At 69.4% G+C, this 53,324-nt stretch carries 59 protein-coding genes (2 of these 59 running past the window's edge); 28 read left to right on the top strand and 31 right to left on the bottom strand.

Going from position 1 to position 53,324, the window contains the following annotated elements; all coding sequences use genetic code 11:
* Both ACO057_RS16730 and ACO057_RS16725 read right to left on the bottom strand, forming a co-directional pair.
* Positions 1-1,358 carry the 5' portion of an ATP-binding protein gene (locus ACO057_RS16730; RefSeq protein WP_421993741.1) on the bottom strand. Its footprint begins 1 nt before the window's first position, so the window shows 1,358 of its 1,359 coding nt (coding positions 1-1,358); the start codon lies at positions 1,356-1,358; only part of the stop codon is in view: it crosses the left edge, with 2 bases visible at positions 1-2.
* Positions 1,359-1,479: 121 nt separating this feature from the next.
* On the bottom strand, positions 1,480-2,616 hold the full coding sequence (locus tag ACO057_RS16725) for a penicillin-binding protein activator (protein ID WP_421993740.1): 1,137 nt from the start codon (positions 2,614-2,616) through the stop codon (positions 1,480-1,482).
* Here ACO057_RS16725 and rsmI point away from each other — a divergent pair.
* A complete protein-coding gene (gene rsmI / locus ACO057_RS16720; protein WP_421993739.1) occupies positions 2,598-3,506 on the top strand; it encodes a 16S rRNA (cytidine(1402)-2'-O)-methyltransferase in 909 nt (302 codons plus the stop codon). The two genes, ACO057_RS16725 and rsmI, sit on opposite strands and share 19 nt — an antisense overlap.
* 65 nt (positions 3,507-3,571) lie before the next feature.
* On the opposite strand, the gene ACO057_RS16715 is transcribed toward rsmI, so the two are convergent.
* Positions 3,572-4,273, bottom strand: a complete 702-nt coding sequence (locus tag ACO057_RS16715; protein WP_421993738.1) for a methyltransferase domain-containing protein — start codon at positions 4,271-4,273, stop codon at positions 3,572-3,574.
* Between the two features lie 43 nt (positions 4,274-4,316).
* Between ACO057_RS16715 and gloB the strand changes: the two genes are divergently transcribed.
* Genes gloB through ACO057_RS16690 form a run of 5 tightly spaced genes read left to right on the top strand, consistent with a single transcriptional unit; the run spans position 4,317 to position 6,916 of the window.
* Positions 4,317-5,045, top strand: coding sequence for a hydroxyacylglutathione hydrolase (gene gloB / locus ACO057_RS16710; protein WP_421993737.1), 729 nt, complete (start codon positions 4,317-4,319; stop codon positions 5,043-5,045).
* A 26-nt stretch (positions 5,046-5,071) separates the two neighbouring features.
* Entirely contained in the window at positions 5,072-5,662 is a 591-nt protein-coding gene (locus ACO057_RS16705) for a glutathione S-transferase N-terminal domain-containing protein (protein ID WP_421993736.1), read from the top strand.
* Positions 5,659-6,096 carry a cupin domain-containing protein gene (locus ACO057_RS16700; protein WP_421993735.1) on the top strand — a complete coding sequence of 146 codons (438 nt, stop codon included), beginning with the start codon at positions 5,659-5,661 and terminating at the stop codon, positions 6,094-6,096. The genes ACO057_RS16705 and ACO057_RS16700 overlap by 4 nt, the downstream gene beginning before the upstream one ends.
* Entirely contained in the window at positions 6,093-6,701 is a 609-nt protein-coding gene (locus tag ACO057_RS16695; RefSeq protein ID WP_421993734.1) for an SAM-dependent methyltransferase, read from the top strand. Before ACO057_RS16700 ends, ACO057_RS16695 begins: the two co-directional genes overlap by 4 nt.
* A 35-nt stretch (positions 6,702-6,736) precedes the next feature.
* Complete coding sequence (locus tag ACO057_RS16690) at positions 6,737-6,916, top strand: hypothetical protein (protein ID WP_421993733.1); 180 nt, start codon at positions 6,737-6,739, stop codon at positions 6,914-6,916.
* Between the two features lie 100 nt (positions 6,917-7,016).
* Here the strand turns inward: ACO057_RS16690 and ACO057_RS16685 are convergent, their stop codons facing one another.
* Together ACO057_RS16685 and ACO057_RS16680 are read right to left on the bottom strand one after the other, a co-directional pair.
* Entirely contained in the window at positions 7,017-8,174 is a 1,158-nt protein-coding gene (locus ACO057_RS16685; RefSeq protein WP_421993732.1) for a glycosyltransferase, read from the bottom strand.
* Positions 8,175-8,556: 382 nt separating this feature from the next.
* Positions 8,557-9,192 (bottom strand): sigma-70 family RNA polymerase sigma factor, encoded by a 636-nt coding sequence (locus tag ACO057_RS16680; RefSeq protein WP_421993731.1) that lies wholly within the window; start codon positions 9,190-9,192, stop codon positions 8,557-8,559.
* Between the two features lie 502 nt (positions 9,193-9,694).
* Here ACO057_RS16680 and ACO057_RS16675 point away from each other — a divergent pair.
* From ACO057_RS16675 to ACO057_RS16655, 5 genes are all read left to right on the top strand, one after another.
* Complete coding sequence (locus tag ACO057_RS16675) at positions 9,695-10,408, top strand: response regulator (RefSeq protein WP_421993730.1); 714 nt, start codon at positions 9,695-9,697, stop codon at positions 10,406-10,408.
* 83 nt (positions 10,409-10,491) lie between these two features.
* The gene (locus tag ACO057_RS16670; protein ID WP_421993729.1) at positions 10,492-10,689 is read left to right on the top strand and encodes a CsbD family protein; all 198 of its coding nucleotides are present in this window, start codon (positions 10,492-10,494) and stop codon (positions 10,687-10,689) included.
* 93 nt (positions 10,690-10,782) lie between these two features.
* Positions 10,783-10,947, top strand: a complete 165-nt coding sequence (locus tag ACO057_RS16665) for a DUF1328 domain-containing protein (RefSeq protein WP_421993728.1) — start codon at positions 10,783-10,785, stop codon at positions 10,945-10,947.
* Between the two features lies 1 nt (position 10,948).
* The gene (locus tag ACO057_RS16660) at positions 10,949-11,599 is read left to right on the top strand and encodes a hypothetical protein (RefSeq protein ID WP_421993727.1); all 651 of its coding nucleotides are present in this window, start codon (positions 10,949-10,951) and stop codon (positions 11,597-11,599) included.
* Positions 11,596-13,464, top strand: a complete 1,869-nt coding sequence (locus tag ACO057_RS16655) for an ABC transporter ATP-binding protein/permease (protein ID WP_421993726.1) — start codon at positions 11,596-11,598, stop codon at positions 13,462-13,464. The genes ACO057_RS16660 and ACO057_RS16655 overlap by 4 nt, the downstream gene beginning before the upstream one ends.
* A 61-nt stretch (positions 13,465-13,525) precedes the next feature.
* On the opposite strand, the gene ACO057_RS16650 is transcribed toward ACO057_RS16655, so the two are convergent.
* The 6 genes from ACO057_RS16650 to ACO057_RS16625 form a co-directional block, all read right to left on the bottom strand.
* A complete protein-coding gene (locus tag ACO057_RS16650; RefSeq protein ID WP_421993725.1) occupies positions 13,526-14,284 on the bottom strand; it encodes a metallophosphoesterase family protein in 759 nt (252 codons plus the stop codon).
* Complete coding sequence (locus ACO057_RS16645; protein WP_421993724.1) at positions 14,284-15,135, bottom strand: diacylglycerol/lipid kinase family protein; 852 nt, start codon at positions 15,133-15,135, stop codon at positions 14,284-14,286. Before ACO057_RS16645 ends, ACO057_RS16650 begins: the two co-directional genes overlap by 1 nt.
* Before the next feature lie 95 nt (positions 15,136-15,230).
* Entirely contained in the window at positions 15,231-15,557 is a 327-nt protein-coding gene (locus ACO057_RS16640) for a hypothetical protein (protein WP_421993723.1), read from the bottom strand.
* A 275-nt stretch (positions 15,558-15,832) separates the two neighbouring features.
* Positions 15,833-16,747 (bottom strand): YihY/virulence factor BrkB family protein, encoded by a 915-nt coding sequence (locus tag ACO057_RS16635; protein WP_421993722.1) that lies wholly within the window; start codon positions 16,745-16,747, stop codon positions 15,833-15,835.
* 45 nt (positions 16,748-16,792) lie between these two features.
* The gene (locus tag ACO057_RS16630) at positions 16,793-17,206 is read right to left on the bottom strand and encodes a hypothetical protein (protein ID WP_421993721.1); all 414 of its coding nucleotides are present in this window, start codon (positions 17,204-17,206) and stop codon (positions 16,793-16,795) included.
* Positions 17,206-17,484, bottom strand: a complete 279-nt coding sequence (locus ACO057_RS16625; protein ID WP_421993720.1) for a hypothetical protein — start codon at positions 17,482-17,484, stop codon at positions 17,206-17,208. The genes ACO057_RS16630 and ACO057_RS16625 overlap by 1 nt, the downstream gene beginning before the upstream one ends.
* 239 nt (positions 17,485-17,723) lie before the next feature.
* Here ACO057_RS16625 and ACO057_RS16620 point away from each other — a divergent pair, with 239 nt between their 5' ends.
* Positions 17,724-19,382, top strand: coding sequence for an AI-2E family transporter (locus tag ACO057_RS16620; protein WP_421993719.1), 1,659 nt, complete (start codon positions 17,724-17,726; stop codon positions 19,380-19,382).
* A gap of 22 nt (positions 19,383-19,404) precedes the next feature.
* On the opposite strand, the gene ACO057_RS16615 is transcribed toward ACO057_RS16620, so the two are convergent.
* Entirely contained in the window at positions 19,405-22,212 is a 2,808-nt protein-coding gene (locus ACO057_RS16615) for a PAS domain-containing protein (RefSeq protein WP_421993718.1), read from the bottom strand.
* A gap of 570 nt (positions 22,213-22,782) precedes the next feature.
* On the opposite strand from ACO057_RS16615, the gene ACO057_RS16610 reads away from it, so the two are divergent.
* The 4 genes from ACO057_RS16610 (at position 22,783) to mdoH (ending at position 27,666) form a co-directional block, all read left to right on the top strand.
* Positions 22,783-23,790, top strand: a complete 1,008-nt coding sequence (locus tag ACO057_RS16610) for a sensor histidine kinase (protein WP_421993717.1) — start codon at positions 22,783-22,785, stop codon at positions 23,788-23,790.
* Between the two features lie 29 nt (positions 23,791-23,819).
* Positions 23,820-23,987, top strand: a complete 168-nt coding sequence (locus ACO057_RS16605) for a hypothetical protein (RefSeq protein WP_421993716.1) — start codon at positions 23,820-23,822, stop codon at positions 23,985-23,987.
* Positions 23,988-24,253: 266 nt separating this feature from the next.
* The gene (locus tag ACO057_RS16600) at positions 24,254-25,777 is read left to right on the top strand and encodes a glucan biosynthesis protein (RefSeq protein WP_421993715.1); all 1,524 of its coding nucleotides are present in this window, start codon (positions 24,254-24,256) and stop codon (positions 25,775-25,777) included.
* Entirely contained in the window at positions 25,765-27,666 is a 1,902-nt protein-coding gene (gene mdoH, locus ACO057_RS16595) for a glucans biosynthesis glucosyltransferase MdoH (RefSeq protein WP_421993714.1), read from the top strand. The genes ACO057_RS16600 and mdoH overlap by 13 nt, the downstream gene beginning before the upstream one ends.
* Before the next feature lie 6 nt (positions 27,667-27,672).
* Here mdoH and ACO057_RS16590 read toward each other — a convergent pair whose 3' ends face one another.
* The 7 genes from ACO057_RS16590 to ACO057_RS16560 all read right to left on the bottom strand — a co-directional run bounded on the left by ACO057_RS16590 (position 27,673) and on the right by ACO057_RS16560 (position 33,289).
* The gene (locus ACO057_RS16590) at positions 27,673-28,101 is read right to left on the bottom strand and encodes a MarR family winged helix-turn-helix transcriptional regulator (protein ID WP_421993713.1); all 429 of its coding nucleotides are present in this window, start codon (positions 28,099-28,101) and stop codon (positions 27,673-27,675) included.
* A 76-nt stretch (positions 28,102-28,177) separates the two neighbouring features.
* Positions 28,178-29,533, bottom strand: a complete 1,356-nt coding sequence (locus tag ACO057_RS16585) for an LLM class flavin-dependent oxidoreductase (protein WP_421993712.1) — start codon at positions 29,531-29,533, stop codon at positions 28,178-28,180.
* A gap of 26 nt (positions 29,534-29,559) precedes the next feature.
* Positions 29,560-29,952, bottom strand: a complete 393-nt coding sequence (locus ACO057_RS16580; RefSeq protein ID WP_421993711.1) for an MAPEG family protein — start codon at positions 29,950-29,952, stop codon at positions 29,560-29,562.
* Positions 29,949-30,929 (bottom strand): endolytic transglycosylase MltG, encoded by a 981-nt coding sequence (gene mltG, locus ACO057_RS16575; RefSeq protein WP_421993710.1) that lies wholly within the window; start codon positions 30,927-30,929, stop codon positions 29,949-29,951. The genes ACO057_RS16580 and mltG overlap by 4 nt, the downstream gene beginning before the upstream one ends.
* Before the next feature lie 75 nt (positions 30,930-31,004).
* Positions 31,005-32,285 carry a beta-ketoacyl-ACP synthase II gene (fabF, locus tag ACO057_RS16570; protein ID WP_421993709.1) on the bottom strand — a complete coding sequence of 427 codons (1,281 nt, stop codon included), beginning with the start codon at positions 32,283-32,285 and terminating at the stop codon, positions 31,005-31,007.
* Positions 32,286-32,312: 27 nt separating this feature from the next.
* Entirely contained in the window at positions 32,313-32,555 is a 243-nt protein-coding gene (locus ACO057_RS16565) for an acyl carrier protein (RefSeq protein ID WP_421993708.1), read from the bottom strand.
* Between the two features lie 221 nt (positions 32,556-32,776).
* Positions 32,777-33,289 carry a zinc-ribbon domain-containing protein gene (locus ACO057_RS16560; RefSeq protein ID WP_421993707.1) on the bottom strand — a complete coding sequence of 171 codons (513 nt, stop codon included), beginning with the start codon at positions 33,287-33,289 and terminating at the stop codon, positions 32,777-32,779.
* Between the two features lie 83 nt (positions 33,290-33,372).
* Between ACO057_RS16560 and ACO057_RS16555 the strand changes: the two genes are divergently transcribed.
* From ACO057_RS16555 to ACO057_RS16540, 4 genes are read left to right on the top strand one after another with little or no spacing between them, the layout of a single operon-like run.
* Entirely contained in the window at positions 33,373-34,038 is a 666-nt protein-coding gene (locus tag ACO057_RS16555) for a cell division ATP-binding protein FtsE (protein WP_421993706.1), read from the top strand.
* Complete coding sequence (locus ACO057_RS16550; protein ID WP_421993705.1) at positions 34,031-34,891, top strand: cell division protein FtsX; 861 nt, start codon at positions 34,031-34,033, stop codon at positions 34,889-34,891. The genes ACO057_RS16555 and ACO057_RS16550 overlap by 8 nt, the downstream gene beginning before the upstream one ends.
* Before the next feature lie 43 nt (positions 34,892-34,934).
* Positions 34,935-35,561 (top strand): tRNA (adenosine(37)-N6)-threonylcarbamoyltransferase complex dimerization subunit type 1 TsaB, encoded by a 627-nt coding sequence (gene tsaB, locus ACO057_RS16545; RefSeq protein WP_421993704.1) that lies wholly within the window; start codon positions 34,935-34,937, stop codon positions 35,559-35,561.
* A complete protein-coding gene (locus ACO057_RS16540) occupies positions 35,558-35,992 on the top strand; it encodes a GNAT family N-acetyltransferase (RefSeq protein WP_421993703.1) in 435 nt (144 codons plus the stop codon). The genes tsaB and ACO057_RS16540 overlap by 4 nt, the downstream gene beginning before the upstream one ends.
* Before the next feature lie 37 nt (positions 35,993-36,029).
* Here the strand turns inward: ACO057_RS16540 and ACO057_RS16535 are convergent, their stop codons facing one another.
* A complete protein-coding gene (locus tag ACO057_RS16535) occupies positions 36,030-36,248 on the bottom strand; it encodes a sulfurtransferase TusA family protein (RefSeq protein WP_421993789.1) in 219 nt (72 codons plus the stop codon).
* Between the two features lie 138 nt (positions 36,249-36,386).
* On the opposite strand from ACO057_RS16535, the gene ACO057_RS16530 reads away from it, so the two are divergent.
* The 3 genes from ACO057_RS16530 (at position 36,387) to ACO057_RS16520 (ending at position 38,143) form a co-directional block, all read left to right on the top strand.
* Positions 36,387-36,818: a MucR family transcriptional regulator gene (locus ACO057_RS16530; protein WP_421993702.1), complete on the top strand. Its 432-nt coding sequence runs from the start codon at positions 36,387-36,389 to the stop codon at positions 36,816-36,818.
* 78 nt (positions 36,819-36,896) lie between these two features.
* The gene (locus ACO057_RS16525; protein WP_421993788.1) at positions 36,897-37,328 is read left to right on the top strand and encodes a Fur family transcriptional regulator; all 432 of its coding nucleotides are present in this window, start codon (positions 36,897-36,899) and stop codon (positions 37,326-37,328) included.
* On the top strand, positions 37,325-38,143 hold the full coding sequence (locus ACO057_RS16520; RefSeq protein ID WP_421993701.1) for a GNAT family N-acetyltransferase: 819 nt from the start codon (positions 37,325-37,327) through the stop codon (positions 38,141-38,143). The genes ACO057_RS16525 and ACO057_RS16520 overlap by 4 nt, the downstream gene beginning before the upstream one ends.
* A gap of 26 nt (positions 38,144-38,169) precedes the next feature.
* Here the strand turns inward: ACO057_RS16520 and ACO057_RS16515 are convergent, their stop codons facing one another.
* The 6 genes from ACO057_RS16515 to ACO057_RS16490 form a co-directional block, all read right to left on the bottom strand.
* On the bottom strand, positions 38,170-38,886 hold the full coding sequence (locus ACO057_RS16515) for a lysophospholipid acyltransferase family protein (RefSeq protein ID WP_421993700.1): 717 nt from the start codon (positions 38,884-38,886) through the stop codon (positions 38,170-38,172).
* Positions 38,886-40,724, bottom strand: coding sequence for a potassium transporter Kup (locus tag ACO057_RS16510; RefSeq protein WP_421993699.1), 1,839 nt, complete (start codon positions 40,722-40,724; stop codon positions 38,886-38,888). Before ACO057_RS16510 ends, ACO057_RS16515 begins: the two co-directional genes overlap by 1 nt.
* 138 nt (positions 40,725-40,862) lie before the next feature.
* The gene (locus tag ACO057_RS16505; RefSeq protein WP_421993698.1) at positions 40,863-41,642 is read right to left on the bottom strand and encodes an amino acid ABC transporter ATP-binding protein; all 780 of its coding nucleotides are present in this window, start codon (positions 41,640-41,642) and stop codon (positions 40,863-40,865) included.
* Positions 41,643-41,687: 45 nt separating this feature from the next.
* Positions 41,688-42,833, bottom strand: a complete 1,146-nt coding sequence (locus tag ACO057_RS16500; RefSeq protein WP_421993697.1) for an amino acid ABC transporter permease — start codon at positions 42,831-42,833, stop codon at positions 41,688-41,690.
* A 5-nt stretch (positions 42,834-42,838) separates the two neighbouring features.
* Positions 42,839-44,041, bottom strand: coding sequence for an amino acid ABC transporter permease (locus ACO057_RS16495; RefSeq protein WP_421993696.1), 1,203 nt, complete (start codon positions 44,039-44,041; stop codon positions 42,839-42,841).
* A 115-nt stretch (positions 44,042-44,156) separates the two neighbouring features.
* On the bottom strand, positions 44,157-45,281 hold the full coding sequence (locus tag ACO057_RS16490) for an amino acid ABC transporter substrate-binding protein (protein ID WP_421993695.1): 1,125 nt from the start codon (positions 45,279-45,281) through the stop codon (positions 44,157-44,159).
* Between the two features lie 126 nt (positions 45,282-45,407).
* Between ACO057_RS16490 and ACO057_RS16485 the strand changes: the two genes are divergently transcribed.
* The gene (locus ACO057_RS16485) at positions 45,408-46,319 is read left to right on the top strand and encodes an ornithine cyclodeaminase family protein (protein ID WP_421993694.1); all 912 of its coding nucleotides are present in this window, start codon (positions 45,408-45,410) and stop codon (positions 46,317-46,319) included.
* Here ACO057_RS16485 and ACO057_RS16480 read toward each other — a convergent pair.
* From ACO057_RS16480 to ACO057_RS16470, 3 genes are all read right to left on the bottom strand, one after another.
* Positions 46,310-46,774 carry a hypothetical protein gene (locus ACO057_RS16480; protein ID WP_421993693.1) on the bottom strand — a complete coding sequence of 155 codons (465 nt, stop codon included), beginning with the start codon at positions 46,772-46,774 and terminating at the stop codon, positions 46,310-46,312. The genes ACO057_RS16485 and ACO057_RS16480 overlap by 10 nt on opposite strands.
* Before the next feature lie 5 nt (positions 46,775-46,779).
* Entirely contained in the window at positions 46,780-48,273 is a 1,494-nt protein-coding gene (locus tag ACO057_RS16475) for a helicase HerA domain-containing protein (RefSeq protein ID WP_421993692.1), read from the bottom strand.
* Positions 48,274-48,741: 468 nt separating this feature from the next.
* Positions 48,742-49,596: an amidohydrolase family protein gene (locus ACO057_RS16470; protein ID WP_421993691.1), complete on the bottom strand. Its 855-nt coding sequence runs from the start codon at positions 49,594-49,596 to the stop codon at positions 48,742-48,744.
* A gap of 95 nt (positions 49,597-49,691) precedes the next feature.
* Between ACO057_RS16470 and ACO057_RS16465 the strand changes: the two genes are divergently transcribed.
* From ACO057_RS16465 to ACO057_RS16450, 4 genes are read left to right on the top strand one after another with little or no spacing between them, the layout of a single operon-like run.
* Positions 49,692-50,636, top strand: a complete 945-nt coding sequence (locus ACO057_RS16465; RefSeq protein ID WP_421993690.1) for a Bug family tripartite tricarboxylate transporter substrate binding protein — start codon at positions 49,692-49,694, stop codon at positions 50,634-50,636.
* 44 nt (positions 50,637-50,680) lie between these two features.
* On the top strand, positions 50,681-51,298 hold the full coding sequence (locus tag ACO057_RS16460) for a CDP-alcohol phosphatidyltransferase family protein (protein WP_421993689.1): 618 nt from the start codon (positions 50,681-50,683) through the stop codon (positions 51,296-51,298).
* Positions 51,295-51,900, top strand: coding sequence for a lysophospholipid acyltransferase family protein (locus ACO057_RS16455; RefSeq protein ID WP_421993688.1), 606 nt, complete (start codon positions 51,295-51,297; stop codon positions 51,898-51,900). The genes ACO057_RS16460 and ACO057_RS16455 overlap by 4 nt, the downstream gene beginning before the upstream one ends.
* Entirely contained in the window at positions 51,897-52,826 is a 930-nt protein-coding gene (locus tag ACO057_RS16450) for a phosphatidate cytidylyltransferase (protein ID WP_421993687.1), read from the top strand. Before ACO057_RS16455 ends, ACO057_RS16450 begins: the two co-directional genes overlap by 4 nt.
* Here ACO057_RS16450 and ACO057_RS16445 read toward each other — a convergent pair.
* Both ACO057_RS16445 and ACO057_RS16440 read right to left on the bottom strand, forming a co-directional pair.
* Positions 52,808-53,230 (bottom strand): DUF1810 domain-containing protein, encoded by a 423-nt coding sequence (locus ACO057_RS16445; protein WP_421993686.1) that lies wholly within the window; start codon positions 53,228-53,230, stop codon positions 52,808-52,810. The two genes, ACO057_RS16450 and ACO057_RS16445, sit on opposite strands and share 19 nt — an antisense overlap.
* On the bottom strand, positions 53,227-53,324 hold the 3' end of the coding sequence (locus tag ACO057_RS16440) for a dienelactone hydrolase family protein (RefSeq protein WP_421993685.1). The gene runs 643 nt beyond the window's last position; the window shows 98 of its 741 coding nt (coding positions 644-741); the start codon falls outside the window, past its right edge — the gene reads right to left on this strand; it ends in the stop codon at positions 53,227-53,229. The genes ACO057_RS16445 and ACO057_RS16440 overlap by 4 nt, the downstream gene beginning before the upstream one ends.

Genomic DNA, 53,324 nt, shown 5'->3' with positions numbered 1-53,324 from the left:
TACCCGCCCGGCACCCAGACCTTGAAGGCCGAGCCCAGCCCGATCTCGCTCTCGATCGTGAGCTGCCCGCGGTGCCGCGCCAGGATGTGCTTCACGATCGCGAGGCCGAGGCCCGTATTGCCCACGCCCCGGCCGCGCCCCTTGTCGACGCGGTAGAAGCGTTCCGTCAGCCGGGGCAGGTGCTCCTTGCCGATGCCCGGCCCGTCGTCGCGCACGGTGAAGGTCACGCCCTCGCGTGGGCCGAGGCGGGCGGGCGCCGCTTCCAGCCGGACCTCCCCTGTCGCGTGGCGCAGCGCATTGTCGAGCAGGTTGCGCGCGACCTGGGCGAGCTGGTCGCCATCGGCCGGGCCGGCCAGCAGCGGCCCTTCCGGCAGCGCGAGGACGAGCCGCACGCCCTTGGCCGCGAAAAGCGGTTCCATCGCCGCTGCCTCGCTCTTCAGCAGCACGATCAGCTCGGCCTTGCCCTCCGGGGCCTGATGCTCGCTGATCTCGACGCGCGAGAGGCCGAGCAGGTCGTCGATCAGCCGGCGCATGCGCTCGGACTGCTCGGCCATGATGCCGAGAAAGCGCTCCTGCGCGACCGTGTCGTCCTTCGCCGGGCCGCGCAGCGTCTCGATGAAGCCGATGATGCTGGCCAGCGGCGTGCGCAGCTCGTGGCTGGCATTGGCCACGAAATCCACGCGCATCCGCTCCACGGCGCGCGCCGACGTGCGGTCGGTCAGGACGATGAGCAGCTTGCCGCCGTCGGCCAGCGGCGGATCCAGCGCCAGCACCTGGGCCGAGAGCTCGCGCGTCAGGCTGCCGGGCAGGGCGAGCTCGGTCGATTGCGGGGCGCTGTCGGCCAGCGCGCGGTCGAGGGCCGTGGCCATCAGCGGGTGCCGCAGCAGGGCCCCGATATCGCCGCGCGCGGATTCGTCGCGCTGCAGGCCGAAGACGCGGCGGGCGGCCGCATTGGCGCGCAGCAGGCCGCGATCGGCGCCGAGGATGAGCAGGGGGTCCGGCAGGGCCTCGACGATCGCCTCGTCGGAGGCGCGCAGGCGGCTCACCAGGGCGGCGCGGGCCTCGAGCGAGCGGGCCAGCCGGACCAGCCCCTCGTCGATCCGGCCGATGGCGGGCAGGCGCGTCGGGGGCAGGGGCGCGCTGAAGGGACCCTCCTCGTCGGCGGCGCGACGCAGCACGGCCGCGAGGCGCGACAGGGCGGCGAGCCAGAGCCTGGCGAGACCAAGGGCGGAAGCGAGGCAGAGCGCGATGGCCAGGGCGGCCGTGCCGGCGCGAAGCTCGCCGAGCGCCGCCAAGGTGAGGAGCGTGAGGGTCGGTGCGCCGCCGATGAGCAGCGTCGTGGCGAAAAGGCCGCCCATTATGGTCGCATCCTCGGTTTGCGGGACCGCCGGAGGGGGCGGTCCACCTTGATAGAGGCCGCGGGCGCTGGGTTCACGCGTCAGAATGAAGACAATTGCGAGGGGACGACGCCCCCTCGCTTCAGCTGCCCGCCGCGCCCGGCACCGGCGCCGGCTGCACCAGCTGCGCCTCGCTGCCCGACCGCACCGCGAAGATCGCGAGGCCACGGGCCAGCACCCCTCCTTCCAGCAACCGCACCGGCCCGTCCGCGCCCTGGAAGGCCTCGCCGATCGGCGGGCCGCCATCGCGCGCCGTCCGGGCGGCGAGGGCGAGCGCGTCATAGGCCACGCCCGCGAGGCGCGAGGCCCGGTCGCCGAAGGCCGCGCTGTACTGCGCGTCGAAGCGGCCGCGCGCATCGGGATCGGGCGCGGGGAACCAGGCGTTCACCAGCGCCGCCTCGTTGCCGAGGCTCGGATCGCCCGCCCAGAGGCTCGTGCCGAGGATACGCGGCAGCCCGCCGGGGAAAGCCGCGACGAGAGCCGCGCCGGCCGCCCGCGCGGCGGCCGCGCCATTGCCGATCAGCACTGCATCGGGCTGCCCGGCCGCGATCTGATGGGCCGCGGCGCTCAGGTCGCCCCGCCCGGCCGTGAGCACCACCGTGGGCGGTGGCGCGCCGAGCTGCTGCAGGGTCGTGCGCAGCGCGGCGGCCAGGCGCTGGCCGAAGGCGTCATCCGTCGCCATCAGGGCGAATCGGCGCGCGCCCGCCTCGGAGGCCGCGGAGACGATCCGGCGGACCTGCTGTCCCGGCGTCATGCCCAGGACCCAGACCCGCTGGCCGGCCTGGGCCTCGTCCGAGGTGAAGGCGAAGACGGGGGCCTGGGTGCCGCGCGCGACGTTCACCACGGCGGCGGTCTCGCCCAAAGTGAGAGGGCCGGCCAGGGCCAGGGCCCCGTCGCCGAGCGCGCCGCGGGCGGCCTCAGCCGCGCCGGAGGCCGTGCCCCGCGTGTCGCGCGGCAGCATCTCGATCCGGCGGTCGCCCTGGTCGAAGAGCGCGAGCTGCGCGGCGTTCAGCATGGCCTGGCCAAGCGGCGCATTGCCGCCGGTCAGGGGCAGCAGCAGGCCCACGCGCAGACGCGGGGCTTCGGCGCCCGGCGCGGCGTTCCAGGGCGCGACGCCACCGGGAGACCGGACCGCGATGCCCGGGGCTTGCGGGGCGCAGCCGATCAGCAGAAGGAGAAAGGACGCGAGGGCGACCCCAGATGGAACAAGACGACGCATACCTACCCCCTTCGACACCGGATCATCCGACACCGGGTCAGACAACGGCGGGACTGACTCTTGTTGCCACGCCGATCGGCAATCTGGGCGACCTGTCTCCCCGGGCAGCCTCCGCTTTGGCCGAAGCCCGGGCGGTGCTGTGCGAGGACACCAGAGTAACGTCCAGACTGCTCGCGCGGCATAGCATTTCCGCGACGATGATCGCTTTGCACGACCATAACGAGGAAAGCGAGGCCCCCCGCCTGGTTTCCCGCATGCTGGCCGGCGAGCGTTTCGCCCTGGTGAGCGATGCCGGCACGCCCCTGGTCTCCGACCCGGGCTACCGGCTGGTGCGCGCGGCCATCGCGGCGGGGGTGACGGTGACCTCCGTTCCCGGGCCGAGCGCGGTGATCATGGCGCTGACCTTGTCCGGCCTGCCGCCGCATCCCTTCCTGTTCCATGGCTTCCTGCCGCCCAAGGCCGTCGCCCGCGCCGCCGAGATCGCCCGGCTCCGGGGCATGGAAGCCGCCGGCCTCTCCGCCGCCCTGGTCTTCTACGAAGCGCCGCACCGGACCGGCGAGGCGCTGGCCGCCCTGGCCGAAGGGCTCAGCGCCGATCGGCCCGCCTGCGTCGCCCGCGAACTGACCAAGCGCTTCGAGGAGGTCCGCCGGGGCAGCCTGGGCGAGCTCGCCGCCCATTACACGGCCCATGAGGTCCGGGGCGAGGTCGTGCTCTGCGTCGGCCCCGCACCGCCCCCGGCCGTCCCCAGTGCCGAGACGCTCGACGAGGCGCTCAAGGCCGCCATGGCGACGCTTTCCGTGCGGGACGCGGCGGCGACCGTCGCCGAGGCGACCGGCCTGCCCCGCAAGCGCGTCTATGCCCGCGCCTTGGAGCTCGCAGCCGGCCGCTGAGCATGATCGCCGCAGGTGGAATCACCGGAGGTCTGAATCATGAGGCCCTTGCGAACGGAAAAACCCTAGACGTTCCGCGCGTAGTTGGAGGGCAGCGGCGCCACCACCCGGCGGCGCAGGGATTGGCCGGCGCCCGGGATCGCCGCGAGCTGGTCCTTGCCGGCCTCGATCAGCATCACTCCGGCGAGCCGGCGGACCAGCCGTCGCCCCGTGCGATCCCAGATGCCCGCCCCGCCCAGCAGCATCCGCCAGGGGAAGGGCGGCACGAAGAGCGCCGCCTCGCGCCGCGTCACGCGGAAAAGGCGCTGCTCCAGCAGCCGCGTGACCTGGCCCCGCGAATAGGGGCGGCCCTGGCCGAAGGGCGTGTGGTCGAAATGCGCCCATCCGCCGAGACGATTGGGCACCACCACCAGCAGCTGCCCATCGTCGCGCAGAACGCGCCAGCATTCGCGCAGCAGGCCGGAGGCGGCCTCGCTGGTCTCCAGCCCGTGGACCAGCAGGATCCGGTCCAGGCTGGTGTCGGGCAAGGGAAGGCGGGCGTCCTCGGCCCAGGCGGCGCCCGGCGCGGGACCGTGCGGCGTCAGTAGAATGCGCCGTCCGTGGCCGCTCCACAGGCCCATATAGGGCGCGGCCCAGCCCAGGCCGAGCACGTCCCGCCGCCCGCCATCCGGCCAGAGATAGGCGATGCGCGCGCCGATCATCCGCTCCGCCACCCGGCCGAGTGGGGTGGAGTAGAATTCCGCCAGGGCGTGGACCTCTGCGTTCATGCGCGGGATATAGGGGAGGACATCGTCCCCAGGGAGGCCCGCCATGACCTTGACCGTGAAGCCCATCGCCATTCTCGACGACAACTACGCCTGGTTCCTGCGGGATGAGGCCACCGGCGTCACGGCCGTCATGGACGCGGCGGTGGTCGGACCCATCGAGGATTTCGTGAAGGCCGAGGGCGGGCGGCTGGATTGGCTGCTCATCACCCACCATCACGGCGACCACATCGCCGGCATCGCGGAGCTCGCGGCCCGGACCGGCGCCAAGGTGGCCGGCAACGCCCAGGACGCGGCACGCCTGCCCAAGCTGGATGTGGCGGTGAAGCCGGGCGACGTCTTCGCGCTGGGCGCGTCCGAGGCGCAGATCATCGACACGCCGGGCCACACCCACGGCCATATCTCCTGGTACTTCCCCTCGGGCGAGACGCTGCTCTGCGCGGACACGCTCTTCGCCGCGGGCTGCGGGCGGCTGCTGGAGGGCACGCCGGCGGAGATGTTCGCCTCGCTGCAAAAGCTCGCGGCGCTGCCGGAGGCGACGAAGGTCTGCTGCGGGCATGAATACACCCTCTCCAACATCCGCTACGCGCTGAGCGTGGAGCCCGACAACGCCGCGCTCCAGGCCTTTGCCGAACGGGCGAAGGCGCTGCGGGCGGAAGGCAAGCCGACCGTGCCGACGACCATCGGGCTCGAACAGGCCATCAATCCCTTCCTTCACGCGCGGGACGTGAAGCACTTCGCGGAACTTCGTCTCGGTAAGGACAATTTCCGCTAAGACGTCCGGCCAAGGGAGAAACAACCGTGAAGCTCCATTACGCCGCCACCAGCCCCTTCGTGCGCAAGGTCTCCGCCGTGGCCATGCACCACGGCATCGCGCTTGAGCGGGTGGACACCAACCCGCATGACAGCCCGCCGCACCTGCTCGTCGACAACCCGCTCTCCAAGGTCCCGACGCTGGTGCTCGACAACGGCATGGTGCTGCCCGACAGCCCGTTGATCTGCGAGTATCTCGACAGCATCGGGACGGGGGAGAAGCTCCTCCCCGCCGCCGGCCCGTCGCGCTGGGAGGCGCTGCGCCTCGCCGCCATGGCCGACGGCATCATGACGGCCGCGGTGCTGCGCCGTGGCCTCTCGCTCCAACCTACAGAGGCGGCCCGCACCGCCCTGATGGACCGCCAGAAGGCCGCCGTGTTCCGCACGCTCGACCAGCTGGAGCAGGAGCCCCTGCCCGCCACCCTGAGCCTCGGCGTCGTCGGACTCGTCTGCGCCCTGGGCTATCTGGACTTCCGCTTCAGCGCGGAGGACTGGCGCGCGAGGCATCCCGGCCTCGCCGCCTTCTTCGCCGCGCAATCCGAGAACCCGATCTTCGCCCGGACGGTACCCCAGGCTTGAACCTGCGCGACCCCCATCTGGATCCCCGCGCCGTCATCGCCGCTCTCGGGCTGCAGCCCCATCCCGAAGGCGGCCATTACCGCGAGATCTGGCGCGACGCGCCGGAGGGTCGCCGCGGCGCCGGAACCGCCATCTATTACCTGTTGGCCCCGGGCGAGCGCAGCCATTGGCACCGCGTCGACGCCGCCGAGGCCTGGCACTGGTATGCGGGCGGCCCGCTGGCGTTGCGGCTTTCGGCGGAAGGCACAGCCGTGGAGGAGCACCGCCTCGGCCCCAACCTCGCCGCAGGCGAGCAGCCCTTCCGGCTGGTGCCCCAGGGCTGGTGGCAGGCCGCGGCCCCGGCGATCGGCTGGGTCCTCTGCGGCTGCATGGTCTCGCCGGCCTTCGATTTCGCGGGCTTCGAGATGGCCCCGCCGGGCTGGGAGCCTGCATGAGCACCTCGCTCGCCTGGGACGAACGCTATTCCGGCGGCGGCTTCCAGTTCGGCGAAGCGCCCAACGGCTATCTGCTCGCGCAGTCCCATCGCCTGCGCCCCGGCATGGCCGCGCTGGCCGTGGGCGATGGCGAGGGGCGCAACGGCGTCTGGCTCGCCCGCCAGGGCCTTCAGGTCACTTCGCTCGACTGGTCCGGCGTCGGAATGGCCAAGGCGCGGGAGATGGCCGCCGCACGGGGCGCCGCGCTGGAGACCGTCGTCGCCGATGCCGCGCAATGGGACTGGCCGGCGGCGCGCTTCGACCTGATCGCCTGGATCTATCTGCATCTGCCGCCCGCCGACCGCGCGCTCGCCGCTGCCGGTTGCCGCAGGGCGCTGAAGCCTGGGGGCCTGCTCGTCCTGGAAGGCTTCAGCCCCGCCCAGCAGGGACGCCGCAGCGGCGGGCCGAAGCTGCCGGAACTCCTGTGGGACCGCGCGATCGTGGAACGCGACTTCGCCGGGCTGGAGGTACTGGAGCTGACCGAGGGCGCCGTCCGCCTCGATGAGGGGCCGCGCCACCAGGGCCTGGCCGAGGTGGTCCGCTGCGTGCTGCGACAACCGCGATAGCGGCAACCGCGAAGCCGTCCGGCCGTTTTTCCGGAATGGAAAAAACACCCAAGACCCCCGTCGATTCCGGCAAGGAGGCCAAGGGCCGGCCCGATAACGGGCGGGACCGCACCGAGGCCGAGCTGGAAAAGGGCATGCCGGCAGACCAGAAGCGCGGCCCCCAGGACAAGAGCGACACCCGCCCCGTCCCCGACAAATCGCCGCACGACCGTTAGAGCATCACCCGATCAGGCGGAATCGTCGGGTCGGGTAAAGATGCTCGGAAAAACAAAGAGCTAGAGACTTCGAAGTGAGCCCTTGCGAACGAAGAAGGCTCTAGGCGGACAATTTCCTGCCCCCCAAGGGAAGCGGGTTCGCGCCCAGCCCGAAATAGCTCGCTGGCGCTTGCGAGAGCTCAGCGGCGCTGAGCAGCGCCGCCATGTCCCGCTGGACCGCGTCGCAGGACAGCGTGGCCAGCAGGTCGTCCACGGCCACGAAATCGGAGACATCGGCGCGGCGCATCGCCTCTTCGGCGGCGTGCAGGAAGGCTTCCGCCGAGGTTGCGACCGCAACGGCCTCCAAGGCGGTGACAGACCGCGCGGCACCTTTGAGCGGTGTCGTGACGACGCGGCGGCCGGCGGCCAGATAGCGCGGCGCTTCGGCGGGGTCGGACACGGCATCGGGCGCCATCGGCATGATCGCCACATCCCAATGGGACAGATAGGCGGGGAGCTCGGCCTCGCTGCGGTCGCCCAGCCAATGGATGTTGCGCGCCCGCGGCAGGTCGCGCGCCGTCTCGATCGCGCCGATGAGGGCGAACTGCCAATGCGGGCGCTGCGCGGCCAGGCGGGCCAAGAGATCCAGGTCCAGCCGGTCATCCACGGCGCCATAACGGCCGAGCAGCGGGCGACGAAGGCCGATCTGGTCGTCCGGCTCGGCGATCAGGCCCCGCGCCGTGGCGAAGTGCTCGACATCGATGCAGACGGGGAAGCAATGGATATGGGGATGGGCCGCACGGAGAGCGTCATGAAGCTCCGACGAAGCGGTGAAGACGAGATCGGCCGCCTCGATGAGATGCCGCTCGAATGGGAGACCGAGGGCAGAAGGCGTCTCGGTGCAGTCGTAGACCGTGGCGAGCCAGGACACGTGCCGCGAGTAGGGCACGGCTTCAGGAGTGGCATACCAGCCAATGGCAGCGCCCGATCGGGCCAGCAACAGGTCGAGCGCCGCCCGCCGGTTGTCCGTTCCGTTGGCCGGGAGCATCGGCGTCACGACCTGGACGCCGGTGGCGGAACAGGGGCTGACGCGAAGGCGTTCGCCCGCCGAGACTTCAGGTTCTTCCAGGAAGAACACCTGGCGCTGACGCGCGAACCTCGCAAGCAGCGGCCGAAGGCGGTGCGCCTCGGGCCAGCGGAGGGACGAAAAGCAGATGATGGCGGAATTCGAGGGCCCGCAGACGGAGGCGATGGGGCAATTGATTCCGTCCATGGCCATGGTCTCGCATCCTGATCACGCCGATCGGCAGAAACACGCCGACGGTCGTTCAGGGATAAATCGCGGAAATGGGTCTAAAGTTTGCGAGCATCCCGGATAAATTCATCGGGGCTCGAATTCCGGAATGATCATTCCTTGGAATGAAACATCTCGGATTACTTTTTATCTTGGCTCTTCAGCCTGTCACGCTCAATCAACTCCAGCAAAGCCGAGGGAATGGGCTCGCTGGCGATGTCATCGAACATGGTGTGAAGTCCGCGCTCGAGCCACATCTCAAACGCAACATCGGACGCGGCCTTTCGGCCCCGCCCGGCGCTACCGGGTGGGTGCGATGACACACCCCCCTTAGGCGGACTCTCGGAACTGTCGGACACAAACGCTCCTAAGAAAGACGGAGACCGTCCTCCGGCAGACTGCTCGAACCAATCCGGCTGGCCCGCGGTGACGATTTACGCGCCGCGCGCTTTGCCGTCGATGCCGCAGCCTCCATCACTTCATCCTCGCCCAGCATCCACAGCTTGAGCTGCTTGCGGGCGCGGAAGACGCGGCATTTGAGGGTGCCGACCGCGACGCCGAGCTGCGCGGAAGCCTCTTCGTAGGAGAGCCCCTGCACGGAAATCATCATCAACACGAGGCGCTGGTCATTGGGGAGCCGGGCAAGATTGGCGCGCAACTCCTTGAAAGCGATACTCTCTTCCTGGCCGCCACTGCGGCCCATCAGCGAGGACGGGGCGTCATCGATATCAACCGTCTCGCGCCGGCGACGGAAGTTGGAGAAGAAGCGGTTGCGCATAATGCGCGTCATCCAGGCGCGGAAATTCGTGCCCGGCTCGAAGGAATGCTGCGCGGCGAGCGCATTCGTGACCGCCGACTGGACAAGATCCTCGGCATCCGCCCGGTGGCGCGTGAGCGCCAGCGCCTGCTGGCGGAGGGATGGCAGGGTGGTCAGAAGCAGGTCGTGGAAGGAAGGCGTGGGCGCAACGGAGGTATCGTCCTGTCCGGCGATAGTCGGGCGCATCGTTTTCTCCTCGAGACTTCTCATAACCCTCCAACGCCCCGGGCCCGAAAGGGTTGCATGCCGAATGTCGGAATCTTCGAGAAATTCCTCCGGCGAGGAGAAATTCCCGCAACCGCTGTCAAAACAAGGCGTTGTCATGCCAATGATCCCGCAGGGCCGAAGGCCAAAGATGCTGTGGAATGCGAATTCGCGCCGCCGTGAGGCCGGGCGCTGGATCCGCGCGCGCGCCACAGGCCGAGCGCCCTTGCGGGCGCATCTCTTCTGGATTCTTCGCGGAGGCGGCGTCTTGCGCCCATGGCGGTCGGGAGCTCCATATGCCTCTCAGGGCAGTGTCGGCGATCCTAGCCCCTGGCCGACGCGGCGCGCAACGACCGTGATGCCGCCTCGGATAGCGCCCTCGTGACTTTGGCCATCGCCCATACTCCGGACACCATCGGCCCTCCATTACCCTTCCCACTGGCCCTCCGGCCTTGATAAACTCGTCGTCCAGGAGCCCTTCCCCATGATATCCGCCGCCGAGCTGATCGCCGTCCTGCCCTATGCCCGGCGCTATGCCCGCGCCCTCACCGGCAGCCAGGCGGAGGGTGACGCCCTGGTGGCCCGCGCCATCCCCGACCTGTCGGAAGCGCTGCCCCCCAAGCTCGCCCTCTATGCCCGCATCACGCAGCTGACCGAGAACCTGGAAGCTTCGGGCCGTGGCCGCCCGCTCGGCCGGCACCTGCTGCTGCTGACCTCGCTGGAGGAAATCTCCATGGCGGATGCGGCCCTGATCACCGGCCTGGACGAGACCGAGGCCGCCGACCGCGCGGCCGAGGCCCGGGCTTTCGTGAAGGCCGCCTCGGCCACCGACGTCCTGATCATCGAGGACGAGCCGGTCATCGCCATGGACCTTCGCATGCTCGTCCAGGGCTGCGGCCATCGGGTCGTCGGCATCGCCGCCACGGAGATCGAGGCCGTCCGGCTCGCCAGCGAGAAGGGCGCGGGGCTGATCCTGGCCGACATCAATCTCGGGCGCGGCGGCAACGGCATTCAGGCGGTGCGCCGCATTCTCCAGACGCTCGACATCCCGGTGATCTTCGTCACCGCCTATCCCGAGCAGCTGCTGACGGCCGAGGGAATCGAACCCGCCTTCGTCATGCGCAAGCCCTTCGACCCGGTGACGCTCGCCATCTTCACCTACCAGGCGATCACCGCCGGCCGCGTGCCGCTTCACTGATCGGTTTGCACTGCAACCGCCCGGCCTCATGACGCGTTGATCCGCCGGACCGCGCCATGCGCGGACTTGCAGGAGAAGCGCCAGTGAACTGGGACACGATCAAGGGCAACTGGAAGCAGATGACCGGCTCCGTAAAGGAGCAGTGGGGCAAGCTGACGGACGATGACCTGACCGTCATCGAGGGCCGCCGCGAGCAGCTCGTCGGCCAGATCCAGGAACGTTACGGCATCGCGAAGGACGAGGCCGAGGCGCAGGTGAAGGCCTGGGAGAACCGCCCCTAGGACGACAGGTCGCGACGGCCCTTTACGCCGACGGTCCGGGCGGGCCGGCGGCGTTCGTCTCTCGCACCTGTTCCGATGTCGAAAGGAAGTGCCATGTTGATCTGGACGCTCCTCTTCCTCGTGATCGCCCTGGTCGCCGGCCTCTTCGGATTCGGGGGCATTGCCTCCAGCGCTTCTGGCATCGCGCGGGTGTTGTTCTTCGTCTTCCTCGTGCTCTTCGCCGTCTCGCTCCTGACCGGCCAGGGATTCACCCTCTGAGATGACCCGACGAAACCTCCTGCTGGCCGGTCCGGCGCTGGCCTTGGCCTCCCTCCTCCGCCTCCCGGCAGCCGCCGCGCGCGATCCGCGCGGGCTGTGGTTCGATCCCATGCAGCTGCCCTCCTATTCCGGCCGGCTGGACCGCTGGATCTCCACCCCCGCCGGTGAGGTCGATCGCGGCCTGTTCCGCGAGGGCACGCAATTCGTCTTCCCGCCCACCGAGGCGGACGCGCTGATGGCCGCCTTCACGCGCGGCAGCTCCATCGCCGTCTGGGGCATCCGCGCGCGCAGCGCGCCGGTCGTCACCATGCTCGCCTGGGGCAGGAGCGATTCCGATACCGCCAGCTTCGTCGAGCGCCCCGCCTGGTTCACGGATGCGCGGCCCGGCTCCCAGCGCCTGACGCTTTCCGGCCGCATCCAGGCGCCGCTGCTCACGCCCCAGGGCGAAAGCATGGGCGTGATCCTGGCCGAAGGCGGCTCGATCCGGCTGACGGTCGCGCAACACAAGGCCCTCGGCGGCCTGCTCGCCGTAGGCGAGAGCGTCGTCGCCGAGGGCCTGGGCACGCGGCGCGGCGAACTCGCTGCCATCGACGCCCAGCGCCTGGGCAAGGACCAAACCTCCCTGGAAGGGCTTGTCGAGCCACCCACATGAGCAAAAAGCCGGATGACGACGCCCGCCTCCTCCACGAACAGCAGGCGGAACACTCCATTCGTGCCTTTGGGCAGCTGACGCGCGTCTGGCTGCGCGCGCCCGATCGCGGCAAGGCGCGCTGGCTGCTCTTCGCCCTGCTGGCCCTGACCGTCGCGCAGGTGCTCATCCAGATCCGGCTCAACCTGTGGAACCGCGATTTCTTCAACGCCCTGGAGAGTCGCGACGGCGGGGCCTTCCGGACGCAGATTCTCGTCTTCATCGGCTATGCCGCGCTCTCGATGGGCGTGGCCGTCTACCAGCTCTACGTGAAGCAGCTGACCCAGCTGCGCTGGCGCGAATGGCTCACCCGCCACCTCACCGACGCCTGGCTGCGCGACGGGCGGCACTATCAGCTGGAGATGGCCGGCAGCACGGACAATCCCGATCAGCGCATCTCCGAGGACGTGCGCATCTCCACCGACCTCGCGCTCGATTTCGGCGTGGGCATCCTCAATTCGATCATGATGCTGACCGCCTTCATCGGCATCCTCTGGACCGTCTCGGGCCCGCTGCACATGGCGCTGGCCGGGCAGGAGTTCGAGATCCCCGGCTACATGGTCTGGGCCGCGCTGCTCTATGCGCTGCTCGGCACCTTCCTCACCTGGTTCGTCGGCCGACCCATGGTTCGGCTGAACGTGGAGCGCACGACGGCCGAGGCGGATTTCCGCTTCGGCCTGAACCGCGCCCGCGAGAGCGGCGAGGGCATCGCGCTGATCCGGGGCGAGCAGGACGAGCGCCGGGGCCTCAACATGCTCTTCGACGAGGTGAAGTCCAGCTGGCGCGGGCTGATGCGCAGCCAACGCAACCTCATGTGGCTCACCAGCGCCTATGGCACGCTGGCGATGATCTTCCCCACCATCGTCGCCTCGCCCGCCTATTTCGCCGGCGCCATCACGCTCGGCGGGCTCATGCAGATCGGCGCGGCCTTCGGCCAGGTGCAGGGCGCGCTCAACTGGTTCGTGGACAATTTCGGCCTCATCGCCCAGTGGCGCAGCGCCGTCCAGCGCGTCATCACCTTCCGCGACGTGATCGAGGAACTGGACACGCTCATCGAGGATCCGAGCCAGCCCACGATCGAGGTGCATGAGACGCAGGAGGAGAAGCTCGTCCTCCACAACCTGGAGGTTGCCTTCTCCAACGGCACCACGGTGATCGCCGATGCCTCGGCCGAGATCCAGGCCGGCGAGCGCGTGCTCATCAAGGGCCAGTCGGGTACCGGCAAGTCGACGCTGTTCCGCGCCATCGGCGGGCTCTGGCCCTGGGGCGCGGGCGAGATCCGCACGCCGCCGCGTGCGAGCATGATGTTCATGCCCCAGCGGCCCTATCTGCCGCTCGGCACGCTGCGCACGGCCATCGCCTATCCCGCCGGGCCCGACGCCTTCGACGCGGCGGAGGTCGCCGAGGCGCTGAAGAAGGTCGGTCTCGAAAAGCTGGCGGAGCAGCTCGAGAAGGAGGATCGCTGGGACCGCGTGCTGAGCCTGGGCGAACAGCAGCGCCTGGCCTTCGCGCGGCTGCTTCTGCAGAAACCGCGCTGGATCTTCATGGACGAGGCGACGGCCGCGCTCGACGAGGAAAACCAGGACCGGATGATGGAGCTCGTCCTGGAGGAATTGCCGGAAGCGGGGCTGATCTCGATCGGGCACCGGCCCGGCCTGGCGGCCTTCCACACGCGCACCCTGGACCTGCTGCGGGCCGAGGGCGGCGCGAGGCTGTCGCGGCCCGACCGGCGCTCGACGAAGCGGGAATGGCCCCGGGCGATGGCGCGGGCGGCGAAGGAGGCGCGGGCGGAACGGCGCGCGCAGAGGCGGGCACAGCTGGTGGGTTAGAGCAGATGCCGATCAGGCTGCCTTGCCTGATCGGACAGAGCTCCGGCGCGGACACCTTCGCTCAACCCAGCTCGCGCCCTCGCCAGCCATCCGCCAGCATCTCCCGCGTTTCCACGCGCACCTCTCCGTCACGGATGGAAACGAGGTTCCATCCGTTCGGCGCGCCCGACCCGCGCGGCGAAAAGGCGCTCGGCGCAATGACCTGCAGCGCCCCGCCCGGACCGAGCCGCATCATCTCCGCCTGATGCAGATGGCCGCAGAGCAGAGCCTTCACGCCCTGGGCGCGAAGCAGCTCGATGGTCGCCCCCGCCTCGCGCGGCGCGTGGCGGGCGATGGCCCACGGACCGTGACGCAACGGATGGTGGCACACCACCACGACGTCGAGCCCCGCTGCCGCCTCCAGCTGCGCCGCGAGCCGCGCGCGCCGCTCCAGCGTGATGCCGCCGGCGGACCAGTCGAGATGCCATTGCGCGCGGCTCACCGTGTCGAGCCCGATCAACCGCGCTCCATCGAGGGTCAGCTCTTCCATCGCGTCCTCGGGGCGCGCGCGCTGCCAGCGCCGCTTGGGATGCATGAAGCGCCCGACCAGATTGCCCCGCGGGATGTCGTGGTTGCCGGGCATCACCAGCAGCGGCGCGCCCAGCATCTCCAGGAAGGCGAAGGCGCGCGCGAATTCGTCGCGGGTGGCCCGGCGCGTGAGGTCGCCGCTGACGGCCACCGCGTCGGGCGCCGCCATGATGACATCCGCCGCCAGGCTTTCCACCAGCTCCTGCGGTGCCTCGCCGAAATGCAGATCCGAGAGATGGGCGATGCGCGGCATCAGCCGGCCTCTTGCGGGGCCAGGACGCGCAGCGCCCCGCGATGCAGGCGGAAGCGGATCGGCGAGGAACAGATGCGCGTCTCGCCGTCCAGGCTGAGGCGCAGCCAGGGTGCGATGCCATGCACGGCGAGATGCTCGCCTTCGCGCGCGGCGATGTCGGGATCCTCCGCCAGTCGGCCGCGGAACCAGCGCCATGCCTGGCGCAGTCGCGCGCGAGGGCCGTGCGGACGGGCCAGTGCCAGGGCCAGACCCGCCTTGCTGCTGGGCGCTGGCGTGGTGATCACGGCGGCATGCCCGCGCGCGCGCCGGCCGGGACCGAGGCGGACCGCGAGGCCGCGCGCCGTCGGGCGGAAGAGCGCGCGCAGCACGGCGCGGACCAGCGGCAGCCAGCCGCGCCGGCCGCCGCCGCGCTGTCTCTCGCGGAAGCGCATGAGCCGCGTCGGCGCGCCGACGACGCTCTGATAGAGGAAGACCTGGCCATTGGCCGTCGCGACGTCGAGCGCGACCGTGGGGCCGGGGCGATAGCCGCGCGCCGCCAGGACCGGATCGCCGGCAAGCCCGAGGCGGGCGCAGACGCGGTTCATGGTCCCGCCGGGCAGCGGCGCCAAGATCCGGTCGGTGCCGAGCAGCCGTTCGGCGCCGTCGCGCAGAGTGCCATCGCCGCCGGCGACGAAGACCACCTCGGCCTCGGAGGCGTCGACCACGGCCCATTGCTCATCCAGCGTGGCGCCGGCGGGGATGGCGACGATCGGGAAGCCCGCCTCATGCAGAGCCTGCTCCAGCATGGCGCGCGGCGCCCCCAGTTCCGACAGGGCACGGGCCCGGTCGTTGATGACGAGAGCTGCCTTCATGGTCCGGATGCCTGATCCCCCAAACGCAGGAAGGGCGCGACCGCCGAAGCGGTCGCGCCCAAACCAACCGGGCGCGCTGTTCGCGCGCCCGTCGCTCATCGCGTCGTGGTGCCGAGCGCGCGGCCCACGGCCGTCCCGCTGGGATTGGCGGCGGTGCCGTCCGACTGCGCCGGGTAGGCGCCCGAGGTGTTGGTGCCCGCCGCGCGATCCAGCGCCCGCTCGGTGGCCGTGCCGGGCGGATTGCCGGGCCTGCCGTCCGACTGGCGCGGATAGGCGCCCGAAGTGTTGGTGCCGGCCGCGCGGTCGACCGCCCGCTCGGCACCGGTGCCGGGCGGATTGCCGCGGCGGCCATCATTGGGATCGGTGCAGGCGGCAACGCCGAGGAGCATCACGCCGATGGGCAGGAGACGAGCAACGTGCATGAAATTTCCTTCCTAAGGATCAGGGTCTGCGCCGTTTCTCCGGCGACAAACCTTCCAACGCCCGATCATTCACAGGGTTGCAGTTCCGCAACCGATTCAGAAATTTGACGTTGTGACGGGGCTGCTAATCACTGAAGAATGGGATCGACCATGCGTTTGCATCGGCTTTTACTTATAGGATTTTCACTATTGTTGATCGCCGCACTGTATATGTTCAACGCGATCTGACTGGGCGGTTTATGATTTGATTTCAAGCCTGGGTCAGGCGTCGCTTTTCAGACAACCGCCGCCTTTTCTCTACCCCCGCGGATGCGCGCCACGGCCGCGTCCAGCTCCGCCCCCAGCAGGATCAGATAAACGCTCACATAGAGCCAGGTGAGCAGCGCGATGGCCGCGCCGAGGGGGCCATAGGTCGCGTCATAGGTCGCGAAATGGCTGACGTAGAGCGAGAAGGCCGCCGAGGCGACCAGCCAGAGCCCCGTCGCCGTCACCGCGCCCACGGAGAAGACCCGATAGTGGGTGGGCCGCCGCGCCGGGCCAAAGCGATAGAGCGTCGCGATCGCCAGGAACACCGCGCAGACCAGCGCGCCCATCGAGGCCCCGCGCAGCAACAGCGCATCGAGAAACGGAAAGTTCAGCAGCCCCAGGATCGTCGGCAGCGCGACCAGAAAGCCCAACCCGACCGCCACCGCGAGGATGGCGCAGATCGTGATGACGAAGGCGGTCGCGTAGAAGGCGAGCCAGTGCCGCTGCTCACGCTGGCCATGGGCAAGGTTGAGAGCCCCAAGCAGCGAGCGGATCCCCGCCGAGGAGGACCACAGCGCGATCGCGCTGCTTACGATCACGCCCCAGCTCAGCCCCGTGCGTGGCGCCGCGACCAGCTGATGCACGCGCTGGGCGATGAGCTCGTAGCTGTCCGGCGGCAAAACCTGATTCAGAATGGCAAGCTGCGCCTCCACCGAGTTCAGGTCGAACCACACGCCGTAGAAGGCGATGCAGAGCGAGATCGAGGGAAAAAGCGCCAGCATGGCGTAGAAGGCGCAGCCCGCCGCCACCAGCGAGATCTGATCGGACGTCGCGACAGACCAGGCCTGCATCCAATAGCCCTGCTGCGGCGCGGCCGCCGCCGCCCTCTCCGCGGCACGGCGAGCGGCAGGCGATTCCTGGTTCAGGGCGTCAGGCTTCAGCAACTTCACCTTCATGCATGGCGCGGCAGCATCGGTTTTCTGTCGGCCTCAACGGCGCTTCTTCATGAAATCCAGAACCATCCCGCCCACCTCGACCGCCGAGCGCCATTTCACGAGGCTCAGCGCCTCGTTCATCGGCGAGACGGCGCGCAGTTGCGCCATGGTCTGCCGCCGCAGCATCAGCGCCTCCTGCGCCACGGGATCGTGGCGCTTGCGCGACAGCAGCAGCAGCACGCCCATCACGACGAGGTCGGCAAGGGCGAGCCAGAGCGTGGCCCAGATGGCCCCCTGGCTCTCGCGCAGCCACATCCAGGCCGCGCCGTGCAGCAGCCCCAGCGCCACGAGGCCGAAAAGGGCCGCCGCAACCTGCAGCAGCGTGGTGCGCGCGAAGGCGCCGGCCTCGCGCTTCAGGCGCAGGGTCTCGGCCTCGGCGGCCAGCCCGAGCAGGCGAAGGCTTCGCATCAGCGGCGGCACAGGACGGCGAAGACGAAGCCCGTCAGCGCCGCGATTCCCACCGCGGTGAGCGGCTTCTCGCGAATGGCGTCGACGAGCCGGTCGGTCTGCTCGCGGATGGTGTCGGTGGCCTGATGGGCGGCGGCCTCCGCCTTGTCGGCCACGCGGGCGACCGCGGGCGACACGCGGTCGTTCATCAGCGCCTCCACCTTCGCGCGAAGGGCGGCGATCTCGGCATGGGTCTCGTCCATGGAGGACGGAATCTCGGTGGGGCGGTCATAGGCCATGGTCGTGTCCTTTCGGGCCGGCGCGCGCCGGCCAATGGGGTCAGAATAAGGAGTTTCGGCAACCAGGTCCCGCACGGTTCGGGGCCCGACCGGCCGGACGGCGAAAAATGGGCATGCCTCGATTCCTGAATCCCGGTAGATGCCGCAACGCGGCCGCTCAGCCCGCGTTGCATGCGGGCAACAGGAACCTTCCCATGGCCCCTTTCCGACCGCCACCAGCGATTTCCAGCGACTGGTCCATGCGCTGGCTTGTCTTCGCGCTGGTCATCGCCGCCCTGTATCTGGGCCGGGAGGTCTTCGCGCCACTGGCGCTGGCGCTGCTCTTCACCATCGCCGCCATGCCGGCGGTGGCCTGGCTGGAGAGGCGGCGCGTCCCGCGCATCGCCGCCGTGCTGCTGGTGATGGTGCTGTTCCTCTCCATCATCGGTGGGCTGGTCTATGTCGTCCTGACCCAGGCCCTGGCCCTGGCCGGCGAGTTGCCGAATTACGAGACCGTCCTGCGCGGCAAGCTGCAGGCCTTGAGCCAGGAGGGCTCCGGCCCGATCGAGCGCGTGGTCGGGCTGGTGAAGCGGCTTGGCGAGGTGATGTCGCCGGCCGAGGCGACACCGGTCCAGACCGTCACCGTCGCCAGCGCCGACCAGGGGCCTCTGGCCACGCTGCTCAGCCTCGCCGTGGTGATCATCGCCCCCGTCGCGACCTTCGCCATCACCTTTCTTCTGATGGCCTTCATCCTGGTGCAGCGCGAGGACATGCGCGACCGCGTGCTGCGCCTCGCCGGCCTGCATGAGATGCACCGCACCACCGGCGCCATGAACGAAGCCACCACCCGCGTCGGCCGCTTCCTGCTGATGCAGGCGCTGATGAACGGCATCTTCGGGCTGGCCATGGGCCTGGGCCTGTGGTCCCTCGGCGTGCCCAACGCGCCGCTCTGGGGCGCGCTTGGCTTCGCGCTGCGCTTCGTGCCCTTCCTCGGCGCGCCGCTGTCGATGCTCTTCCCGCTGATCGTCGCCTTCGCCACCACCGAGGGCTGGCACACCGTGCTGATGGTGATCGTGCTCTTCGCCGTGGTGGACGTGGTGGTGACCTATATCCTGGAGCCCTGGCTCTACGGCAGCAGCATGGGCATCACGCCGCTGGCGCTGCTGCTGGCTTCGGCCTTCTGGGCGGTGATGTGGGGGCCGCTCGGGCTGATCCTGGCACCGGCCATCACGGCCTGCCTCGTCATCCTCGGCCGGCACGTCCGATCCCTCGCCTTCCTCGACGTCCTGCTGGGAGATACGCCGCCCCTCTCCGCGCCGGCGCGCTTCTACCAGCGCCTGCTGGCCGACGACTCGCTGGGGGCCACCGCCCTCTTGAGCGAGGAAGTCGGGCGGAAGGGCCTCGAACCCGCGCTCGACCAGATGGTCATGCCGGCCATCGCGCAGATCTCCTCCGATCGACCGAACGAGGCCTTCGGCCCGGCGCTGGCCATCCGCACCTCGCGCACGCTCACGCGGGTGATGGAGGCGGTGTCGCAGGATGGCGAGGGGCCCGCCGACATCCTGGTCCTGCCGGTGGCCGGCGCGCTGGATCATGCCTCGGCCGCCGCCGCCGTGGTGGCGCTTCAGGAATCGGGGCAGCTTGCGACACTCGTGCCCACCGAGGCGCCCCGTCCCGGACTCGTCGTATTGGTGGCGGCGACGGATGCGCCGCCGCGGCGGCTGGACCGCGCGCTGGCCACGGCCATGCAGCTGTCCGATCGCGTGCTGATCTTCGCGCCGACGGACGAGGCGGCCCAGGCGCTCTACCGCCGCCCGCAGACCACGCCGCTCGTCACGCTGGAAGCCCTGATCACGGAAGTGGAGGCGGCGATCGGTCCCGGCGCGGCGTTGGCGGAGGGGCAGCCCGAGGCGGCTTAGGCGCCTTCGCCCCGCCGAGGGATCAGCCGACGGCGCGGGCGAGGGCCGCCGCCAGGGCCGCCCGCAGGGCATGGGCGGTGAAGGGGCGCGGCAATATGTCGGCCTCGGCCGCGCCGTCCACCGGAATGCCCAGCGGCGAGAGATGGAGCACCGCCACCGCGCGCCGCCGCAGCAGTTGCGCGACCGGCTGCACGGAGCGGCCCGCCAGCGTGCCGGCCAGGATCGCGGCGTCGAGCTTGCCGGCCTTCTCCACCAGGCGCAGCGCCTCCTCCACCGTGGCCGCCGGCCCCTCCACCTCGCAGCCGCCCTCGCGCAGCGCGGCCGCGAGGGTGATGGCGGAGACCGCGTCGTCCTCCACGACCAGCACGCGCCGCCCGGTGAGCGGACCCGCGCCCGGCAGCGTACCCGGCATGGCCCCGCCGGCGAGCGCCTCGGCGCCAAGGGTGATCCGGCAGCGCAGCCCCTCCGGCTCCCAATGCCGCTCGATGCGCCCATCGAGCTGGCCGCGGATATTGGCGTCGATGAGCATGGAGCCGAAGCCCAGCCGCCCGGGCGGCGCTTCCAGGCGCGGGCCGTCCTGCTCGGTCCAGGTGAGCAGGACATCGCTGCCCGCGCGCTCCCAGCTCAGCGTCACGCGGCCCTGCGGCAGGGACAGCGCGCCGTATTTGGCGGCGTTGGTGATGAGCTCGTGCAGCACCAGCGTGAGCGGCTGGGCGGATTCGGGCGTGAGGCGCAGCGGCGGCCCCTCGGCCACCGCCCGGTCGGCATGCGCGGCGAGCTCCTGGCGGACGATCTCGCGCAGATCGGCCCCCACCCATTTCTCCCGCGAGAGCACGTTGTGCGCGCGGCTCATCGCGCCGATCCGGCCCTCCAGCACCTCGACCAGCGCCGGCACGTCGTCCGGCGCATCGGCGGCGGAGAGGCGGATCAGGCCGCGCACCACGCTGAGCGCGTTCTGCGCACGGTGGTCCACCTCGCGCGACAGCATCCGCTCGGAGACCTCGACGCGCTTGCGGGCGGTGATGTCGATCATGGCGGCGCTCACGCCCGTCACCTCGCCCCGCGCGCCGCGCACGGGATAGGAGCTGCAAAGCCAGAAGCGCTCCCCCCCGCCGACGATCACGCGCATTTCGAATTCCTCGACCGGATTTCCCGTCTCCAGCACGCGCCGCAAGGCGGGTTCCAGCTCCGGCGCGACATGCGGCGCCAGGTCGACGAAACGGCGGCCGAGATGCGCCGCCACCGGCAGCCCATTGGTCTGCGCCAGCTTCTCGTTCAGCGCGACGTAGCGCAGCTCGCGATCCATGAGGCAGAGGCCGGCCGGCGCGGTCTCATAGGTGGCCTGGAGCTGTGCGGCGGTGGCGGCGATGGCCGCCTGCGCCTCGCGATGCTCGTGGAAATCGACGCCCACGACGGCCCAGGCGGCGACGCCGCCTTGCCCATCGTCGATCGGCCCGCTGCGCAGCAGGAACCAGCGCCACGCGCCATCCAGCGCCCGGCGCAGCCGCACCTCGCGCGTGAAGCGTGCCTCCCCGCCCGGCGCGTCCTGCGCCATGGCGAGGCGCCAGGCGGTCCAGGCGCCCGTGCGGTCGTCCGGATGGAGCCCGGCGAGCCAGCCGTCCTGCAGGCTTTCCTGCTCGGTCAGGCCAGTCGTGCGGCACCAGAACTCATTGGCCCAGTCCACCCGACCCTCGCGATCGGCGGTGAGCACCACCTGCGGCGCCACGCTCAGCACGGCCCGCATGCGGGCCACGGCATTCTGGCGTTCGGCGATGCGGGTCTCGACCGTGGCGGCCATGCCGTCGAAGGCCCCGGCGAGCCGCTCGAACTCGCGCCCTCCCCCGACGGAGCCGACGCGCACCGCCCATTCCTGCTCGGCCCAATGCCGCGAGGCCGCGAGAAGGCGCTGCACGGGCCGCGCGATGGTCGCGTGAAAGCCCAGGATCGCCAGCAGGAAGGTCAGCAGCAGCGAGCCGACGATCATCAGCCAGGCACGCCGGTCTGCCGCGGCGGCGGCGGCCACGGCGGCGCGCGTCTCCAGCCCGACGGCGATGAAGAGCGCGCCTTCCGGCCCCTCGGCCAGCGGCAGATAGGCCAGCATGCGCTCCACGCCGTCGCGGCTCTTCACCTCCGCGACGCCGGCGCGCGGCGCGGGGGGCATAGACAGCGCGAAATCGGCCAGCGGCGTGCCGACATAGCGCTCCGGCTCGATCGAGCGCGCGAGCACGATGCCGTTGCGGTCGGCGATGGTGGAAACCCCGCCCGGGGGCAGTTCCACCGTGCTCAGCTTCTGCGTCAGCCAGCGAATGGAGAGCCCGACCACCACGATGCCCACCGGGGCGCCGGCCGCGTCGCGCAGCGGGCTCGCCATATGGAGCGTCGGCGTGCCGGTGCCCCGGCCGACGAGGTACTCGCCGATCTGGAACCGGTTCTCCCGGATGACGGCACGCAGGTAGGAGCGGTCCCCGACCCGGGCCGATCGGATCATGTCGGGCTGCGCCGAGCAGATGTTATCGCCCTCGGGGCTGAAGAGATTGGCCGTCACGTAACGTGGATTGGCGGCGACGATGCGGGCGAGGAAGCTGTCGCAGGCCTCGCTCGGCCGGTTGGCGCGGATCGTGTCCTCCGCCGCAATGGCGCTGAGCAGCTGGCGCGCCGCCTCGATGGTGGCGGTCTGCTCGCGGCCCAGGAGCCGGACCAGCCGCATGGCCTGCTCGCCCAGCTGTTCCGTGCGCTCCTGCCGCGCCTCGCGCTCCAGGAGGATCTGCACGAGACCGGCGGGAACGAGGGCGAGCAGCAGGCCCAGGAATGCTCGGAGCGCCAAAGGCAAGGGGGGTAAGCCTTTTCTGCGGGGAAGGACCGTCACGCCGCTTGGGTGTGGCGGCGGCGCGGATTCGCATTCGCCGAGACGCCGAGCGGGAGGCGCCCGGCCGCCGGAGCGCGCGTGGAGACGATGCCCGGCCCTTGGAGGACCAGCCGATGGCAAGCATGGGCGATGCTGTGGACATCATGGAGGTGCGGCATCAAGGGGGTTCCGGCTGACACGGGGTGGCACGCGAACGCGGGAGCGAGGGCCGTGCTCACGCGCAACGCTTCCATCATGCCACAGTTGCGACGCGCGGCGATGTCCCCGGCAGGCGGGGCGTGGCTGCGACTCCCGCGCCCCTGAGGCGGCGGTTCACAGGCACCGTCCGGACTGTATAAGGATTGTCCTGCCGGCAGCCGTCCACGCCGTCGCGATGCCGGGCGGAGGCGGGCCTGAAATCAGGCGGCCCTCCCGGTGGGATTGCGTGCGGGATTTTTGAATTTCGAGGCGCGCGCCACATCCCCATGGCCTGGAAACATATTCCGCGATGGGGCAGGGTGCGCGCGCCGCAAAGCCGGGATGAATCTCACAGCCATGTCGCTTATCGCGAAATTCGCCGGACGGCCCCGGGGGCTGGCGATCGGCCTGGCCGTCGGGCTCGCTGCCTTCGCGGTCGCCTTCGTGGTGCGCTGGGTATCGGGCATCCAGGGCGCGCCCTTCGCCACGTTCTTCCTCGCCATCTTCTTCACGACAGTCTTCTCCGGCTGGCGGCCCGCGGCGGCGATTTCGGCGCTGTCGGTGGTCACGGCCTGGTACTTCTTCCTGGAGCCGCAGTATTCCTTCGAGCTTCAGTACCCTCAGGGCCCCATCGCGCTGGGGCTCTTCGTGCTTGTCGCGATCGGGCAGATGGCACTGGTCGAGGTCCTGCATGTGGCCGCCCTGCGCCTGGTGACGGCGCACGAGAAGATCGAAAAGCTGCTCGCGCATGAGCGCCATCTTTATCGCGAATTGCAGCATCGCGTCGCGAACGGCATCCAGTCGCTGGCGACCATCCTTTCCATCCAGTCGCTGCACATGGCCGATATGGCCGATGCCGAGGCCGCGCTGGCCGATGCGGTCCAGCGGCTGCGCGGCATGGCGACGGTTCATCGCCGCCTGCGCGACCCCGAGCTCGCGGGCGAGCGCCTGGCCCAGGCGCTCGACGCGCTGACGCTCGACCTGCTGCGCGCGGCGGGCCGGGAGGACATCGCCGTCGAGGTGGTGGTGCAGGCCCCCCCGCTCGACCACAACGCCGCCACGCTGGCCGCGATGATCATTGCCGAGGCGGTGATGAACAGCGTGAAGCATGCCTTCGCCGGCCGCCCGGGCGGCACACTTACGATCGCCTTGCGCCAGGTGGGACAGGACATGGTTCTGACCATCGGCGACGACGGGCATGGGCTGTCCGGCGTCCTCCAGGACCGGCCGCGGCTCGGCACCATCATCATGGAGGACTTCGCCCAGCGGCTCGGCGGAACCCTGCGGCTGGAGAATGCGCCAGGTGGCGCGCGGGTGATCGTAAACTTTCCCCCTTCGGCAACCCAGTTGGCCGACGCGCGTTGACCCCCTGAACGACGTGGGGAGTTGGACGAATGCTGGCTTTCGCAAAGCCGATGAAGGTGCAGACGCCGGGTGGCACGATCTTCGCGCAATACGCCATGGTGCCGAAATACAAGGGCGAGCCCTGGTGGGTGATGTATCGTGGCGAGGACGGCCGATGGTTCACCACCATGGTCGAACGGAGCCAGATGCCCCACTGAGGCAGCCCTTCTTCTGAAGCCCATCGGAAAGCCGCCGCCATTTCAGTGGCGAGTCGGCCTTTCATGTGACGGACACGGCCGCGAATCGCGCCGAACCCCATGGTTTGCGTGACGCGTGGCCAATGGCGTTGTCAGGAATTCCGCCATGCGCCTCCCAGTCACCCTGGTCACGGAATGGCTCCCGAAGCGCCACGATCCCGCCACCGGAAGCGCGGATGGTGCGTTCATTCCCCTTTTTCATTCCTGACCCCGAGGAACGCCTGCCCATGCAGCGTCGCGACATTCTTCTTGGCGCCGTGGCTGGGTCTCCGGCCCTCCTCGGCGGCACGGCGGCCCTGAGCCAGGACGCCGTGACCGATCCCTATGCCCCCGTCGCCTTCACCGCGGACACCGTCGCGCAAAAAGCGCGCGAGCTCGCCGGCCAGCCCTTCCGGCGGCGGCCGGCCGACCTGCCGCGCCAGCTCGACCGGCTGGACTATGACGGCTATCGCAAGATCCGCTTCGACGCCGCCCAGGCCTGGTGGTCCGATCCCGAGCTGCCCTTCCGCATGCAGCCGCACCATCGCGGATTCCTGTTCAAGGATCGCGTCGACCTCTTCGAGGTCGTCGAGGGCCAGGCCTCGCGCATCCGCTTCCGGCCGGGCCAGTTCCGCTACGAGGATGTCGAGGCGCCGGGCGAGGACAGCGACATCGGCTTCGCAGGATTCCGCCTTCTGGCGCCGCTCAACCGCCCGGATCACTTCGACGAGCTCGCCTCCTTCCTGGGCGCGACCTATTTCCGCGCGCTCGGACGCGGCAATGTCTACGGGATCTCCGCGCGCGGCCTGGCCATCCGCACCGCCGATCCGCAGGGCGAGGAATTCCCCGCCTTCACCGCCTTCTGGCTGGAAAAGCCTAAACCCGGCGATGCCTCCGCGGTGATCCACGCGCTGCTCGACAGCCAGAGCGTGACCGGCGCCTATCGCATCACGGTCACGCCCGGCGACACGACGCTGACGGAGGTGCAGGCCACGCTCTTCCCGCGCCAGGATGTCGCCAATCTTGGCATCGCGCCGGCGACGAGCATGTTCTTCTTCGGCCCCCAGGATCGCGACGGCGTGAGCGACTATCGTCCCTCCGTGCATGATTCGGACGGGCTGCTGATGCGCACCGGCCGGGGCGAGCAGATCTGGCGCCCCCTCTCCAATCCACGCGACCTACAGGTGAGCGGCTTCCAGGACGCCACGCCGCGCGGCTTCGGCCTCCTGCAGCGCAACCGCGCCTTCGCCGAGTACCAGGACCTCGGCGCCGATTATCACCGCCGGCCGAGCCTCTGGGTCGAGCCGCTGCAGGACTGGGGCGCGGGCGAGGTCCGCCTCGTCGAGATCCCGACGCAGAGCGAGATCCACGACAACATCGCCGCGCTCTGGGCCCCCGCCGCGACGCTCAAGGCGAACACGCCCTTCGAGCTGCGCTACCGCCTGCATTGGTCGGCGGCGGAGATGTCGGACGGGCGGCTCGTGCGCTTCACCACGACGCGCGTGGGCGCGGCCGGCGAGCGTTCGCGCCTCTTCGTGCTCGACACCCCCCCGGTGCTGTCCGGCCCGGACGACGCCGCGCCCGAGGTGAAGGTGGAGACCAGCGCGGGCAATGTGCAGAACGTCGTGCTGCAGCCCAATCGCGAAACGGGCGGCATGCGGCTCGTCTTCGAGCTGAACCCCGGCAGCGCGCGCACCGTCGAGCTGCGCGCGCGCCTCCTGCGCGGCGAGACCCCGATCTCCGAGAGCTGGGCCTTCCGATGGACGGCCTGAGCCGCTCCCTCCCCGGCTACGAGATGCTGCCGCAGGAGGCGCCGCTGGCGATGCCGGTGCAGGACCTTTCGCGCGCGCCGGAACGCGAGGTCACGCAACGCCCCTCCGCGCCGCCGCTGATGTGGCTGCGCCGTCTGCTGGTGATCGGCGGCGCGCTCGCGCTCACGGGTTTCGCGACCGCGGAGATGTCGCTCGTGCTCGGCCTGTCGCGCTGGAGCCTGATGGGCGTGGTGCTGACCGCCTTCTTCGGGATGCTCTTCATCTGGATCGCGCTGGCCTTCACCAGCGCCGTCGCCGGCGTGATCTCCATGGCTTTCCGGGGCGACCCGCTCGGCCTGCGCGCGCCGGCGCCCCCGCCGCGATCGCGCAGCGCGCTGCTCCTGCCGGTCTATAACGAGAGCGTGCCGCATTGGCGCGCGACGCTGGCCGCCATGCGCGCTTCCTTCGAGGCCTCCGGCGCCTCGGCGCAGTTCGACGTCTTCGTGCTGAGCGACACGACGAATCCCGAGATCCGCGACCTCGAGGCGCATGCGGCCCTGGAGCTGCACGAGACGGCGGGCCCTTCGGTCTTCTATCGCCACCGCCCGCAGAACAAGGGCCGCAAGGCGGGCAATATCGAGGAATGGGTGCACCGCTTCGGTGGGCGCTACGCCCAGTTCCTCATCCTCGATGCGGACAGCCTCATGGAGGCGGGCACCATCGTCGCGCTCGCCTCCGCGATGGAGCGGCATGCCGATGTAGGCCTGATCCAGACGCTGCCGCTGCTGCATGGCGGCGAGACGCTCTTTGCCCGGCTTCAGCAATTCGCGGGGCAGGTCTATGGGCCGGTGATCGCGCAGGGGCTGGCCTGGTGGTCGGGCGCGGACAGCAATTACTGGGGCCACAATGCGATGATCCGCACGCGGGCCTTCGCCGAGGCCGCCGGCCTGCCGACGCTGCCGGGCCGCAAGCCCTTCGGCGGCGACATCCTCAGCCACGATTTCGTCGAGGCCGCGCTGATGCGGCGCGCCGGCTGGGCCATCCATCTCGCGCCCTTGCTGGGCGGCAGCTACGAGCAGGGACCGCCCACCCTCCCCGACCTCGCGGTGCGCGACCGGCGCTGGTGCCAGGGCAATCTGCAGCACAGCGCGGTGATCGGCACGGCAGGGCTGCATCCGCTGAGCCGGCTGCACATGGCCACCGGCATCGCCGCCTATCTCAGCGCGCCCTTCTGGCTGGGCTTCCTGGTGATGGGACTGGCGGTCTCGCTCCAGGCCTATTTCATCCGGCCGAATTACTTCCCCGACGGCCACGCGCTCTTCCCCAACTGGCCCGTCGTCGATCCGGAGCGCGCGCTCTGGGTCTTCTCGGCGACCTTCCTGCTGCTGCTCGCACCGAAGTTCATGGCGCTGATCGCCCTCATTCTCGCGCGTCGCGGCGCGGGCGCCTTCCGCATCCTGGCGAGCGGCGTGCTGGAGATCCTGGTCTCCTCACTGCTCTCGCCCGTGACGATGCTGACCCAATCGCAGCAGGTCGTCGGCATCCTGCTCGGACGCGATGGCGGCTGGAACGCGCAGCGGCGCGAGGGCGAGGCCATCACCTTCCGCGCGGCCCTGCGCTTCGCGCGCTCGCACCTCGCGCTCGGCGTGGTGCTGACGGGTCTGGCCCTCGCCATCAACCCGCTGCTGGCGGCCTGGATGGCGCCCGTGCTGCTGGGGCTGCTGCTGGCGCCCTGGCTCATCGCCTGGACGGCGAGCGTGGCCGTCGGCGCGAAGCTGCGTGCGCTCGGCCTTCTAGGGGTGCCGACAGAGGAAGCGCCGTCCGGCGTGCTTCTGCTCGCCGCACAGGAACAGCGCGAGGCGCGGGCGATCCCGGCCGTGTCGGAGCGGGAGCTGGCCCCGGCGGGCTAAATCCCGTCAGCCCTCGGCCAGCGCGGCCCGAAGCGCGCGGAGCTGAGCGTTGAGCGCGACGATCTGCGGCAGGCTCATGCCCGAGCGCTTCAGCAACGTCTCGGTCAGACAGGTCGATTCCGCGCGCAGGGCCTGGCCGCGCGGCGTGAGGTGGACCTGCACCTGCCGCTCATCCTGCGCATCGCGCTGCCGGGTGACGAAGCCCGCCGCCTCGAGCCGCTTCATGAGCGGGGTGATCGTGCTCGGCTCCAGCGCAAGCCGGTGGGCGATCTCGGAGATGCCCCGCCCGTCCTTCTCCCAGAGCGTGTTCAGCACGAGGTATTGCGGATAGGTGATCCCCAGCGCGTCGAGCATCGGCTTATAGGTCCGGTTGACCGCGATCGCCGTGGAATAGAGCGAGAAGCAAAGCTGGTCGTCCAGCGCGAGCGGTTCCATCGAAAGCCCTTCCTGGAACTTCGGTCGATATCAGGACAATCCGTATCGCGATAAAAGACCGTGAATCAAGGTCAGGCTATTCTGCGGCCTTCGTCGCGCGCGCGGCCAGGTGCCGGTTCTCCGGGCGGGACAGGCCGAGATGGTCGCGCAGCGTCGGGCCGGCATACTCCTCGCGGAACATCCCCCGGCGCTGCAGCTCCGGCACGACCTTGTCCACGAAGTCCTGCAGGCAGGCCGGCATGACCGGGAAGGTGACCATGAAGCCGTCGCAGGCGCCGGCCTCGGCCCAGGCTTGCATCACATCCGCCACCTGGGCCGGCGTGCCGCAGAAGGTCGCCTTGCTGCGATTGTAGCGCAGGGCGACCTGCCGCAGCGTCAGCCCCTCGCCGATCAGCCCGACGATCTCGGCGAAATAGGCCTGGTGGTGATTGCTGGTCGTGGGGATGCGGTCCCGCGGCACCGGCGCGTCCAGCGGCAGGTCGGAGAGGTCGGTCTCGAGGTCCTGGCTCAGGCGCATCACGCCGACCGCCGGGTGCAGCAGCTCCTGGTATTCCAGGTTGCGCGCCTCCGCCTCCTCCTGCGTGTCGGCCACGATCACGGTGATGCCGCCCAGGATCTTCAGCGCATCGGGAGGGCGGCCATACTTCGCCATGCGGCCCTTGAGATCCCGGTAGAAGGCGACGGCGCCCTCGATGGTCGCCGAGGTGCCGAAGACCAGCTCGGCCGTCTTCGCCGCCAGCTCGCGCCCGGTATCCGAGGCGCCGGCCTGGATGAGGACCGGGTGCCCCTGCGGCGCGGGCGCGAGGTTCAGCCCGCCATTCACGCGGAAGTGCTTCCCCTCATGCCCGACGATGTGGAACTTCGCCGGATCGAAGGTGAGCTTGGCCTCGCGATCGTAGATGAAGGCGTCCGGCTCCCAGCAGTCCCAGAGCTGCTTCACGACCTCGACGAATTCCTCTGCCCGCTCGTAGCGTTCGGCATGCGGCGCGAGCTTCGCATGGCCGTAGTTCTTCGCGGCGAAGTCGTTGGCCGAGGTCACGACGTTCCAGGCCGCGCGGCCCTGCGAGATATGGTCCAGCGAGGTGAAGGCGCGCGCGATGTTGTAGGGCTCGTTGAAGCTGGTCGACGCCGTGGCGCCGAGGCCGATCCGGCTCGTCGCGCCCGCCACCGCCGAGAGCATGGTCAGCGGCTCCAGCTGGTTCATGAAGACGGGCGCGTGGCTCCAGATCCGCATGTTGTCGGTGCGTACGGTCGGCGTGTCGGCGATGAAGAAGAGGTCCAGCTTCCCGCTCTCGGCGATCTGCGCCATGCGCTGCCACCAGGCGATGTCCGTGCCGGCATCCGGCTGCGCCCCGGGCGCGAGCCAGGCGGCGAGGTGATTGCCATTGGGTTGGACCAGAACGGCCAGGGCGATCTTCCTGGGTGCGGACATGGCATGTCTCCCAAAGGGCGGTCAGGTCAGACCAGGGCCGGCGCGAGCATCATCAACAGGCCGGCGATGCTGACGAGGAAAATCAGGCTGCGCAGCCCCGGAATGCCGAGCGCATAGACCGGCAGATAGGCGATGCGCGCGACAAGCCAGAGGATCGCGCCCCAGCCGGTCGAGGCATTGGCGAGGCCCGCCAGCTGGACGATCAGCACGGCGGCGATCAGCACCGGGAAGGTCTCGAAGAAATTGGCCTGGGCCCGGGCCAGCCGCGCCACCAGGACCGTGGGCGGGGCGAGCGTCTCGTCGCGCGGGCCGGCATTCCACTTCGCCCCGTACTGCGCCGTCTTCACCAGGGCCGCGGCGAAGACATGCACCAGGGCCAGGACGCAGCCCCAGGCGAGGACGGTGAGCTCGGTCGTCATGGCGTGGCGCGTCCCGCAGGAGGGGGAGGGGGCGTCGGCCGCCCCATCTCGCGCCAGCGTGCCACGTTGCGGTTGTGCTCGTCGAGCGTGCGCGCGAAGGCGTGCCCGCCAGTGCCGTCCGCCACGAAATAAAGGCTGTCCGTCGCCTCGGGCCGCGTGGCCGCGCGGAGCGCCTCGCGGCCCGGCGAGGTGATCGGTCCCGGCGGCAGGCCCCGGATACGGTAGGTGTTGTAGGGATGCGGCGTGTCGAGATCGGCGCGCGTCAAGGCACGGTCGAGCGGCGCGCCCTGGGAGACGCCATAGGCCACCGTGGGGTCGGATTGCAGCATCATTCCGCGCCTGAGGCGGTTGATGAAGACACCGGCCACCAGAGGCCGCTCGGCGGCCACGCCGGTCTCCTCCTCCACGATGGAGGCCAGCACCAGCGCCTCGCGCGGAGTGGCCAGAGGAAGGTCCGGGGCACGGGCGGCCCAGGCCTCGGCCAGGGCCTGATCCATGGCCGCGGTGGCGCGGCGGACGACGGCGGCGCGCGTGTCGCCCCGCGCGAAGGTATAGGTCTCGGGCAGGAGGGCGCCTTCCTGGAAGGGCGGCACCTCGCCGGTCAAGGTATCGGTGCGCTCCAGCAGGGCGGCGACCTGACGCGCCGTCAGACCCTCGGGGATGGTGAGGCGGTGCAGCACCATCCGGCCCTCCCGCAGCAGGGTCAGGACCTCGCGCATGGGCATACGGGGCTCGAAGGCGAATTCGCCGGCCCGGAGCGGGCCCTCGTCGCGGGTGAGCCAGGCGGCGGCGGCAAAGATTCTGGCGTCGGCGATGACGCCACGGTCGCGCAGCGTCCCGGCGATGGCCTCGGTCCCGCCGCGCGAAATCACCACCTGAGCGGTGGAGGCCAAGGGCCCGGGCCGGGAATATGTTCCCCAACCCCAGATGCCGGCCCCGGCGGCCAGCAACAGGATCAGGGTGAGGAGGACACCCATAACACGCAGCATGTCAGATGAAAGTCGCGCCGGCCCACAGGGTTGCGGAAGGGACCGGCGCGTTGATCGCGCGGATTACGGCGCGCCCCGGAACACCACGGAGGCATTGGTGCCGCCAAAGCCGAAGCTGTTGGACAGCGCCACGTCGATCTTGCGCTGCTGCGCCACCTTGGCCACGCGGTCGATGGGGCTCTCCTTGGAGGGCTCCTCGAGGTTCAGCGTGGGCGGGGCGACGTTGTCGCGGATGGCGAGGATGGAGAAGATCGCCTCCACCGCGCCGGCCGCGCCCAGCAGATGCCCGATCGCCGACTTGGTGGACGACATGGCAACCGTCTTGGCGGCATCGCCGAAGAGGCGCTCCACGGCGCCGAGCTCGACATCGTCCGCGAAGGTCGAGGTGCCGTGCGCGTTCACGTAGTTCACCGCCTCCGGCGTGACACCCGCATCGCGCAGCGCCGCCTTCATCGCGCGGAAGGCGCCGTCGCCATCCTCCGGCGGTGCCGTGATGTGATAGGCGTCGCCCGACATGCCGTAGCCGATGACCTCGGCGTAGATCTTCGCGCCACGCGCCTTGGCGTGCTCCAGCTCCTCGAGGACCAGGACGCCAGCGCCCTCGCCCATCACGAAGCCGTCGCGATCCTTGCTCCAGGGGCGCGACGCGGTGGTCGGCGCCTCGTTGAAGCTGGTGGACAGCGCGCGGGAGGCGCAGAAGCCGCCGATGCCGAGCTCGCAGATCGCGGCCTCGGCACCACCGGCCACCATCACATTGGCATCGCCCAGCGCAATCAGGCGCGAGGCGTCGCCAATGGCATGCACGCCCGTGGCGCAGGCCGTCACCGCCGAGTGGTTCGGGCCCTTGAAGCCATAGCGGATCGACACGTGGCCGGAGGCCAGGTTGACCAGCGAGGCCGGGATGAAGAACGGCGAGATGCGTCGCGCACGACCATTGGTCAGGAGAAGCGAGGTCTCCTGAATCGTCTGGAGGCCGCCGATGCCCGAGCCGATCATCACGCCGGTGGCGCAACGATCCGGCTCTTCGACCGGCATCCATCCGGAATCCTCGACCGCCTCGATGGCCGCCACCAGCGCGAGCTGGATGAAGCGGTCCATCTTCTTCTGGTCCTTGACGGGGATCCACTCGGCAAGGTCGAGCTTGCCCTCGGCCTTTGCGCCGATGGGCACCTCGCCGGCGACGCGCGCCGGGAGATCCTTGGTGTCAAAGGCCTGGATGGCCGAAATGCCGCTTTCGCCGTTCGTCAGTCGCTTCCAGACATTCTCGACCCCGAGCCCAAGCGGGCTGGCGATCCCCATGCCGGTGACCACGACGCGGCGCGGCGCGAAGCCCTGCGCGAACACGTGACGTTCCTACCCTTATCTAGAAGATCAGGCCGCGGCCTGCTGCTTCTCGATGAACTCGATCGCGTCCTTGACGGTCTGGATCTTCTCGGCCGCGTCGTCGGGAATCTCGACGCCGAACGCCTCTTCGAAGGCCATGACCAGCTCAACCGTGTCGAGGCTGTCCGCGCCCAGGTCGTCGATGAACGAGGCTTCGGTGGTCACCTTGGCCTCGTCGACGCCCAGATGCTCCACAACGATCTTCTTCACCTTGTCGGCGGTCTCGCTCATCACCTGATCTCCTGCTGCCGGTAGGCCGGCTCGTTGCCCCGGCGTCGGCCGGGACTGATTGGCATATATCGTCCCGGGCGCACCTAGGCCGGCAAGCGGCATGTGGCAAGCCCGGAGCGCCGGATTCTCCGAATCGGCCGGCCAGAGACACCGACACATCAAGCTTCAAAAGATTACCGGCACAGGGCGTTTCAGGGCAACGGGCGTTTGCGCCCGAAGTTTCAGCCGGCGAGCCGCGCGAAGGGCGGCCAGGCCTCCGCGATCTGCGCATGGTAGATCACGAAGCCCAGCACGAGGAGGCCGACCAGCACGAGGCTGACGGCCCAGGCCGCGGAAAGGGCCGAGCCGGACCGCCGCCCGCGCGGCACGTCCCGCTGGCGGCGAGGCTTGAGATCGGGCGGCGTGGCCCGCGTCGCCGGCAGCGACAGGGTGGTATCGAGGTGCGGCGGCTCGTGTCGCGGCTGGGGCGGCGCCTCTTCCGCGACAGCTTCCGCCGGACTCTCCCCGAGGGGTTCCCTTGGGGGCTCCCTTGGGGGCTCGACGGCGGGCGGGGCCGCTTCCGCGGAAGGCGGGACAGGATCTCCCGCCGGAGGGACCTCCGGGGCGATCTCCACCGGAGGCAGCGCCGGCACCCAGGCATCGCCGCAGGCCGCGCAACGCAGCGCACTCGCGCCGTCGATCAGCGCGTCGGGCACGCGATAGGTCGCGCCGCATCTGGGGCAGGCTATGTCCATTCCGACTTCGCATGTGCCAAGCAGGACCGCATCCTGCAACCTCCTGTTTGCTTTATGATGAAGGCCGCGGCGAAACTTCCGCCATGGTGCGTTTTTCTCGAGTCGGCCTGCGCTATCCGGAAGGTCGCGGCGCCTGGGCGCTCAGCGACCTGGATTTCATGCTGGAGCCTGGAAGCTTCACCTGGCTGCTCGGCCCCTCGGGTGCGGGCAAGTCGAGCCTGCTGCGGCTGATGCAGCTCTCCCTGCGCGCCACCGAGGGCCAGGTGGAAGTGCTCGGGGCCGATATCGCGCGCCTGCCGCGCCGGGCCTTCCCCGCGCTGCGCCGGCGCATCGGCGTCGTCTTTCAGGACTATCGCCTGCTGCCGCACCTTTCCGCCTTCGAGAACGCCGCCCTGCCGCTGCGCATCCAGGGCATCGCCGAGGCGCGCCTCACGGCCGATGTGCGCGAGATCCTGCGCTGGGTCGGCCTGCTCGACCGCGCGGACGCGCCTCCCGCCGCGCTCTCCGGTGGCGAGCAGCAGCGCCTGGCCCTGGCCCGCGCGGTGGTCGCGCGCCCCGCTCTGCTCGTCGCCGACGAGCCGACCGGCAATCTGGACGAGGCGCAGGCGCGGCGCGTCATCACCTTGCTGCGCGAGATGCACCGGCTGGGCACCACCGTGATCGTGGCCACGCATAGCGAGGCCCTTCCGGTGGAGTATCCCGCGCCGTCCCTGCGGCTCGAGGCCGGGCGCCTCGTCGGCGATGAGTGACACGCCGCGCCTGCGCCATCTCCGCGGCCGCGACCCGCTCGGCCTGCGGCGCGCTCTGGCCGACCGGCTTCTGCCGGCGCTGGTGGGCGCGATGGCACTGCTCGCGGCACTCGGCCTGGCCGGGGCGGAGGGGGCCGGGAACCTCGCCGATCGCTGGCGCGCGGGCGCGGCCGGCCAGCTCCTGCTGCAACTGCCCTCCGACGCCGAAGCCGCCCCGATCGTCGAGCGCCTCGCCGGGCTGCCGGGCACCGCCGAGGCCGCGTTGGTGCCGGAGGAGCGGCTGCGCCAGCTCATGGCGCCCTGGCTCGGCGAGGTGCCCGGCCTGCCGCTGCCGCGCATGATCGCGATCACCCTGCGGCCCGAGGCCGACCAGACTCCTTTCCTGGAGGCGGTCCAGGCCATCCCCGGCGCCCAGCTCGAAACCCAGGGCTCGGCGGTGCGCCAGGCCCTGCGTTTGGCCGAGGGGCTGCAGGCCCTTTCAATGGCGATGCTCGCGGTGGTCGGGCTGGTCGGCGCGGCGCTGGTGGCGGTGGCGACGCGGGCCGGCATCGCGGCGCGGCGCGAAACCATCCTGATCCTGCATGAGCTCGGCGCGAGGGACAGCGACATCGCCGGCCGCTTCGCCCGACGGCTGGCCCGCCTCTGCGCCCTCGGCGCGGCCGGCGGCGCGGCGGTGGCAGTGCCCGCGCTCTGGGCGCTGGCGGATCAGGCGATCCCGGTGATCCTGGCGCGGGAGGCGACGGCGGGCGACCTGCCCTGGCTGGCCCTGGCGGCGCTGCCGGCGGTGGCAGCCGCGATCGGCTGGGCCACAGCCCTCATCACCCTGCGGGCCTGGCTCCGGAAGCTGCCTTAGCCGCGCCCTTGCCCTGAATCCATATTCGGTGCGAAGCGGAAGAATGCGCCTCCTTGTTCTCGACGCCGCCTTGTCCCGCTGCCTGGCCGCCCTGGTCGAGGATGGCGTCGTCCTCGCCGAGCGCATTGCCGAAGGTGCGCATGGCCAGGCCGCCGCCCTGCCGCCACTGGCCGAGACCGTGCTGGCCGAGACCCGGATGATCGACGCCATCGCCGTGGGCGTGGGGCCCGGCAGCTTCACCGGCCTGCGCAGCGCCATCGCCTTGGCCCAGGGCCTCGCCGCCGCGCGGGGCATCCCGCTCGTGGCGGTAACGACGGGCGAGGCATTGGCCGCCACCACCCCGCCCGGCATGCCCGTCTGGGCCGCGACGGAGAACCGCCGGGGCCAGCTCTTCCTGGAATGCTTCGACGCCGACGGCCTGGCGCTGGCCGGCCCGGCCGTCCTGGCCGAGGCCGATCTGCGCCAGCCCGCCGCCCAGACCCGGATCGTCGGCGACGGCGCGCCCCGCGCGGCAGCGCGCATGGCCGCGCGCGGCTGGACCGTGGGGCTGGGCGACGCCCGCCAGATCGAGGCGCCGGGCCTGGCCGCCGCGGCGCTGCGGCGGCTCGCCGGCGCGCTGGCCCCGCTCGCCATCGAGCCGCTCTACATCGATACCCCCGCCACGACATGAAGCTGATCGCCGCCGGCCGCGAGGATGCCGCGACCCTCGCGGCCATCCATGCGACGTCCTTTCCGCCCGGCGCCGCCTGGGATGCCGATACCTTCGAGACACTGCTGGAACTCGACGGCACCTTCGCCCTGCGGGCGGGCGAGCGGGGTTTCATCCTCGCGCGCCAGACCCTCGACGAGGCGGAAATCCTGACTCTCGCAGTCGATCCGGCGGCCCGGCGCGAGGGGATCGGCGCCGCCCTGGTGGCGACCGCGCTCGCGACCGTCGGCGCGGCCGGGGCCAAAGCCATGTTCCTGGAAGTCGCCGAAGCGAACGAAGCCGCGATTTATCTCTATGCGTCGGCAGGATTCACGAAGATCGGCCTGCGTCGCGACTACTACGCTCCCGGCATGCATGCTCTCGCGATGCGCCACTCCTTGGATATTAAGTAAAAATAAAAAATATAGGCTCTTGCAAGAGATAATATTCTTACGGTGACTTTTTAATTAGCAGTCGCCCGACCCCTTCATCTGAAAATTCCATGAAGAGGACTGTATGTCCTTGCTCGGCGATGCTCCGATGCAGATTCAGTCTCGGCTCTTCTCCCTTGAAACGGACTTCGAGTATCTCGCCACTCTTCATCTTATCGAGCTGTAGTCGGGTTCTCACAAATGTCATCGGGCAAGTCTCAGCCGACACATCTACCATTTGTACTGCCTCGGTCTTCATCACACTCGCCTTCTCGTCCGTACGTTACAGTGATATTATTGCATCCATCGACCTTGCGGAACCGCATGTGAAAGCTGTAGACCCTGCCCGATCTTTTAAGTGGATAGGAACATAGCTATGTCAGACAATTCTTCCGGCGGCGAACTCTTGGGGCTGACCGCGGAAATCGTCTCGGCGCATGTGTCGAACAACCCCGTTTCCGTGAATGATCTTTCCGGCCTGATCATCGAGGTCCATCGTACCCTTTCTTCCCTCGGCTCCGCCCCCGCGCGTATTGAGGCCGAGAAGAAGGCGCCTGCGGTTCCCGTCAAGAAGTCCGTCACGCCGGATTATCTGATCTGTCTCGAAGACGGAAAAAAGCTCAAGATGCTCAAGCGGCACTTGCAGACCTCCTATGGCCTTTCGCCCGACCAGTACCGCGACAAGTGGGCCCTGCCGAACGATTACCCCATGGTGGCGCCGAATTATGCCAAGCACCGTTCTTCCCTCGCGAAGCAGATCGGCCTCGGTACCCAGTCGCGCAAGGGCGATCAGCCTGCTAAGAGCTAACATCGTCACGGCTTTGTGACGGCAGAGGCGGCAAAGGGAGCCGGACCAATCAACGACGCGGCATCCCGTATCGAACGCATGTGCATCGAGCGCGGCCTGAAGATGACAGGCCAGCGCAGGCTCATCGCGCGTGTCCTCTCCGAAAGCGAGGACCATCCCGACGTGGAGGAACTCTACCGTCGGGCCGTGGCCCTCGACAGCCGGGTCTCGGTGGCGACCGTGTACCGCACGGTTCGCCTGCTCGAGGAGAAGGGCATCCTGGAGCGTCGCGATTTCGGGGGCGGGCGCGCGCGCTTCGACCCCGCCGATCGCGGCATCCACCATCACCTGATCGACGTGGACACCGGAAGCGTGATCGAATTCCAGGACGTGGAGCACGACGGCCTCGCCCGTCGGATCGCCGCGCGCCTGGGCTTCGATCTCGTCCAGCTCCGCCTCGAGATCTTTGGTCGCAAGGCCGCGCCCACGCCAGCGGAACCGGCCGGCGCCAAGGCTCCCCGGCGCAAATGAGCGGGCCGCAGCCTTTCGCGGAGCTTCGCTCCGGAAATCTCGGCGTCCGCATCGCGGACCAGGATTGGGAGGTCACGGCCGCCCAGGCGCTCCGCTACCGGGTCTTCTACGAGGAGATGGGCGCCCATCCCGATGCGGAGACGCTGGCTTCCAAGCTCGATGTCGATGCCTATGACGTGGTCGCGGATCACCTGCTGGTGGTCGATCACGACCGCGGCGAGGGTCCGGAGAGCGTCGTCGGCACCTATCGCCTCATCCGCCGGCAGGCCGCCGAGCAGATCGGCCAGTTCTACTCCGCCGATGAATACGACATCACCCGGATCCTGAATTATCCCGGCGGGATCCTCGAGCTCGGCCGCTCCTGCACCGACATCGCCTATCGCACGCGCGGCACGCTGCAGCTGCTGTGGCAGGGCATCGCGGCCTATGTGTTCCACCACAAGATCGGGTTGATGTTCGGCTGCGCCAGCCTGCAGGGCCTCGACCTCGACGCCAATGCGGAGCAGCTGTCCTACCTCGCGCACCACCACCAGGCGCCCGCGCATCTCTGCCCGCGCGCGCTGGAATCCCGCTACAACGCGATGGATCGCCTGCCGCGCGGCAGCTACGACGCCAAGGCCACGCTGATGGCGCTGCCCCCGCTCATCAAGGGCTATCTGCGCCTCGGCGGCTTCGTGGGCGACGGGGCCGTGCTCGATCCGCAGTTCAACTGCATGGACGTCGCCATCGTGGTGATGACCGAGAAGGTCACGGACAAGTACTACAAGCACTACGAGCGCAAGGCCGGTTGGGAAGCCGCCGGCGGCAACGGCTGATCGGCCGGCGGGCCTGGCCCCGCTGATTACCGCCGCTCGGCCTGCATCCTGAGCTGCTCTTCCTCGATCACCCGCTCCAGTCCTTCCAGCAGCTCCTCGCGCGGCAACCGCAGCGGCGGCAGCACGCGCACCTCCAGCACCCCGGGGCGCTTCAGGAAGTTGCGGCGCCCCCAGAACTCGCCCGAATTGGTCGCCGCCGGAATCACCGGGAGCTTCAGCGTCGAGGCCAGCGCCACGATCCCTGGCTGGTAAGGCACGCGCTGACCGGGCGACGTCCTGGTGCCCTCGGGGAAGATCACGATCTGGCGGTCGTCCCGGATCACCTGCTGCGCCTCGCGGAGCATCTGCCGCATGGCCTTGCCGCCCGCGGCACGGTCCACGCCGATCATCGGCGCCCGGCGCGCGAACCAGCCATAGAAGGGGAGGGAGAACAGCTCCTTCTTCATGACATAGGCGACGTCCGGCACCAGCGTGAACCAGATCACCGTGTCGAAGGCCGACTGGTGCTTGGCGGCCACCAGCGCCGCCCCCTCCACCGGCAGATGCTCGCGCCCGGTCACGCGGACGGTGACGCCGACCGTCTTGGCCATGAGCCAGACCAGGCCCTGGGCCATCCATCGCATCGCCCGCCGCTGGAACCGCCGCGGCCCGAGCAGCAGCGGGACGCCCAGGATGAGATAGCCTGCCCCGAAGCCGAAGAAGAACAGGTTGAACATCAGGGATCGGAAAACAAGCATGGCCATCAGATCGCGACGCGCACGCCCAGCTCGACCACGCGGTCGGAGGGAATCTTGAAGAACTCGGTGGCGGGCACGGAATTGCGGCTCAGCAGCGTGAAGAGCCACTGCTGCCAGCGCGCCATCTTCGGCACGGCGGCCGCGACGATGGTCTCGCGCCCCAGGAAATAGCTCGCCTGCATGGGCTCGAAGGTGATGAGCCCCTCGCTCGCCAGCCGCTCCAGTTCGCGCGGGATATTGGGGCTTTCCTGGAAGCCGTAGCAGAGGATGACGCGGTGGATGTCGCCCCCGAAATCGGTCACCTCGGCACGGCGATCCAGGGCGATATTCGGCACGTCCTCGTTGCGGACGGTGACGAAGATCACGCGCTCATGCAGCACCTTGTTGTGCTTGAGATTGTGCAGCAGCGCGCCCGGCAGGTAGTCGGCCTGGCCCGTCATGAAGACGGCGATGCCCGGCACGCGCGTCGTGCGCGACTGCGGCAGGCGCGCCAGGAAGGATTTCAGCGGCAGGCTGTCCTGGCGGAAGCGGGCGAAGAGCAGCTGCCGGCCGCGATACCAGGTCAGCATCATGGTGAAGGTCACGATGCCGATGATCACCGGCACATAGCCGCCCTCGGGGATCTTCAGCGCGGTGGCGATGAAATAGGAGATGTCGAGCATCAGCAGCGGCACGAAGACCAGCAGCACCAGCGACCAGTGCCAGCCGAACTGCCGGCGGAAGACCAGCAGGGCCAGGATGGTCGTGCAGAGGAAGGTGCCCGTCACCGCGAGGCCATAGGCGGCGGCGAGGCTGTCGCTGTTCTTGAACTCGAGCACGAGGATCACGACGCCGACCAGAAGCGCGAAGTTCACCTGGGGCATGTAGATCTGCCCCTCTTCCGTCGTGCTGGTGTGGATGACCTGCAGGCGCGGCGCGAAGCCGAGCTGCACGCATTGCCGCGCGATGGAGAAGGCGCCCGAGATCATGGCCTGACTGGCGATGACGGTCGCGGCCGTGGCCAGCACGACGAGGAAGGGGCGGAACCACTCGGGCGCGAGGAAGAAGAAGGGGCTCGCGATGGCTTCGGGCTGTTGGAGCAGCAGGGCGCCCTGGCCGAAATAATTCAAGGCAAGGGCGGGAAGCACGAGGAAGAGCCAGACGAGGCGGATCGGCCGACGGCCGAAATGGCCCATATCGGCGTAGAGCGCCTCCGCGCCCGTCACCGCCAGCACCACCGCACCCATCGCGATGAAGGCGGCCAGATGGTAGTGGAGGCAGAAGTTGATCGCCGGCCAAGGCGACAGCGCGGCGAAGACCGCCGGGTTGTCGATGCACTCGATCAGGCCGAGCAGCCCGATCGTGCCGAACCACAGGGCGCAGATCGGCCCGAAGACCTTCCCCACGCTGCCCGTGCCCCGGTATTGGATCAGGAAGAGCGCCAGCAGGACGCCCAGCGTCAGCGGGATCACGTATTCCTTGAAGCCGGGCTCGATGACTTCGAGCCCCTCGATCGCGGAGAGCACGGAGATCGCCGGCGTGATCATGCCGTCGCCCAGGAACAGGGCAGCGCCGGCGATGCCGATCAGGGCGATGATGAACTTGCCGCGATTGGTCGTGGCCGAGCGCTGCGCCAGCGCCATGAGGGCCATGATGCCGCCCTCGCCCTTGTTGTCGGCGCGCATGACGAAGGTCACGTATTTCAGCGTGACGGTCAGCATCAGCGACCAGAAGATCAGGGAGAGGACGCCCAGGATCTCCCAGGGCTCGATCCCGCCCTCGTCGAAATGCAAGAGGGCCGCCTTGAGCGCGTAGAGCGGCGAGGTGCCGATATCGCCATAGACGATACCCAGGACACCGAGCATCGAGGCCGCGGTGAGCTTATCGGAAGAGTGCGACGGCGAGGTCAATGACGGGCCTTGAGAAGAGGGGGCGCGATGGCTGTCCGCGCCCTCCTTATCAGACCTGTCGCCGTCATGGCAGCGGGGGTCTCCCCGGCCCCCTCAGTGACCCCGGAGGATCTGGCTGAGGAAGGTCTGCAGCCGTTCCGTCTTGGGATTGGCGAAGAGCTCCTCGGGCACGCCCTGCTCGACGATCTCGCCGCGGTCCATGAACACCACACGGTCGGCCACGGTGCGGGCGAAGCCCATCTCGTGGGTCACGCAGATCATGGTCATGCCGGTCTCGGCGAGCATGACCATGGTGTCAAGCACCTCCTTGATCATCTCGGGGTCCAGCGCCGAGGTCGGCTCGTCGAAGAGCATGATCTTGGGCTTCATGCAGAGCGCGCGCGCGATGGCCACGCGCTGCTGCTGCCCGCCCGAGAGCTGGCCGGGATACTTGCCCGCCTGCTCGGGGATGCGGACGCGCTCCAGATACTCCATCGCCAGCGCATCGGCCTCCTTCTTGGGCATCTTGCGAACCCAGATCGGCGCGAGGGTGCAGTTCTCCAGGATGGTCAGGTGCGGGAAGAGGTTGAAGGACTGGAACACCATGCCGACCTCGCGGCGGATGGCGTCCAGGCTGCGCAGGTCGTTGGACAGCTCGATGCCATCCACCAGGATCTGGCCTTCCTGGTGCTCCTCCAGCCGGTTGATGCAGCGGATCAGCGTGGATTTTCCCGAACCCGAGGGGCCGCAGACCACCACGCGCTCACCCATGGCGACATTCAGGTTGATGTCGCGCAGCACGTGCAGCGCGCCGTACCATTTGTTCACATTGGTAAGCGTGATGGCAGGCGCGCCATGGCGGACGGAGGAGGCGAGGGTTTCAGCAGCCGACATATGCGGGACTCCGGAAGAAGGTGGTCACGGCCAGGGTAAAAGTGATCATCGGTTGCGATGACGGTTGAATTCCGCCTCCAGGCCCGAGCTGTACTTCGACATGGCAAAGCAGAAGCAGAAGTAGATGAGGCCGAGGGTGATATAGACCTCGACGCCGAAGCCCTGCCAGGCAGGCTCGATGATTGCCGTCTTGCCCGCGGTCAGCAGGTCGAAGATGCCGATGATCAGCACCAGCGACGTGTCCTTGAAGAAGCCGATGAAGGTGTTCACCAGCGGCGGGATCACGAGGCGCAGCGCCTGGGGCAGGATGATGAAGCCGGTCTTGTGCCAGTAGCTGAGGCCGAGCGCGTCGGCCGCCTCGTACTGGCCGCGCGGCAGGGTCTGCAGGCCGGCGCGCACCACCTCGGCCAGATAGGCGCCGGCGAAGAGGATGATCGCGACCTGGGCGCGCAGCAGCTTGTCGATGTTCAGCCCCTCGGGAAGGAAGAGCGGGAACATCACGCTCGCCATGAAGAGCAGGGAGATCAGCGGCACGCCGCGGATCAGCTCGACATAGAGGACGCAGAGCGCCTTGATCGCCGGCAGGTTCGAACGCCGGCCCAGCGCCACCATGATGGCGAGCGGGAAGGCGAAGGCAAGGCCGAAGGTGGCCAGGATCAGGGTGATCGGCAGGCCGCCCCAGCGCTCCTGCGGGACATAGCTCAGGCCCAGGATGCCGCCCCACATCAGCACGCCGATGAGGGTCAGCGTGCCGATCCAGACCAGCGAGAGCTCCCAGCGCCAGAAGCGCCGCATCGCCGAGACGATGAACAGGCCGATGAAGAGCAGGCAGACGATCAGCGGGCGCCAGTGCTCGTCATAGGGATAGGTGCCGAAGAGGATGAAGCGGTGCTTCTCGGTGATCACCGCCCAGCAGGCGCCGACCCCCTTGATGGCCCGGCAGGCCTCGGTGTTGGCGACGCCCGTCGGGCTCACCGGCACCACCCAGACGGCGTTGAGGAAGGCCCAGCTGACGAAGGTGACCGCGAGCTTCACGATCAGATAGATCATCGCCAGGGAAATGGCGGTGGACCACCAGTTGCGGAACAGATTCTCCCGCGCCCAAGCCACGGGACCGATCAGGGTGATCGGCGCGCGGCGGGGCTCGGAAGGAACGATGAGGGGCTTGCCGTCGGCGGCGAGGTCGCTCATGGCGCTTATCTCTCCACCAGCGCAATGCGCTTGTTGTACCAGTTCATGAACAGGCTGATCGACAGGCTGATCGTCAGATAGACGAGCATGATGATGGCGATGCCCTCGATGGCCTGTCCGGTCTGGTTCAGCGTCGTATTGGCGATCGACACGATGTCCTGGTAGCCGATGGCCACCGCGAGCGACGAGTTCTTCGTGATGTTGAGGAACTGGCTGGTCATCGGCGGGATGATCACGCGCATGGCCTGGGGCAGCACGATCAGGTTCATCACCCGCCCGCGCTGCAGGCCGAGCGCCTGCGCGGCCTCCCACTGGCCCTGGCTCACGGCCAGGATACCCGCGCGCACGATCTCGGCGATGAAGCCGGCCGTATAGAGCGTGAGGCCGAGTAGCAGGGCGAAGAATTCGGGGCTGACGTCGAGGCCGCCGCGGAAGTTGAAGCCGCGCAACTCGGGTATGTCCGGCGTGAAGGGCGCGCCCAGGGCGGCCCAGACCACGATGGGCAGGCCGACGATCGCGGAGATGGCCGTCGGCCAGATGGGCCGGATCTGGCCGTCCTGCATCTGCTTCGCGCGGGCGGATTTGCGATATAAATAGGTGATCACGAGGCCGACGACGAAGGCCAGCAGCGCCCAGCTATGGGCCGATTCCCATTGGAAATAGGGAATCTTCAACCCGCGATTCGACAGGAACACCCCGGTCACCGGGTTGAAGGCCTGGCGCGGTCCGGGCAGGCCCTGGAGAAGCGAGTACCAGAAGAGCAGCTGCAGCAGCAGCGGCAGGTCGCGCACGATCTCGACATAGGCGGAGGCGAACTTCGCCAGCATCCAGTTCTTGGACAGCCGCGCCACGCCGAGCAGCGTGCCCAGGATGGTCGCGAGGATGATGCCGATGATCGCGACCTTCAGCGTGTTCAGCACGCCCACGAGCAGCGCGCGGAAGTAGGACATCGAAGGATCGTAGTCGATGAGGTGCTCGCCGATCGGCAGCCCGGCCTCGCGCGAAAGGAAGCCCCAGCCGGTCGCGATGCGCCGGACCTCGAGGTTGTAGCGCGTGTTGGACCACAGCCAGCCGAAGAGGCTGATCACGGCGGCCACGACGATGACCTGGTAGATGATGTTGCGGAACCGCTCGTCCGACCAGGAGATGCGGAGCGGTCGCGGCGGCGCCTTTCGGAGCAGGCGCGGGTCGGTGGAGGCCCCAGACATATACGGTGTCCCTGTCTCAATTGGCCCCAGGGCGGTGTTCCACCTTCTGGGGAGAGGGCCGGCGCGGCTAGCGCCCCGGCCCCTACATTACTTTACCAGCCCTGGGCTGAGCGTCTCACCGGAAGGGCGGAGCGTATTGCAACCCACCCGGAGCCGTCCACAAGGCATTTCGGCCGCGCTGCAGGCCGAGCGGCGCCAGGTTCCGCTCGAAGGATTCGCCGTAATTGCCCATGGCGCGGATCACATTGACCATCCAGGCCTTGTCCAGCCCGAGCATCGGTCCGAGGTCGCCCGTGCGGCCGAGCAGGCGCTGCACTTCGGGCCGGGCGTCGGTGCCGGAGGCCTCGACGACATTGGCCGAGGTGATGCCGAGCTCTTCCGCGGCGAGCATGCCGAAATGCGTCCAGCGGACGATGTCCGCGAAGCGCTGGTCGCCATGGCGCACCGCCGGGGCCAGCGGCTCCTTGCTGATCACATCGGGCAGGATGATGTGGTCGTTGGGATTCTGCTGCGCGGAGCGGTTGGCGGCGAGGCCGGAGATGTCGGTCGTATAGGCATCGCAGCGGCCGGCGATATAGGCCGCGATATTGTCCTCAAGGCGCTCGATCACCACTGGGCGGATCGACACGCGCGCGGAGCGGGCCCAGTCGGCGAGGTTCTGCTCGGTCGTGGTGCCGGGCTGCACGCAGACGGTCGCGCCGTCGAGCTGGGCAGCGCTCGTCACGTTCAGGCTGCGCTTCACCATGAAGCCCTGGCCGTCATAGAAAGTGACCGCCGGGAAATCGAGGCCGAGCGAGCTGTCGCGCGAGAGCGTCCAGGTCGTGTTGCGGCTCAGGATATCGACCTCGCCGGATTGCAGGGCCGTGAAGCGGACCTGCGGCGTGGTCGCGAGGAAGCGGACCTTGTTCGGGTCATTGAAGATGGCGACCGCGAGGGCGCGGCAGAAATCGACGTCGAAGCCGCGCCAGGCGCCCTGGCTGTCGGGCATTGAGAAGCCGGCGAGGCCGGTGCTGACGCCGCAGGTCAGCTGGCCGCGGGCGCGGATGGCATCGACGGTGCTGCCGGTCGCGGCCGGCGCCGCGGGTGCCGCAGCAGGAGCTGGGGCGGGGGTGGGGGCTGGCGCCGGGGCCGGGGGAGCGGCGGCGGGCGCCTGGGCTAGGGCCGGCACCGATACGGCGGCGAGCAGGGCCGCGAGGCCACCCAGGAGGGATTTTTTTAGGGTTCTTTTCATGGGCTTCATATCCTTGCCGTCCCCCGAGGTCGCATCGGCCGGAAGGCGGCCGACATCACCGAGCCCTGCAATGCTGACCTAGGAAGCGCCATCGATCAATCGCACAATGATCCATCCTCCCTCAGCCGGAACCCCATGCTGCAAATTGATAAGGCAGAAATTGCCGCTCGCCTGCCCTGGCATGCTCTCGTGGAGGCATTGCGCGCGATGTTCGTCGCCGGATGCCAGGCGCCGCTCCGTCACCGCCACCCCCTCCCCGCCAATGGCACCTTGCTCTTGATGCCGGCGGTCAGCGCCACGCATTCGGGGGTGAAGATCGTCCATGTGGCGCCGGGCAACACCGCGCTCCGGCAGCCGACCGTGAACGCCGCCTACCTGCTGTCCGATGCGACGACGGGCGTGCCCATCGCCCTGCTGGACGGCGGCGAGCTGACCGACCGGCGGACGGCGGCGGCCTCCATCCTGGCCGCGCGCTATCTGGCGCGGCCGGATTCGCGGCGCCTGCTGGTCCTGGGCGCCGGCAAGATCGCCGCCGCCCTCGCCGAGGCCTATGCGGAGAGCTTCCCTCTGGAGGAGGTCGCCATCTGGGCGCGCCATCCGGCGCGGGCGGAACAGCTGGTGGCGCGACTCGCCGCGCACGGCATTCCCGCCCGTCTGGCCGCGACGGCCGATCCGGCAGGCTTCGACATCGTGAGCGCCGCGACGCTCTCGACCGTGCCGCTGATCCATGGCGCCGCGCTCTCGCCGGGGACGCATGTGGATCTGGTCGGTGCCTTCCGGGCCGATATGCGCGAGACGGACGGCGCGGTCCTGGCCCGGGCGCTCTGCGTGGTGGACACGCGGGTGGGCGGCCTCGCCGAGGCCGGCGATGTCGTGCAGGCCATCGCCGAGGGGCACATCACCGAGGCCGATATCGCGGCCGAGCTGTCCGAGCTGTGCAAGGGCCGCCACCCCGGGCGGACCTCGGCGGATCAGATCACGCTGTTCAAATCGGTGGGCTGGGCGGGCGAGGATCTAGCGGCGGCGATCCTCGCCACTCAGGGCTGAGCGGCCGGCTTCGGCCGGCGCGGCAGGATCAGCGTCGCGGCCACGGCGGCGGCACAGACCAGCGCCTGGGCCGCGACCCAGAGCCAGAAGCCGGCACCCAGCCAGCAGACCGGCTCGTCCCAGGCCTCGTTATGCGGCAGCCGCATGCCCCAGGAGGGCAGGAGGGTCATCACCGCGGCGGCCAGGAAGAAGGCCTGGATGCCGGGGGACCAGAATCCGGTCCGGCGGCCGCGGATCAGCAGCACGACGTTGATCAGGAAGGGAATATTGGCCATCCAGCCCCATTGGCCGAGCAGGATCGCCATCCAGCCGAAGAACAGGATGGTGTCGTTGTGGAACCAGTTCGCGAGGCTCTGATCCTCGCGAGAGCACGTCGCGATGGCGGGAAAGGCCAGCGCGCCGAAGAACAGGATGAGGGCCAGGACGGCGAGGGTCGCGAAGACGGTCCGGCGCATGGATCTCAGATATCCTGTTCGGGCCCGTTAGGGTCGCCTGCCGTGGTTTCCCAACCAAGCCCGACCAGCGCGAGGGAGCGCTTTCCGCCGCGCTCGCTCCGCAGGACCACGGCCTTCTGCTCCTCCATCCAGGCCAGCAGCCGCCGGGCGCGCCCGGCCGATCGGGTGCCATAGGCCCGCGCGATGGTCGCATCCGAGGGGCAGGGCAGCCCGTCTCGCGCGGCGCGCGCCAGTAAAAGGTAGACGCCCTGGGCATCCTCCGGCAGCACCTCGGCCCGAGCGACGGCCGACTGCCATTCCTCGCTCTCGGCCGCCTCGGGGGCGACGCCGGCCCGCGCGGTGGCCAGCATCCGGCGGAAGGTGGCGAGGTCGGGCGGGCCTTCGATCTCCTGGATCCGCAGCCGGACCAGGAAGTCCTGGTAGAGCACGCCGGCCGGGCGGAAGGCGGCCTCCTCATCGGCCAGCACGTGATGGAGCGTCGCGTCCATCCGCGCCTTGCGCAGCTCGATCTCCTCGGGCGTGAGGGGCGCCGCCGTCTCGGCCAGATGCACCGCCGGCGGCCGGAACTGGGCAAGCTGCAACAGGATGTCCGGCGCGGGCGGGCGCGCCGCGCGGCGCGGGGCGGCCGGGCGGGCGTCGGGCTCGGGCCCATGCAGGAGGAGCTCGCGCGCTTCCTCGGCCGAGGCCGGCATGGCCGGCGCCATCAGCTTCGGCCCGGCGCTGCGCGATTCCGTCTCGACCTCGCCGATCCGGATCGCCAGGGGCCGGCGGGACACCGCCGGGCCGAGGGCCACGAAATGCCCGCGCTCCAGGTCGCGGAAGGCCTCCGCCTGGCGCCGCTCCATGCCGAGGAGGTCGGCCGCGCGGGCCATGTCGATGTCGAGGAAGGTGCGGCCCATCATGAAATTGGAGGCCTCGGCGGCGACGTTCTTGGCCAGCTTGGCCAGACGCTGCGTGGCGATGACGCCCGCCAGGCCGCGCTTGCGGCCGCGGCACATCAGATTGGTCATGGCACCGAGCGCCGCCCGCCGCGCCTCGTCCGAGGCCTCGCCGGCCATGGCCGGGGCGAAGAGCTGCGCCTCGTCCACCACCACCATCACCGGGCCCCAATGGTCGCGGTCGGCGTCGAAAAGGCCGTTCATGAAGGCGGCAGCGCAGCGGAGCTGGGCTTCGACCTCGACGCCGTCGAGGTTCAGCACGACCGAGACGCGGTGCCGCCGGGCGCGATCGGCCGCGCGGGTCAATGTCGCTTCGGAATGATCGGCGGCGTCGATGACCAGATGGCCGAATCGGTCCGCCAGCGTGACGAAATCGCCCTCCGGGTCGATCACCACCTGCTGCACCCATGGCGCGCTCTGCTCCAGCAGCCGGCGCAGCAGATGCGACTTCCCCGAACCGGAATTCCCCTGCACCAGCAGTCGCGTGGAGAGCAGTTCTTCCAGGTCGAGCGTCGCGGCCGCGCCCTGGCGCGTCTGGCCCATCTCGATCCCGATCGTCATGGGCGATGTCCTAGCGCGTCACGGCCGGCAGGAGAACATCGCGGCGGGCAGGAAGATCGCGTGGGAAGCGGATCGGCGAATCGATGGGTCCAACCCGCACGAAGCGGGAACGCCGTTGGGCCCGAGCAACCCTTTGACCACAACCTGTTGTGTTAAAGTCGGGTCTGAGATGAGTCAGCGATTCGTTCGCGCGAATCGGATCAGACACTTGATTCGATAAGATTCCGGATCGTCGATTTGCCGGCTTGATTCACGAAATGTTCTTTTCGCGGCCCATTTGAATGCCCAAGACTATTGTGCCCCGACGCATGAACTACGTGACCGCCCAAAACATCAAATATACTTTCCGATTTCGAAATAATAATCGGCAAATCCTTCGGGTTGAGAAGAAATATCGGGGTGCTGAGAACGCCGAGCCTTGCATCCCGGCGCATATTCCGCCGCTGGCCGAACCGCCAACGGCCGGGACTACGGTGTCGCAGCCCCGAACTCATAGAGCCTTGCGGAATTCGTCACGAGAACAGCCTGACGCACCGCCTCGTCCGCGACCCATTCGCCGAGGAGATCCAGCAGCCGCGCTTCATCCGGCTTGTTCTCGAAGATATTGGGGTGCGGCCAATTGGAGCCCCAGACCACCCGCTCCGGCGCGGCGGCGATCAAGGCGCGGGCGATGGCGGACACATCCGCATAACCGGGCGGCCCGGAACGCGAGACGCCATAGGGCGAGGACGCCTTCATCCACACATGCCCCGCCTCCAGCAGCCGCTTCAGCGCCTGGACCTGGGGGGCCTCGGGCGGGACGGGATCATGGAAGCGCCCGACATGGTCGATGACGACCTGGCAGGGGAGCGCGCGGATCAGCGCCTCGCGCTCCGGCATCTCGCCCCCGTCGAACTGAAGCTGGAGATGCCAGCCGAGCGGGGCGACCCGCGCCCCCATCTCGTGCAGCTTCTCCCAGGGGATGATGCCGCCCTTGAGCATGAAGCAGCGCGCGCCGCGCGCCCCGGCCGCGTGGAGCCGCGCGAGCTCGGCCTCCGGCGTGTCGAGCGTGACGACCACCACGGCACGGGCGGCATCCAGGCCGAGCGCGGCCACGGCATCCATCGTGCAGGCATTGTCGTCGCCATAGGCCGTCGGCTGCACGACCACGGTGCGCGACAGGCCGAGCGCTGCCTTCACTCTCCGGTAAGCTTCCAGATCGTAAGCGAAGGGCACCGGCGAGGGATTGCTGGGCGCGACCGGATAGCGATCCGCCGGTCCATAGATATGCATGTGGCAATCCGTGGCGCCGAAGGGCACGGGCAGGCGGGGGGTCGTTGGCATGGATTCTCCTCGGCGCGGAACGAAGCCCGGAGAGGAGTCGTTGTCCATCCAGGCGGCGCGAGGCATCTTCCGCCCAAATTCCTTAGGAGGACACAATGTCTGGACGCAGGAGCCTGCTCGCGGGCGCCGCCACACTCACCGCCATGGGCGCGGCGCAGGCCGCCTGGGAGCCGGCGCGCGCCATCCAGCTCATCGTCGGCTTCGCGCCGGGCGGTGGGGCGGATCTCGCGGCGCGCGCGGCCGGCGAGGCATCGACGCCCTTCTTCCCATCGCCGCTGGTGGTCGTGAACCGCCCCGGCGCCGGCGGCGCCATCGCGGCCCAGGCCGTGGCCGGCATGGCGCCGGACGGGCTGAACCTGCTGGTCGGCGGCGGCAGCGAGAGCACCTCCCTCCCCGCCTTCCGCGACGTCCCCTACGACCCCAAGCACTCCTTCCGCGCCGTCATCCGCCTCACGCGCCAGCCGCTGATGATCGTCGTGAAGCGCGGCGGCCGCTTCACCGACATCCGCCAGGTGGTCGAGGCCGCGAAGCGCGATCCGGGCGCGATCCCGCATGCCTCCTCGGGCATCGGCTCGATCTACCACGCGGTCTTCGTGCTGCTGCAGCAGGCGGCGGGCGTAGAGTTCCTGCACATTCCCTTCACCGGCGGCGCGCCCTCGCTGGCGGCGATCATGTCCAACACGGTCGAGCTCGCCGTGCTCGCGCCCGAGGAGATGGCCGGGCTGGCCGGCGCGGGCGAGGTCGTGCCCATCGCGGTGGCCTCCGAGGCGCGGCTCGCGGCCTTCCCCGGCGTGCCGACGCTGAAGGAATGCGGCTGGAACGTCGTCGTCGAGAACATGAAGGGCCTCATGGCGCCGGCCGGCCTGTCGGACGAGGCCTATGCCTCGCTGCACGACCGCTTCCAGCGCGGCATGCGCACGCCGGCCTGGAACACCTTCCTGACGCGCACCGGCGCGCTGGACGGCTATCTCGACGGGCCGGGCTTCCAGCAGGCCATGGACAACCTGCTCGATGCGCTAAAGCTCGCCGTGCGCCGTTAGACGCTGCTACCCTTTCCCTCGCATCGAATCGAGGGAAGTGCAGTTTGACGGAATCCGCGCGACGACCCATCGCGAGCCGGTCCTCCGGCTGGGCCATCGCGATGGCCGCCCGACTGGCGCGCATGGGCGTGACGCCGAACAGCATTTCCGTCGCCTCGGTGGGCTTCGCCCTGCTGGGCGGCGCACTGATGCTGGCGGCGCATCCGCTGGCCTGGTTCGGCGCGGCGCTCTGCGTCCAGGCGCGGCTGGTGTGCAACCTGCTGGACGGCATGGTCGCGATCGAGGGCGGCATGAAGACGCCCACCGGCGCGCTGTACAATGAATTCCCCGACCGCATCGCCGACACGCTCTTCCTCGTGCCGCTCGGCTATGCGGCCGGCGTGCCCTGGCTCGGCTGGGCCTGCGCGCTGCTGGCGGCGCTGACCGCCTATGTGCGGGTCTTCGGCGGATCGGTCGGGCTGGTGCAGGACTTTTCGGGGATCATGGCCAAGCAGCGGCGCATGGCCGCGCTGACCGCCGCGCTGGTGCTGGCGGCGATCGAGCTCCCGCTCTTCGGCACGCGCTGGGCCCTGCTGATCTGCGGCTACGTCGTCGCGCTGGGCAGCCTCGTCACCTGCGTCACGCGCAGCCAGGGCATCGCCAGCGCGTTGACGCGCGCATGACCGCCCTCATCCGCCGCGCGCTGATCCTGCTCGTGCGCCTGCTCGTCGGCGCGCGCGCGGACTGGCGCGGTTGCGCGCCCTCCACGACGCAGCGCATCTACTTCGCCAATCACGGCAGCCATCTCGACACGGTCGCCGTCATGGCGGCGCTGCCCTGGGCGGTGCGCCGCCTTACCCATCCCGTCGCCGCGCGCGACTACTGGGGCCGCAACGCGGTGCTGCGCTGGATCGCGGAGGTCGGGCTGCGCGCCGTGCTCATCGACCGCAAGCCGGTGCGCGGCGAGGATCCGCTCGGCCCCGCCACGCAGGTGCTGGAGCGCGGGCGCTCCATCCTCATCTTCCCCGAGGGCACGCGCGGCTCAGGCGAGGAGATGGGGCCCTTCCGCGGCGGGCTGCACCGCATGGCCGCGCGCTTTCCCGCGGTGGAGCTGATCCCGGTGCATCTCGACAATCTCCAGCGCATTCTGCCGAAGGGAAGCATGCTGATCGTGCCGATCACCTGCACCGCGCGCTTCGGCGCGCCGATCCGTCTCGAGCCCGGCGAGGACAAGGGAAGCTTCCTGCGCCGCGCACGGCAGTCCGTCCTGGACCTCGTCGCATGAGCGGGCCGCTGATGCATGTAGTGGTGACCATCCTCACCATCCTCATCCTCGCCTCCGCCGCCGGCTTCGTGCTGGAGCGCCGCGCGAAGGACGAGAAGGCGATCGCCACCGTGCGCAACCTCAATGCGCGCACGCGCTCCTGGTGGGTGATGGTGGCGGTGCTCGGCGGCGCGATCTGGGCCGGCGCGACGACGACCATCCTGCTCTTCGCGCTGCTCTCCTTCCTCGCGCTGCGCGAGTTCTGGACGCTGACGCCCGCGCGGCGCGGCGACCAGCTGGCGCTCTTCCTCTCCTTCTTCGTCGTGCTGCCGATCCACTACGTGCTGCTGCTGGACGGCTGGTACGGGCTGATGTCGATCTTCATTCCCGTCTACGCCTTCCTGATCCTGCCGGCGCTGACCACGCTCTCCGGCGACGCGAAGGAGTTCCTGTCGCGCAGCGCCAAGGTGCAATGGGGCCTGATGCTGACCGTCTATTCGGTGAGCCATGCGCCCGCGCTGCTCTTGCTCGACACGGGCACGCCTTCCGCGCTGATGCTGGTCTATCTGGTCGTCGTCGTGCAGCTGAGCGACGTGTTCCAGTATGTCTGGGGCAAGCTGATCGGCAGGCGCCGCTTCGCGCCCGGCATCAGCCCGTCCAAGACGCTGGAAGGGCTGATCGGCGGCGGGCTGACGGCCATCCTCATCGGCGTTCTGCTGCACGGGCTGACGCCCTTCTCGCCGCTGGAGGCGGCGGGCGTCTCGGCGGTGATCGTCACCGCGGGATTCTTCGGCGGCTTCGTGCTCTCGGCGATCAAGCGCGACCTGGGCGCGAAGGACTGGGGCTATGTGATCGAGGGCCATGGCGGCGTGCTGGACCGCATCGACTCGCTGACCTTCGCCGCGCCGCTCTTCTTCCACATCACGCGTTACTTCTGGACCGCCTGAAGGAGCGCGAGCGTCTTCCCGTCCTCGGCGCCGTCGCAGTAGCGATCCAGCGCCGCGCGGAACATCGGTTCGCCCGAGGCATGCAGGAAGAGCGTCATGCTCGAACGGAATTTCCGGGCGTCCACGGCACCCAGGATCGTTTCGAGCGACTTTCCCTGCACGCCCAGCACCGCCTGCGTGCAGGCCAGCAATCGCGCCCCCAGCACCTCATGCGCGAGATAGGCGCGCGCCTCCTCCAGCGAGGCGATGCCGTAGAACTGCGCGTTCGACGAGAAGCCCAGCCCGCGCATCTGCGGGAAGACGAACCACATCCAATGCGTTCGCTTATCCCCCGCCTTCAGCTCGGCCAGCGCGGTCGCGTAGACCTCGTCCTGCGCGTCGAGAAAGCGCTGGAGACCGCTCATCCCAACCGGCGCCGGTACAGCGCGATCAGCCGCTCCCAATGCCGTTCGGCGGCGGGCTTGTCGTAGCAGGCGCGCTGCGGGAAGGCGAAGCCGT

This window comes from Roseococcus sp., from assembly GCF_965227005.1.
Taxonomy (GTDB): Bacteria; Pseudomonadota; Alphaproteobacteria; order Acetobacterales; family Acetobacteraceae; genus Roseococcus.
The sequence above is the reverse complement of the archived record's forward strand: the minus strand, read 5'-3'. Positions and strand labels throughout refer to the sequence as shown.

Excerpts from the sequence above, each read along its gene's own strand:
- rsmI (WP_421993739.1), top strand. The coding sequence starts at position 2,598 with ATGGAACAAGACGACGCATACCTACCCCCTTCGACACCGGATCATCCG.
- ACO057_RS16725 (WP_421993740.1), bottom strand. The coding sequence starts at position 2,616 with ATGCGTCGTCTTGTTCCATCTGGGGTCGCCCTCGCGTCCTTTCTCCTT.
- ACO057_RS16715 (WP_421993738.1), bottom strand. The coding sequence starts at position 4,273 with ATGAACGCAGAGGTCCACGCCCTGGCGGAATTCTACTCCACCCCACTC.
- gloB (WP_421993737.1), top strand. The coding sequence starts at position 4,317 with ATGACCTTGACCGTGAAGCCCATCGCCATTCTCGACGACAACTACGCC.
- ACO057_RS16695 (WP_421993734.1), top strand. The coding sequence starts at position 6,093 with ATGAGCACCTCGCTCGCCTGGGACGAACGCTATTCCGGCGGCGGCTTC.
- ACO057_RS16690 (WP_421993733.1), top strand. The coding sequence starts at position 6,737 with ATGGAAAAAACACCCAAGACCCCCGTCGATTCCGGCAAGGAGGCCAAG.
- ACO057_RS16685 (WP_421993732.1), bottom strand. The coding sequence starts at position 8,174 with ATGGCCATGGACGGAATCAATTGCCCCATCGCCTCCGTCTGCGGGCCC.
- ACO057_RS16680 (WP_421993731.1), bottom strand. The coding sequence starts at position 9,192 with ATGCGCCCGACTATCGCCGGACAGGACGATACCTCCGTTGCGCCCACG.
- ACO057_RS16675 (WP_421993730.1), top strand. The coding sequence starts at position 9,695 with ATGATATCCGCCGCCGAGCTGATCGCCGTCCTGCCCTATGCCCGGCGC.
- ACO057_RS16665 (WP_421993728.1), top strand. The coding sequence starts at position 10,783 with ATGTTGATCTGGACGCTCCTCTTCCTCGTGATCGCCCTGGTCGCCGGC.
- ACO057_RS16660 (WP_421993727.1), top strand. The coding sequence starts at position 10,949 with ATGACCCGACGAAACCTCCTGCTGGCCGGTCCGGCGCTGGCCTTGGCC.
- ACO057_RS16655 (WP_421993726.1), top strand. The coding sequence starts at position 11,596 with ATGAGCAAAAAGCCGGATGACGACGCCCGCCTCCTCCACGAACAGCAG.
- ACO057_RS16650 (WP_421993725.1), bottom strand. The coding sequence starts at position 14,284 with ATGCCGCGCATCGCCCATCTCTCGGATCTGCATTTCGGCGAGGCACCG.
- ACO057_RS16645 (WP_421993724.1), bottom strand. The coding sequence starts at position 15,135 with ATGAAGGCAGCTCTCGTCATCAACGACCGGGCCCGTGCCCTGTCGGAA.
- ACO057_RS16640 (WP_421993723.1), bottom strand. The coding sequence starts at position 15,557 with ATGCACGTTGCTCGTCTCCTGCCCATCGGCGTGATGCTCCTCGGCGTT.
- ACO057_RS16630 (WP_421993721.1), bottom strand. The coding sequence starts at position 17,206 with ATGCGAAGCCTTCGCCTGCTCGGGCTGGCCGCCGAGGCCGAGACCCTG.
- ACO057_RS16625 (WP_421993720.1), bottom strand. The coding sequence starts at position 17,484 with ATGGCCTATGACCGCCCCACCGAGATTCCGTCCTCCATGGACGAGACC.
- ACO057_RS16620 (WP_421993719.1), top strand. The coding sequence starts at position 17,724 with ATGCGCTGGCTTGTCTTCGCGCTGGTCATCGCCGCCCTGTATCTGGGC.
- ACO057_RS16610 (WP_421993717.1), top strand. The coding sequence starts at position 22,783 with ATGTCGCTTATCGCGAAATTCGCCGGACGGCCCCGGGGGCTGGCGATC.
- ACO057_RS16605 (WP_421993716.1), top strand. The coding sequence starts at position 23,820 with ATGCTGGCTTTCGCAAAGCCGATGAAGGTGCAGACGCCGGGTGGCACG.
- ACO057_RS16600 (WP_421993715.1), top strand. The coding sequence starts at position 24,254 with ATGCAGCGTCGCGACATTCTTCTTGGCGCCGTGGCTGGGTCTCCGGCC.
- mdoH (WP_421993714.1), top strand. The coding sequence starts at position 25,765 with ATGGACGGCCTGAGCCGCTCCCTCCCCGGCTACGAGATGCTGCCGCAG.
- ACO057_RS16590 (WP_421993713.1), bottom strand. The coding sequence starts at position 28,101 with ATGGAACCGCTCGCGCTGGACGACCAGCTTTGCTTCTCGCTCTATTCC.
- ACO057_RS16585 (WP_421993712.1), bottom strand. The coding sequence starts at position 29,533 with ATGTCCGCACCCAGGAAGATCGCCCTGGCCGTTCTGGTCCAACCCAAT.
- ACO057_RS16580 (WP_421993711.1), bottom strand. The coding sequence starts at position 29,952 with ATGACGACCGAGCTCACCGTCCTCGCCTGGGGCTGCGTCCTGGCCCTG.
- mltG (WP_421993710.1), bottom strand. The coding sequence starts at position 30,929 with ATGGGTGTCCTCCTCACCCTGATCCTGTTGCTGGCCGCCGGGGCCGGC.
- ACO057_RS16565 (WP_421993708.1), bottom strand. The coding sequence starts at position 32,555 with ATGAGCGAGACCGCCGACAAGGTGAAGAAGATCGTTGTGGAGCATCTG.
- ACO057_RS16560 (WP_421993707.1), bottom strand. The coding sequence starts at position 33,289 with ATGGACATAGCCTGCCCCAGATGCGGCGCGACCTATCGCGTGCCCGAC.
- ACO057_RS16555 (WP_421993706.1), top strand. The coding sequence starts at position 33,373 with ATGGTGCGTTTTTCTCGAGTCGGCCTGCGCTATCCGGAAGGTCGCGGC.
- ACO057_RS16550 (WP_421993705.1), top strand. The coding sequence starts at position 34,031 with ATGAGTGACACGCCGCGCCTGCGCCATCTCCGCGGCCGCGACCCGCTC.
- tsaB (WP_421993704.1), top strand. The coding sequence starts at position 34,935 with ATGCGCCTCCTTGTTCTCGACGCCGCCTTGTCCCGCTGCCTGGCCGCC.
- ACO057_RS16540 (WP_421993703.1), top strand. The coding sequence starts at position 35,558 with ATGAAGCTGATCGCCGCCGGCCGCGAGGATGCCGCGACCCTCGCGGCC.
- ACO057_RS16535 (WP_421993789.1), bottom strand. The coding sequence starts at position 36,248 with ATGGTAGATGTGTCGGCTGAGACTTGCCCGATGACATTTGTGAGAACC.
- ACO057_RS16530 (WP_421993702.1), top strand. The coding sequence starts at position 36,387 with ATGTCAGACAATTCTTCCGGCGGCGAACTCTTGGGGCTGACCGCGGAA.
- ACO057_RS16525 (WP_421993788.1), top strand. The coding sequence starts at position 36,897 with ATGTGCATCGAGCGCGGCCTGAAGATGACAGGCCAGCGCAGGCTCATC.
- ACO057_RS16520 (WP_421993701.1), top strand. The coding sequence starts at position 37,325 with ATGAGCGGGCCGCAGCCTTTCGCGGAGCTTCGCTCCGGAAATCTCGGC.
- ACO057_RS16515 (WP_421993700.1), bottom strand. The coding sequence starts at position 38,886 with ATGGCCATGCTTGTTTTCCGATCCCTGATGTTCAACCTGTTCTTCTTC.
- ACO057_RS16510 (WP_421993699.1), bottom strand. The coding sequence starts at position 40,724 with ATGCTCGGTGTCCTGGGTATCGTCTATGGCGATATCGGCACCTCGCCG.
- ACO057_RS16505 (WP_421993698.1), bottom strand. The coding sequence starts at position 41,642 with ATGTCGGCTGCTGAAACCCTCGCCTCCTCCGTCCGCCATGGCGCGCCT.
- ACO057_RS16500 (WP_421993697.1), bottom strand. The coding sequence starts at position 42,833 with ATGAGCGACCTCGCCGCCGACGGCAAGCCCCTCATCGTTCCTTCCGAG.
- ACO057_RS16495 (WP_421993696.1), bottom strand. The coding sequence starts at position 44,041 with ATGTCTGGGGCCTCCACCGACCCGCGCCTGCTCCGAAAGGCGCCGCCG.
- ACO057_RS16490 (WP_421993695.1), bottom strand. The coding sequence starts at position 45,281 with ATGAAGCCCATGAAAAGAACCCTAAAAAAATCCCTCCTGGGTGGCCTC.
- ACO057_RS16485 (WP_421993694.1), top strand. The coding sequence starts at position 45,408 with ATGCTGCAAATTGATAAGGCAGAAATTGCCGCTCGCCTGCCCTGGCAT.
- ACO057_RS16480 (WP_421993693.1), bottom strand. The coding sequence starts at position 46,774 with ATGCGCCGGACCGTCTTCGCGACCCTCGCCGTCCTGGCCCTCATCCTG.
- ACO057_RS16475 (WP_421993692.1), bottom strand. The coding sequence starts at position 48,273 with ATGACGATCGGGATCGAGATGGGCCAGACGCGCCAGGGCGCGGCCGCG.
- ACO057_RS16470 (WP_421993691.1), bottom strand. The coding sequence starts at position 49,596 with ATGCCAACGACCCCCCGCCTGCCCGTGCCCTTCGGCGCCACGGATTGC.
- ACO057_RS16465 (WP_421993690.1), top strand. The coding sequence starts at position 49,692 with ATGTCTGGACGCAGGAGCCTGCTCGCGGGCGCCGCCACACTCACCGCC.
- ACO057_RS16455 (WP_421993688.1), top strand. The coding sequence starts at position 51,295 with ATGACCGCCCTCATCCGCCGCGCGCTGATCCTGCTCGTGCGCCTGCTC.
- ACO057_RS16450 (WP_421993687.1), top strand. The coding sequence starts at position 51,897 with ATGAGCGGGCCGCTGATGCATGTAGTGGTGACCATCCTCACCATCCTC.
- ACO057_RS16445 (WP_421993686.1), bottom strand. The coding sequence starts at position 53,230 with ATGAGCGGTCTCCAGCGCTTTCTCGACGCGCAGGACGAGGTCTACGCG.